Below are 56838 nucleotides of genomic sequence, written 5' to 3' on the forward strand. Positions count from 1 at the left end.
CGCAGAGTCGATACCCCGAATCCCCTGGGTGGGTTTTCCAGAGAGGCACTGTGCTGCATCGCATTCGGCTCGGATTCGGGGTACACGTTGGTGGAGCGCTACACCGCCTATGAGGCTATTCGCGAGTATGATTCGGCGTTTTTCATCAAGCTGATTGCGACCACGCGCGGCGTATCGGAACGGCGTATCGTCTTCCGCGGCCTGCTTGAGCACTATGATCGTTTGACACCTTTGGAAAAGTGCATCTTTCCGGTGGGCTACCGTGCGGTCCAAGCGGCGCATCTGGAACGCGAGGAGGCTGTGAATGGCAAGTGGATGTTCGAGGACGACGTCGCCACATTGCTCGAAAAGCTGTCGCCTTTGGAATTGCTGAAACAGGTCATGGCGTCTGCGGCCCCTCGGCAGGAGTCACATAAAATGCCGTCTGTGCCCTAGGCGTGCTGACCCCCTGCGCCCCATTGTCCGCCGGTTCAAGCGCCTTACCGTGAGGCTGAGCTGCCCATCTGTCGTGGTCGATTTACCTGCAATCTGTCTATGGACGGGCGGGCGGCGTTTGGCTGAAATGCATCTGTGTACCGGAATGCCACCGGGTAAGCCACTTCAGCCGATACCGAGTAGGACCGCCAATGCCCGAACTCTCTAACCTGGTCGCGTTTTCCCTGATTTCGCTGGGTATGGTCCTGACACCTGGGCCGAACATGATCTATGTGATCTCGCGCTCTATTTCGCAAGGCCGTAGGGCGGGTTTGATCTCCCTTTGCGGTGTGGGTATTGGCTTTCTCTTCTACATGCTGTGTGCCGCGTTCGGCATCACCGGCTTGGTGATGGCCGTCCCCTATGCTTACGACACACTGCGTGCAGCGGGGGCGCTGTATCTGCTGTACCTGGCCTGGCAAGCCGTCAGACCGGGTGGTCGTTCGCCCTTTCAGGTCAGAGACCTGCCGAAGGACAGCAACCGTCAGTTGTTCCTGATGGGCCTGCTGACCAATCTGTTCAACCCCAAGGTTGCCGTACTCTACCTCTCGTTACTGCCTCAGTTCATCACAGTCGGGAACGGTACCAGCGTGCTCAGCCAATCTCTGGTGTTGGGTAGCGCGCAGATTGGCGTCAGCTTGACTGTCAATGCGATGGTTGCGCTGGCTGCGGGGTCCATCGCTGCATTTCTCACCACCAAGCCGACCTGGGCCAATGTTCAACGTTGGATCATGGGGACCGTACTGTTCGGGTTTGCGGTGCGCATGGCGGCGGAAGGGCGCAGATAGCGCGCTGCGTCCACCGTTGAAAAGCAGCAGGCGTCACTTGCTTCCTGTTACCGCCTTGACCAACGCCCCGTGTGCCTTGGCGTCTTTTGCCAGCGAGATGACGTTGACCATTGCCGTCCGTGTGCCTGATGCAGCGGCGACGGTCGTGCTCAGGACCTTGCCGCCGTCGACGCTGCCTGAAATATCCAACTGACGCAGGCCGAGGCGTTTTCTGACAAGCTTCTTTTCCCCAAGTTTGGCGAAGTCCTTGTAGCTAGACTGCTGTTGGATAAGGGTTTCAGCAATGATGGTGTCCAGTGTTTCCGTATCGTTCGACGACGCCGTCTTGCCATCGGGCAACGGCGTTTCGGTGATGATAACCACGCGCTTGGCGGGCCTGTTCATGTACAGCGAGCCGATGACGCCCGCCGCCTTGGCTTTGTCGTCAATCTCCTCCATGGGCCCTTTGACATAGTCTTTGGGCAGGTAGAACACGAACTTGCCGCCGAGCATCGAGACTTTCTGCCCGCTGGGTTTTGCGGGGGTGGTTTTTTTAGCGGTGTGAGTGCTTTTGGTCGATTTGACAGGGTGCTTGGTATCGGTAGCCGCCTGCGCCCCCAGGACGCCCAGTGCCAACGCCAGGGCGGTGCAAGTCAAGGCCGATTTCAACGTGAACGAGGGCATGCCTACCTCTCAAATGCGACTTCCGAAATGGGTGAGCATTCTGCCTTAAGGGGGGACGCTGGGGGTAGGTTAAAGCCAGGGTGGTCTTGCCCGAGATCGGGTGCAGGCGCATCCAACCCTTGGTGTCATTGCGCCGACGTGTATGCGAACCCTGTTAGGAGGCCAAAAAAAAGCCGCTAGGGAAGCGGCTGAAGTTGGGAGCTTGCAGGGTTGTATCAGGAGCAGAGACGCAACCCCACGATGAAACAACGACAGAAACAACAGAGGCTGGAGGCCTGATACAGGTCAAGTGTGGTTTGCATTCTCCGCTTGAGGGGTTGAGGTGGATGCTTGCTGGCTGTTGTCCCGGCCTTTGGCGAGTGCGGCCATAGCCTCCTCGCGTCGCTCGACGTTTGCATGAAGCGCGTCGTTGCGCGCTGCGAAAGCGGGGGACTCTTCCGCAAGAACAATGGGCGATGCCATTAAAGAAGAAACAGCCAGTGCGCTGATAATGCTGAGGGTCTTGAACATTTGAATCAACCTTCTTGCGAGAGCAAGTTCGATTTGGTGAGGCCACTGTAAAAAGTCAATGGTCTCGAATCAAATGAAACCCCGTTAAATATTGATTAGCGAAAATGTTATGCAAATGAAAGGGAATTAAATGGTCTTTATAGGGGCGAAGATCGGGCGAATGCCTCGACACTTCGGAAACTCAGTGCAACCCCAGAAGTTTCCGCCAGCATTGGCACCGGTACGCGCGGTCTTTATCACCATCGTTTTGCGGCAAAACGGGCAGGCCGGTGCTTTCACAAGGGTGGGCGACTCAGTCGCGGGTGGTCGGATGACGGGTTCGCTCGCCTTTGGCGTTACATCAACAGGCTCCACACGCTCGGCGATTACCTCAACAGTGGGGCGCGGTTCGGGCTTTCTCGTCTGCACCATCCACTGCTTTAGCTCGGCACCATCCACTAACTGCACATTGCGCCCCGAGGCAAATTCCTGCGCTTGTTTGGTGAACTTCCCGCTCGTCACCACAAAACCGCCGACAGCACCTTCAGCCGCCATCGCACCGTATAACTCACGCACCACCGGCACGCCCACCTGAACGGAACGCCAATGCTTGCATTGCACCAAATAGGTCTCACCGTCCTTGCGAGCAACCAGATCAACGCCGCCGTCCGGGCCTTGTCCGCCGATCTCCTGCACCTTGAAACCCCGACGCCGCAACGCCTCGCCCACCAACAACTCAAACTCACGCCAAGAGAGGCTCAGCAACGCATTGCCGCTGGCAGCGGCTGTGGTGTCCAGCAGTTTTCGGCGTTTGTGCGCGTTCCAGAGCGAAGCTACAGCGCCACAGGCAAACACCAACGGCACGAAAAATTGCCCGAACGTTGCCATGCCGCGAAACGCAGACGTCGCGATGGCCACTTCGGCATGTCGGGGATCGAACGTCGCCGGCAGGGGAGCGCTGGCGATCGAATGCAGCCAGACCGCGAATAGCATCGAGAGGAGGGCGCTGATCCACCAAGGCAACTTGCTGACGAGAGAAATGAGCGCTTCTAAACCTGAATTTTTCCTGGCCATATCCGTGGTCCGCTCATCATCCTGGCGTAAAAAATTGAAGTACGAGCACCTAGGCACCGCAAGAGGCGCGCTTGCTCGCGACAATGCTGCGTGATCGAGTTGTTTGGCGTATTACTGATCCCTGTCAGGCCAGAACGAAGCGTCTGTGAGACCGTTGCTCAATCGGTCCAAGAAAGGCGCCATAGTGTACGCTGAAAAGATACTTTAGTGGCTCAATGATGCCATAGTAGAAGCGTGTGGCAATGTTCATCGACACACTAAGGAGCAGCCATTTTCCTGACGTGCCTGACGCTCTGGGTGCCACTGACTTATTCCACCCTTATTCATGCTGTCCTTCGATAGAGCATCGTGCTTCATCCAGCTGTTCGACGTCGTGTCATGCTTCGCTTCGGGTTGCGGATCTGTGCCTTGCTCGTCGCATCTTGTCAGCCTCGTAGACGTCTCTGCGTAGGACATGTCTGGATAGAAGGTAAGGGCTGTCTAATTCTGCCTTAACCACATGACTGGGCCCTAAGAATTGGCTCAGAATCCGGCGCCTCACCATTGCAGGGGCATGTCTGATGGAACAGGTAAGAAGCCAATACTACGGTCGCTTTAACCTGAGGTTTCAAAGACTCGGGTGGTGGTCTTGCGGGAAAACCGACACCAGCTGAGATCCCTCAATGTTTCCGATGTCGGCAAAATCAACCAGGCCATTCGCGACCCATTGGTTTCGCTCTACGACCGCATGCTTGCTCAGGATCGGCCGTGTGAAATGATCATCTCGGTCTCTGATCCGCTTACGCGAAAGCAGGCGGACTTATTCAACGACAGTAATGCATCTTTGACTCTTGCGGCTACTGCTCTAGGCCGTATGGCGTTTCCGGCGGGGTCAGGATTGAAGGATGCGGCGGGCTTTGCTTCTGGATTCAGCGTTGGCTCTGTATTGAGTAGACGTCACGCCGGAGACATCATTATCGCGCTGCAGCTCAAATAAATGGCGGTATCGGGCCCAATCCTCGGCAATGTCCCTCCTGATCGAGGCTCAGGGTGGAGTGACGATTGAATGACTGCCCCTATGCTTTTCGGGGTCTGTATGACGGTTCACTGGCTACTCGTATTCAAGCTCAAGCCTTGCATGGTGAGAAAGTGCGTGGGGTTGGTGTTTATATGCATTGGGGCGTTTGCGCTGTTCAAGCTCTCAGACTATAGCGAGGCCCAGTTCACGGTCCTTGTCGCGCTTACCTCATCGGGGCTCGCGCTGTTATTTGGTCGTGATCGCTCTAGAAAAGCAGAAGGTGAATCCTGATGCTTTTTCTTCTGATTACAATCCTATTCAGCGTCGCCTATTGCGTTCTTAACTGCAAACTCATACGCCGACGTCCGCGCAAATGGACGGGAGCTGCTCTCATAGCGGTGGGCTCCATATCGACCTATTCGCTCGACTCACATATGGAAGAAATGTTCATTTGGGGCTTTGTCGCAGCGTGGTGTATCGGGCTGGAGCTGTACTTCAACTGCGATAAATACAAAGGCTACTATTGATAGCACCAGACTCAACTCGCCAAGTCCAGGGGCAGATCGCTAATATCCTCTGATCGTCCCCACGCTCCGCGTGGGAACGCAGCCTCTGACGCTCTGCGTCCACTAGTACCACCGCTGCACCTCAATAAGCCCCGGCTGCCCCTGATAATCTCTGGCACTCGAATACCTCCAGTGCTCCCCGAGATCGACATACCCCGCTTCACAGGGTTGTGATGGATGTAATCGAGCTTTTGCCTCATCACGCTTTCGCTATACACCAACTCCGCGTGCGTCCCTTCCTGCCAGACCTGATACACACGGTTGACCTTGTGCGCGCATTTGGCGAAGCGCAGTCGTTTGAGCGTGCTTTCAGCGTTTGTAGTTTCGAGGTGTTCGATGATGTGTCGGGCTGTGAAGGATTTGAAGCGGGCGACTGATTTCGCGAGGTCTGGGGATTGGGCGAGGTAGTGCAGGTGGTTTTCGAGGACTACGTAGCCGTAAAGCCTGAGGCCTTGGTTAGCCTGTTGATACCGCCACGTGTTCAGCACGATTTCAACGAGGGTGGGTCGGGTGAAGAGGGGCAGCCATTCGACGATGGTGCACGTGAGAAAGTGGGGCTTTTCGACTTCGGTGATGGCATAGCGGCTTCGGGCCATGGCTCTTCCTTAATGTGAGGCTGGGCGCGGAGCGTTGAGGCTATTTGAGGTTTTGCAGGTTAGGGAGCGAATTAGCGTATCGAGGTGCTTCGGTGAGGCGACGCGGAGCGTCTATGGCTGCATTCCCACGCGGAGCGTGGGAACGATCAGTGGACTGTCAGTAATGATCGTTACCACGCTCCGCGTGGGAATGCAGCTTCTGACGCTCTGCGTGCGCTCCTTCATCGCAAACGAAAAGGGCCGCCATCGCTGGCAGCCCCTTTTTTCCAACCGTCGAAGCAAGATCAAATCAATCCCAGCTCAACGCACCACCGGTCTGATACTCAATCACTCGCGTCTCAAAGAAGTTCTTCTCTTTCTTTAAGTCCATGATCTCGCTCATCCACGGGAACGGGTTAGTCGTCCCTGGGTACTCTTCCTTCAAGCCAATCTGCGACAGGCGACGGTTGGCGATGAATTTGAGGTAGTCCTCCATCATCGCCGCGTTCATGCCCAATACGCCGCGGGGCATGGTGTCGCGGGCGTATTCGATCTCCAACTGGGTGCCTTGCAGGATCATTTGCGAGGCTTCTTCCTTCAGCTCAGCGTCCCACAGGTGTGGGTTTTCGATCTTGATCTGGTTGATCACGTCGATGCCGAAGTTCAGGTGCATGGATTCGTCGCGCAGGATGTATTGGAACTGTTCTGCGACGCCGGTCATTTTGTTGCGGCGGCCCATGGAGAGGATCTGGGTGAAGCCGCAGTAGAAGAAGATGCCTTCCAGCACGCAGTAATAGGCGATCAGGTTGCGCAGCAGCTCTTTATCCGTCTCGACGGTGCCGGTGTTGAATTCCGGGTCGGAGATGGCTCGGGTGTATTTGAGGCCCCAGGCGGCCTTTTTCGCGACCGACGGGATCTCGTGGTACATGTTGAAGATCTCGCCTTCGTCCATGCCCAGCGACTCGATGCAGTACTGGTAGGCGTGGGTGTGGATCGCTTCCTCGAAGGCCTGGCGCAGGATGTACTGGCGGCATTCTGGGTTGGTGATCAGGCGGTACACGGCCAGCGCGAGGTTGTTGGCCACCAGCGAGTCGGCGGTGGAGAAGAAGCCCAAGTTGCGCATGACGATGCGGCGTTCGTCGTCGGTCAGGCCTTCCGGGTTTTTCCAGAGGGCGATGTCGGCGGTCATGTTGACTTCTTGCGGCATCCAGTGGTTTGCGCAGCCGTCGAGGTATTTTTGCCAGGCCCAGTCGTACTTGAACGGTACGAGTTGGTTGAGGTCGGCGCGGCAGTTGATCATGCGCTTTTCGTCGACGGCAACGCGGGCGGCGGAGCCTTCGAGTTCGGCCAGACCTTCGGCGATGTCGAGTTTGTCCAGCGCGGCTTTGGCGCGGGCGACGGCGGCGGAGTCGTTGGCGCTGACGGCGCGTGCTTCCAGGGCTGCGGCACCACCGGCGCTGTCGAGTTTGTCCATGGCCGCTTCGGCGGCGTGGCCTGCGTTGGCACCTTTGACGGGTTCCGCGGCGTCTTCTTTGTCGAATTCGTCCCAGCTCAGCATGACGTTGAGTCTCCTGCGTGAGGGTCAGTGCTCATGACTGACCTGATGGATCTTGAGTGTTGGTTGCGTATCAGGCGTTGCACGCAAAGAACATGAAGTCTTGGGGATCTGTGCCCCTGATTTTGCTTTGTCTGACAGGCACTGCATGAAGAGCGCGAGTCTGAGCGATTGGCCGCTAGGCGCCGAGTTTTTTGGACCCAGAGCGTACGTCTGTACGTGAGGAGGCCAGAAAACTCGGCAATAACGCGGACGCCGCTCAGAATCGTGCGGCGTCCAGCGTGCTTATTGGCAAGCCTCGCAATCCGGCTCATCAATCGCACAGGCCTTAGGCACTGGCGCCGGTCCGGCCGGGGCCGCCTCGGTTGGACGTGGCGCCGCAAGTGCGGAGTCGTCCGGCCCGTGGCCGCCGCTGGAAACGGCGTTCAACTTGCCAGTGTTGATGGTCGATTTTTCGGTGCTGGTCGCGGCCAGGGCACGGAGGTAGTAGGTGGTTTTCAGACCACGGTACCAAGCCATGCGGTAGGTGACGTCCAGTTTCTTGCCCGATGCGCCAGCGATGTACAGGTTCAGGGATTGAGCCTGGTCGATCCACTTCTGACGACGGCTTGCCGCGTCGACGATCCAGCGGGCTTCGACTTCGAACGCGGTGGCGTAGAGGTCTTTGAGCTCTTGCGGAATGCGCTCGATCTGCTGAACCGAACCGTCATAATACTTGAGGTCGTTGATCATGACCGAGTCCCACAGGTCGCGCGCCTTCAGGTCACGAACCAGGTACGGGTTGATCACGGTGAACTCGCCCGAGAGGTTCGATTTCACGTACAGGTTCTGGTAGGTCGGTTCGATCGACTGCGAAACGCCGGTGATGTTGGCGATGGTCGCGGTCGGCGCGATGGCCATGATGTTCGAGTTACGAATGCCTTTCTGAACGCGGGCGCGCACCGGTGCCCAGTCCAGGGTCTCATTCAGGTCGACATCAATGTACTTCTGGCCACGGGCTTCGATCAGGATCTGTTGCGAGTCCAGTGGCAGGATGCCCTTGGACCACAGCGAGCCCTGGAACGTCTCGTAGGCGCCACGCTCATCGGCCAGGTCGCAAGACGCCTGGATCGCGTAGTAGCTGACGGCTTCCATGGAGCGGTCGGCGAACTCGACAGCTGCATCGGAACCGTAAGGGATGTGCTGCAGGTACAGCGCATCCTGGAAGCCCATGATGCCCAGGCCGACCGGACGATGACGGAAGTTGGAGTTCTTCGCCTGCGGCACGGAGTAGTAGTTGATGTCGATCACGTTGTCGAGCATGCGCACGGCCACGTCGACAGTGCGTTTGAGCTTGTCGGTGTCCAGCTTGCCGTCGACGATGTGGTTCGGGAGGTTGATCGACCCCAGGTTGCAGACCGCGATCTCATCCTTGTTGGTGTTCAGGGTGATCTCGGTGCACAGGTTCGAGCTGTGGACCACGCCGACGTGCTGCTGCGGCGAGCGCAGGTTGCACGGGTCTTTGAAGGTCAGCCATGGGTGACCGGTTTCGAACAGCATGGACAGCATCTTGCGCCACAGGTCTTTGGCCTGAATGGTCTTGAACAGCTTGATCTTGCCTGGGTACTCGGTCAGTGCTTCGTAGTACTCGTAACGCTCCTCGAACGCCTTGCCGGTCAGGTCATGCAGGTCCGGCACTTCGGAAGGCGAGAACAGGGTCCATTTGCCGTCGTCGAAGACACGCTTCATGAACAGGTCAGGAATCCAGTTGGCGGTGTTCATGTCGTGGGTACGACGACGATCATCACCGGTGTTCTTGCGCAGTTCGATGAACTCTTCGATGTCCATGTGCCAGGTTTCCAGATAGGCACAGACAGCGCCTTTGCGCTTGCCACCCTGGTTGACCGCAACGGCGGTGTCATTGACCACCTTCAGGAACGGGACGACGCCCTGGGATTTGCCGTTGGTGCCCTTGATGTACGAGCCCAGCGCACGAACCGGGGTCCAGTCGTTGCCCAGGCCGCCTGCGAATTTGGACAGCATGGCGTTGTCGTGGATGGCATGGTAGATGCCTGACAGGTCGTCCGGAACGGTGGTCAGGTAGCAGCTGGACAGCTGTGGGCGCAAGGTGCCGGCGTTGAACAGGGTCGGCGTCGAGGCCATGTAGTCGAAGGACGACAACAGGTTGTAGAACTCGATGGCGCGGTCTTCGCGGGCTTTTTCTTCGATGGCCAAGCCCATCGCCACGCGCATGAAGAAGATCTGCGGCAGTTCGAAACGCACGCCATCCTTGTGGATGAAGTAACGGTCGTACAGGGTCTGCAGGCCCAGGTAAGTGAATTGCTGGTCGCGCTCGTGGTTGATCGCCTTGCCCAGTTTTTCCAGGTCGAATTCGGCCAGAACCGGGTTCAGCAGTTCGAATTCGATGCCTTTGGCGACGTACGCAGGCAGCGCCTTGGCGTACAGGTCGACCATTTCGTGGTGGGTGGCGCTTTCAGCGACGTTCAGGAAGCCCAGGCCTTCGGCACGCAGGGTGTCCATCAGCAGGCGGGCGGTGACGAACGAATAGTTCGGCTCACGCTCGACGAGGGTACGCGCGGTCATCACCAATGCGGTGTTGACGTCTTTCAGCGCCACGCCGTCGTACAGGTTCTTCAGGGTTTCGGTCTGGATCAGCTTGGCGTCGACTTCGGCCAGGCCTTCGCAGGCTTCGGTGATGATGGTGTTCAGACGGCCCATGTCCAACGGCGCAAGGCTGCCGTCGTTGGCCGTGATGCGGATCGAAGGGTGGGCCTGAACCGGCGCCTCGCCGCCACGACCGGCACGCTCTTTGGAGCGGTCGTTACGGTAGATCACGTAGTCGCGAGCCACTTTTTGCTCGCCAGCGCGCATCAGCGCCAGTTCGACCTGATCCTGGATCTCTTCGATGTGGATGGTGCCGCCCGAAGGCATGCGCCGTTTGAAGGTTGCAGTGACCTGTTCGGTCAGGCGGGCAACGGTGTCGTGGATACGCGACGACGCAGCGGCTGTGCCGCCTTCAACTGCGAGGAAGGCCTTGGTGATGGCGACGGTGATCTTGTCATCGGTATAGGGCACGACGGTGCCGTTACGCTTGATCACACGCAGCTGACCCGGGGCAGTCGCGGACAGGTCCTGCTGGGTCGCACCTGTCTGCGGCGCAATGGCCTGCGGATTCTCGCGAGTTGTGTCTGTTTGCATGGGTCTCTCCACGTTCTCTATGTTTATTTGGGCACTGTGACGTACCCACCGTTCCTTCCTGAAGCAAACGACCGACAAACGTCGGTCCGAGACTTCAAGGCGGTTGGGGAAGCTCTAGGCACCATCCCTGGCGTTGAAGTCCGAATGGGCGCAGGTTGCCCTGTCACCCCGATGAATTCGATGCAGAAAGCTCGTTCTGTCGTGCAACACTCGTACCGTTACGCGTAAAACCTGAAACCTTCGCGAGCCATCCGGAATGGCGGCGGTCAGGCGGTAAAACCGGTCGTGACTCAGCCCTGAGGGCGTTGGAAAAAAGCTTGAAATGCCAAGGCCACTTGTGTTTGGCCTTTTTACTCAACCCCTAGATGTAGGGGCTGGGTCGGCGACGGGGTACAAGATAATGCGTTTTGGGGAAGGATTGCAACGTGTGTCCTGTGGATAAATCTGTGTGTAATGTGTGTGGGATTTGGGGAAATTGGGTGTAAGCCGCGTCGCTGCTGGGATACGCCGCTGATCACCGTTTTTACCTCGGGATTTAGACCGCACAGTTTTTTTGGAGCCCGCGAAAGCGCTCACAAAACTTCACACGGGTAAGCGGTTAGAATCGGGCGCAGGAAGGCTTGTCCTTGCATCCCCCAACGCACGGCTGGATGACGCGTCACCGTGCTCATAATAAGAAGTCAGGAGATCGGACTGTGCAGCAACCCCTCTGGCACGTGTTGATCGTCGAGGACGATCTGCGTTTGGCCGAACTGACCCGCGATTACCTGGAAAGTCATGGGCTGAACGTCAGCCTGGAAGGCGACGGCGCAAGTGCGGCAAGGCGGATACTGGAGGAACGGCCGGACTTAGTGATGCTTGACCTGATGCTGCCGGGGGAAGATGGCCTGAGTATCTGCCGCAAGGTACGCGCACAATACGAAGGCCCTATCCTGATGCTCACTGCGCGCACCGATGACACTGACCAGATTCAGGGGCTGGACACGGGCGCTGACGATTATGTCTGTAAACCGGTGCACCCACGTGTGCTGTTGGCGCGGATTCACGCGCTGTTGCGGCGCAGCGAAAGTGCTGGCGGCCCGACTCAGGACCCGCGCCGTCTGGCGTTCGGTCCGCTGGTGGTCGACAGTGCGCTGCGCGAAGCCTGGCTCAGCGAGCGCCCCATCGAATTGACCAGCGCCGAATTCGATCTGCTCTGGCTGCTGGTCTCCAACGCCGGGCGGATTTTGTCGCGCGAAGAAATCTTCACCGCGCTTCGCGGCGTCGGGTACGACGGGCAGGACCGCTCCATCGATGTGCGCATATCAAAGATCCGTCCCAGAATCGGTGACGATCCGCTCCATCCTCGCCTCATCAAGACGATACGCAACAAGGGCTACCTGTTCGTGCCTGAAGCGGCCATTGACCTGCACCCGTTGCAGACCAAGGTTGACGCATGAACGCCATATTCCTGCGGATTTATGGGGGCATGTTGGGTGTGCTGATTCTGGTCGCGCTGCTGGGCGTTCTGACATTGCATATCGCCAATCAGGTGCGCGGGGAGCGGTACCGGGAACAGCTCGCTCAGGGCACGTTCACCTTGATGGCGGACAACCTGAGGGCGATGGACAGTATCGAGCGCACTCGGGCGCTGGCGGTATGGGAGCGCTTGCTGGGCATACCGCTGGCCCTGCAGACCGTGGCGCAGGCTCATCTGGAAGGGGGCGCGCGTCACCGGCTGAGTCGCGGACAGGTTGTGGTCGAACAGACGGGGCCCCATGCGGCGCGGGTTTTTCGTGAAGTCGAGCCCGGCACTCCGGGCAAAGCCGAGAGCGCGGTGTTGCTGAGCGGGGACGTGCAGCAAATCAGCGAACAACTGGCCCGCGCGACGATTTTTCTGTTGCTCGATGAACTGGTGCGCTTCCCGCTCGACGAGCAGCCGACTCGCCTGGAAGCGCTGCGTCAGAACAAAGGCTTTGGTTTCGACATGCACCTGATCCAGCTGGAGCAGGCCGATGTGGATGACGATCAGCGTCGGCGGATCGATGAGGGCGATACGGTAATGGCCTTGGGTAAAGGCGGAGATTCAATCCGCGTCCTGTCCGGTGTTGGGAAAACGCCATGGGTGCTGGAGATCGGTCCCTTGTATCAGTTCAATCCTTACCCGCCCCAGTTACTGGTGTTGATCACCCTTCTCGGCTTGGGCCTGATCGGTGTGGTGGTGTACCTGCTGGTGCGCCGCCTGGAACATCGCTTACGCGGGCTGGAAGCGGCCGCGACTCAAATTGCCCAAGGCAGCCTGCACACCCGGGTTCCGGCCACCGGCGCCGATTCGGTGGGCCGCCTGGCCATGGCGTTCAATGGCATGGCCGAGCACTTGCAGCGCTCTCTGACCATCCAGCGTGAGTTGGTGCGGGCGGTTTCCCACGAGCTGCGCACGCCCGTGGCACGGCTGCGCTTTGGGCTGGAGATGGTCAACGATGCCAGTACCCCGCAAGCGCGGCACAAGTACTTGGTGGGGATGGACAACGATATCCAGGACCTGGATAAGCTGGTGGACGAGATGCTGACTTACGCGCGCCTGGAACAGGGTTCGCCGACGCTGGACTTCCGGCGCATCGACCTGGACGCATTGATCGACCAAGTCATTGCCGAGTTGGCCCCATTGCGTGCTGATGTGCGCGTTATCCGTGGGAAGCGCTCGGTCACTGACGAAGAGGCTTCGACGGCCGGGCAGGCGTGGGTCGAAGCCGCGCCCCGGTATCTGCATCGCGCGTTGCAAAATCTGCTGAGCAATGCGCTGCGACATGCCGAATCGGAGGTGCGAATCGGGTTTCACCTCGGGGAAGGTCGCTGCCGAATCGATATCGAGGACGATGGCCCCGGTGTACCGGAAGGCGCTTGGGAGCGGATCTTCACACCGTTCATGCGCCTGGATGACAGCCGCACTCGCGCCTCGGGCGGGCATGGCCTGGGTCTGTCGATCGTTCGTCGCATTGTTCATTGGCACAGGGGGCGGGCGTTGATCGGGCGAAGCGAGGGACTGGGCGGGGCCTGTTTCAGCCTCACCTGGCCGCGCCAGCAGGGACGCCCATGAGCCGTCACCTGTTCGAAGGCCCATTGGCCGGATTCGCTAACACCTGGGTCCCTGAAGATCCCCGGCCCGTCGTTCCGGTCGCGACGCTGCTGTGCGATGAAACCCTGGACCGATTGCTGATGCAGACTTACGGCCCAGAACTGATGCCTGCTCAGCGGTCCGTTCTGGTTTCGCAGTGGTTCAAGTATTACGCCATGCAGTTGATCCCGCCTGTGGTGGTCGCCAGTCTGGTGGGGGGGATGGGCTGGCCGCTGGGGTTGGAGCAGGTGGGTTTTGTCCTGAACGAGAACGGGGTGCTGGATGGCGTGTGGTTCGACGCTCCGGTCTCCAGGGCATCGCATTCGCAGGACCCTTTTGAACGGCTCGCCCCGTTGCTCTCGAATCTTCAGCGAGTTATCGAACGGCTTTGCGTCTATGGCGAAGTGGCAACGGGCGTGCTATGGAGCAGCGCGGGGGACTATCTGGAAACCTGCCTGCGGGAACTCTCGGCGAGCCATCCCCAGGCCAGCGAGGTCGGCTACGGGTTGCTACGCGACCGGCTGCGCCCAGATGGGCAACGCAACCCGCTCTTCAACGTCGTTTACTATAAGGAAAGCCCACGCGGGGCGTTGATCCGACAGCGCCGTAGCTGTTGCCTGAGCCATCGGGTCGAGTGGGTCGGGCGCTGCGAGCATTGCCCGTTGGGGCGCGGCAACTGACCCAACGTTCGGCTCGCAGAACCACTCCCGGCGGCGCGGGTCATGCCGCAATACTCACCAGGCTCAGCAATTGCCCGTCCCTCAGGCTGAACTGCGCGGGCAACTCCCTGCCGCTGTGCCACTCCTCCGACAGATCGATCTTCAGCCGCAACACCGCGCTACCGTCCTCAGACCAGTCCACTACTTCGGCATGTTCGAAATAGAAACGGGTGCGCACGAGGGGGTAGAGGGCCTTGAACAGCGCCTCCTTCAAGGAAAACGTCAGCGTGACATGCAGGGCCATCCTGTGCTCCGGCCCTGCCGCCATGCGCTGCAGTTCCTCCGCGGTGAGGATTTCGCCGGCCAGGCGTGAGGCCCTTTCACTGCTCATCAGTTGTTCGGCATCGATCCCTAACCCGCGCCAATGGAGGGTGTTGGCCACGATCGCGGCAGCCCAGCCCGCCGTGTGGGTGATCGAACCGCACAGATCGGCCGGCCAGACGGGGGCACGGTCTTCCCCAATGAGCGGCACGTGATGACGATCGTCAAGCAGGCGCATGGCTTCCCGCGCGCACAGGCGGCCGGCGAGGTACTCGGTCTGACGCTTGGCGACCGAGCGTTGAATGCTGGGCGGCGGCTCGATCAGGCATCGCTGGAAATCACCGTCCACCAACTTGTGCGGGTCGAACGCACTGCCGACCAGCACCACATTCGCCAGCGCCTGGGGCAGCGGCCAATGGGCGATCAGACTCGGACAGCAGCGGGGGAGTGTCATTGGATGGGTCATGGTCGGCATTGTACGTGAGTGAAGATGGCCGTCAGCGTGCCGATTTAAGCTTCATGCGCAGCATCGGGTAGGGGCGTCCCAGGCCATCTACTTTCGAACGTCCCACGATTTCGAAACCCTGCTTTTGATAGAACCCAAGGGCCTGGGGGTTTTGCTCGTTAACGTCCAGCTCTCGGATGCGATAGTGTTCGATCGCGTGGTCGAGTAATTTTTTGCCCAGGCCTTTGCCTCGGCAGTCCGGTGCGATGAAGAGCATTTCCAGCTTGCCGGGGCTGATGCCGCCGAAGCCTGTGATGCGCAACTGGGAATCGCGCGTGCAAAAAAGGGTTACTGCATCCAGGTACTGGGTTTCGAGCAGGTTTCTGAGCAGGGTGATGTAGTTTTCCGGCAGGAAGTCGTGGGTTGCCCGTACCGAGGCTTCCCAGACGCGGGTCAGTTCGGCGTAGTCATGCTTTTTTGGCAGGTAGATGACCGAGGGGTGGGTCATGTCGCCTCTTCTCCTTTTTATCGAGGTCCTGATATGGAGACGATAGCCGGAAAAACAAACCCCGCCGTGGGACTGGCGGGGTTTGAGGGGAAGCGTCTTCAGACCGGCTCGGCCCACAGATCGTATTCGTCGGCATCGACCACACGGCACAGGATCTTGTCGCCTGGCTTGAGATCGCGATCACTTTCCACGAACACATTGCCGTCGATTTCTGGCGCGTCGAAGAACGAGCGACCTACGAAGCCTTGCTCATCCACTTCGTCGATCAGTACCTCGATTTCCTTGCCGATCTTCATTTGCAGCCGCGCGGCGCTGATGGCCTGTTGATGGGCCATGAAACGGTCCCAGCGGTCTTGCTTCACATCGTCTGGCACCACGGGGGCGTCCAGCAGGTTAGCGGGCGCACCTTCGACCGGCGAGTACTGGAAGCAGCCAACACGATCCAACTGTGCTTCGGTCAGCCAGTCCAGCAGGTACTGGAAATCCTCTTCGGTTTCGCCAGGGAAGCCGACGATGAAGGTCGAGCGGATGATCAGATCCGGGCACTGTTCGCGCCACTTCTTGATCCGCGCCAGCGTCTTGTCTTCGAAGGCCGGGCGCTTCATGAGCTTCAGGACTTTCGGGCTGGCATGCTGGAACGGGATGTCCAGGTACGGCAGGATCTTGCCTTCGGCCATCAACGGAATGATCTCGTCCACGTGCGGGTAAGGGTAGACGTAGTGCATGCGCACCCACACGCCCAGCGAACTCAGGGCCACGCAAAGTTCGGTCATGCGCGTCTTGACCGGCTGGCCGTTCCAGAAACCGGTACGGTACTTGACGTCGACGCCGTAGGCGCTGGTGTCCTGGGAGATGACCAGCAGTTCTTTCACCCCGGCCTTGACCAGGCGCTGGGCTTCATCGAGCACATCGCCCACTGGACGGCTGACCAGCTTGCCGCGCATCGACGGGATGATGCAGAAGCTGCAGCTGTGATTGCAGCCTTCGGAAATCTTCAGATAGGCATAGTGGCGCGGTGTCAGCTTGACACCTTGCGGCGGTACCAGATCGATCAGCGGGTTGTGGTCGACCTTCGGCGGCGCGGCGTCATGGACCGCGTTGACCACCTGCTCATATTGCTGCGGCCCCGTCACCGCCAGCACGCTGGGGTGCACATTGCGGATGACGCTTTCATCCACGCCCATGCAGCCGGTGACGATGACCTTGCCGTTTTCAGCGATGGCTTCGCCGATGGTGTCCAGCGATTCGGCCTTGGCGCTGTCAATGAAACCGCAGGTGTTGACCACCACCACATCGGCATCTTCGTAGGTCGGCACGACCTGATAGCCTTCCATGCGCAACTGCGTGAGGATGCGCTCGGAATCGACCAAAGCCTTCGGGCATCCGAGGCTGACAAAGCCGACCTTGGGGGCGGCAGGCGTGGTGACGGTGGACATTGACTAACCTCGGTGTAGGTATGCCGGGGCCGTTGGCCTGGGCATCGACTGGGCGTTTGGGGCGCCTCTGATCAAAAAGTGCGCAATTCTAGCGATGAGCGTCGCGATTGACCAGCGTTATGCCGAGAATTACGACGAGTGCTGCGCTATGCTTCGCGGCGTTGAACCCGGCCCCCCTTGGTTGTCCGGGTACCTCGGAATTAACCGGCAGGCGGCAGGTCAATCGGACAGCCGCTTGTCGCGTGCTCGAGTCATGGTTTCAGGAGTGGTAAATGGGTCACGCAACGAGCCAGGCAGACGCCGGGCAGTCTTCAGTGAAACCTTTGAGTTTGCTGGTGGGAGCGGTCGGTGTTGCCTATGGCGACATCGGCACCAGCCCGCTGTACACGATCAAAGAGGTGTTTCTTGGCGGTTATGGTGTGCAGGCCGGACACGACGCGGTGCTGGGCATCCTGTCGCTGATTTTCTGGGCGCTGGTCTGGGTCGTGTCATTCAAATACATGGCGCTGGTGCTGCGTGCCGACAACGACGGGGAGGGCGGCATCATGGCCCTCATGGCGCTGGCGCGGAGGGCCTCGGCAAAATTTCCGAAGCTGCAGGCGACGATGATCGTCTTCGGGCTGTTCGGTGCGGCGCTGTTTTACGGGGACAGTATGATCACCCCCGCCATTTCGGTGCTGTCAGCCATTGAAGGCATGGAACTGGCCTTCGACGGACTGGATCACTGGGTGGTGCCGATCGCGTTGATCGTGCTGGTGGCACTGTTCCTGATCCAGCGGCACGGCACGGCGCGCATCGGTGTCATGTTCGGGCCGATCATGGTGCTGTGGTTCGTCACACTTGGCGTGTTGGGTATTCATGGCATCGTGCAACAGCCTGAGGTGCTGCACGCGGTCAATCCAGTCTGGGCGGTGCGATTCTTCATCGACCATCCAGGCATCGGTGTTGCGGTACTGGGGGCCGTGGTACTGGCGTTGACCGGTGCCGAAGCGCTGTACGCCGACATGGGCCATTTCGGTCGCAAGCCGATTTCCCGCGCCTGGTTCGGCCTGGTCCTGCCTGCGCTGGTGCTCAACTACTTCGGCCAAGGGGCGCTGGTGATCGAAGACCCTGAAGCCGTTCGCAACCCCTTCTATCTGCTGGCCCCAGGCTGGGCGCTGCTGCCGCTGATCGGTCTCTCTACGCTGGCTACCATTATCGCCTCTCAGGCCGTGATCTCCGGCGCATTCTCCATGACGCTCCAGGCTATCCAGTTGGGTTACATCCCGCGTATGTACATCCAGCACACCTCCAGCGACGCTCAAGGCCAGATTTACATCGGTGCGGTGAACTGGTCGCTGATGGTCGGGGTGATTCTGCTGGTATTGGGGTTCGAATCGTCCGGCGCACTGGCGTCAGCCTATGGCGTTGCGGTGACCGGGACCATGCTGTGCACCACCATCCTGGTGGCCGCGGTGATGTTGCTCGGATGGAAGTGGCCACCCCTTGTCGCGGTGCCGATCCTGGTGGGCTGCCTCTTCGTCGATGGCCTGTTCTTCGCGGCCAACGTACCGAAAGTGATACAAGGCGGTGCGTTCCCGTTCCTGGCCGGCATCGCGCTGTTCATCCTGATGACGACCTGGAAGCGCGGCAAACAATTGCTGGTCGATCGTATCGACGAAGGCGGGCTGCCGCTGCCGATCTTCATTGGCAGCATTCGCGTGCAACCGCCTCACCGTGTACAGGGTACGGCGGTGTTCCTGACCGCGCGACCGGATGCGGTGCCCCATGCACTGCTGCATAACCTACTGCACAACCAGGTGCTGCACGAACAGGTGGTGCTGTTGACCGTGGTCTATGAAGACACACCTCGCGTGCCCACCGCCCAGCGTTTCGAAGTCGAGGCATACGGCGAAGGGTTCTTCCGGGTGATTCTCCATTTCGGCTTCATCGATGAGCCGGACGTTCCGGCAGCCCTGAAACTCTGTCACCTGCCCGACCTGGATTTCAGCCCCATGCGCACGACCTACTTCCTGAGCCGTGAGACGGTGGTTTCCACGAAACTGGCCGGCATGGCCCGCTGGCGGGAAGGGCTGTTCGCCTTCATGTTGAAGAACGCCAACGGCAACCTGCGCTTCTTCAAGCTGCCGTATAACCGCGTGATCGAACTGGGAACGCAGGTGGAGATGTAACGAGGTTTCACCCCATATAGGCTGGCCGCGGCCATGAGCGCGCGGCCTGATTGCTCCAAAAGAGGGTGAAAGCCGCACATAAAAAATCCCCGCCGTCTCACGATGGCGGGGATTTTTTATGGCCCGAGGTTTACTCGGCGCTGGCCGATTCTGGCGCTTCCTTGCCTTTCCACTTGTCGATGACCGCGATCAAGCGTTTGGCCAGCGATGGGTAGTTTTCGTCGAAGTGATGGCCACCTGGCAATTGCAGCTTCTGGCCGGGCGCCGTGGCTTCGGTGCAGCCGCTTTCGTCTTTTTCTTCCACGCCATACACGCAGAACACTTTGTCCGCCGGCAGTTTGGCCATTTCCGGACCGGTGGCCGCTTCCTTGCCGGACGCCCCGAGCCAGCCTTCTACGGCAATTTCAAAGCTGCCACTGCGCGCGAAGGCAAGAAGGATGATGCCGTCGACACGCGCCTTGTCTTCTTCTGGCAGGCGGTTGTAGACCGCAGGGAGCACGTCGGCACCGAACGAGTAGCCGGCGAGCACGAAATGCTTGGCGCCCCATTTCTGCCGGTAATGGGCCATCAACTCACTGAGGTCGCTGGCGGTCTGCTCGGGTGATTTGTGCTCCCAGTAATAGCGCAGGGTGTCGATGCCGACCACGGGGTAGCCGCCCGACTTCGCCATGTCGCCGGCGACGTCCTTGTCCAGGTCACGCCAGCCGCCATCCCCGGAGAGGAACAGGGTCACGGTATCGGAAGGCTGGCTCGACGGGACTTCCACCACAGGGATATTCAGCCCGCCGTTGGCGTCGTCCGCGATCAGCAAATGACGCACTTCGGTGTTCAGGATCTGTGGGTACTTGATGTCGTAGTCGCTGATCTTGGTTTCGGCATTCGGGGTGTCACGCACGAATACGGCAGTCTCATCATCCGGTCCGTCGTTCCAGGCGACGGTCCATTTGCCATGAGCGGCGCTTTTTGGGGCCGGGACTTTGCAATCCGGTTGATTGAGCACGAAATTCACCGAAATGGCTTGGGCCTTGTCGTTGCCTTGCCCGGCCAGCCAGTCCCAGGCAACCGAGCCGCCTGCGCTGATCCCTGCGACGACGTCGGGTGTGCCGTCGAGCTTTTGCAGCGCGGCGTTGAACGCCTTTTGCTGCAGTTGGCAGTCGTCCTTGGGCAGAACGACCTGAATCACTTGGGCGGACGCATCGTAGCTCAGCGCCAGCACTTGCTTCTCGGTCAGGGAATCTTCGGTGGTCACGGCCAGCGCCACGCGTGTCTTGACCTTCGTCGAGGGCGTTGCGCGGATCAAGGCGGACCCATCATCCAAGGTCATGCGTTCAAGTGTCGGTTGTGCGGCGGGGCGGTTCCACAGCCAGAATCCCAATGCCACGACCAGAATGACCAGGGCTGCGAGTAAAAAGCGCCAGTAGCGTTGAATCATCAGCGTTTCACCAATCCAGTCAGGCCGCCCGCAATCAGGGCGGCGGTGTCTGCCAGCGCCACCAACGGATCCAGTCCGGCGGGCACGGCCATATAACGAGGTTCCCAGTCAGGCTGGAATTTGTCCTTGAAGCGACGCAGTCCCTGGAAGTTGTAAAGCTGCTCGCCGCGGGTGAAGACCATCGAACCCAGGCGTTGGGTCAGTGGGGCACCACGCCGGGGTTGCAGACCCGACAACGGCACCATGCCCAGGCTGAAGCGGCTGTAACCTTCCTTTTTGTAATGCAAAATCAAGCCGACCATCATGAATTCCATGGTCAACTTCGGCGCATCCGGGTGGGAACGCATCAGGTCGAGGCTGGCAATGTCGTTGCGCGAGGTTTCCAACAGGTTGGAGAACGCCACCGGCTTGCCTTGGAAATGCACGATCGCGATGCGGAAGTGCTTGAGATAGTCCAGGCTGAAGCGACCCAGAGAGAAACCTTTCTCGCGCACGTTTTTGCCGGTCAACCAGGCATCGGAGATCACCTTCAACTCGTCCATCGGTGCCTGACCGACCTCGTAGATCTCCAGTGACAGACCGTCGCGACCACCTCGGTTCCAGGTGTAGCGCAGGTCTTTCATTTCCTTGCCTTTGGCGTCGATGTCGAAGGTGTTCAGGTTCACCCGCGCCTCTTCGCCCAGTTTGATCGCCGTCAGGCCGATGTCCATGTAGAACGGCAGGTTCTCGGCACGGACCTGATAGAAGACAGGGCGCGCATGGTGCACGTCGCACAGGTCACGGAATTGCCAGATCAGCTCGGCGCGTTGCTGGGTGGGACCGATCGGGTCATACAAAGCCACCAGGCTGCGACCCCGATGGGCATACATCAGGAACGCGTTGCCGTCCGGGTGCATCAACACCGCCTTGTCTCCCGTCAGCACCAGCCCGCCGTCCGGTTGATTCGAAGCCTTGATGATTTCAGCAGCCTTGGCCAGTTGGGCCTCGTCTGGCAGGACGATCTGGGGACGCGCTGTGCGCAATAGCCAGGTCAACGACACGATTACCAGCAGCACCGCGCTGCCCAAGGCGGAGCGCAGGCCACGTGGCGCGTCGGCGTCCAGCGTGAATTGCCACCACAACTGATGGCTGTAGGGCACGTCCTGATAGGCGAACAGCAGCAGCCAGAACGACGCTCCCAGAACGCAGACGCTGGCCACCAGGTAAAGCGGCGAGAAGGGCAGCTCCAGCAGACGACTTGGGCGATAGAACGAGCGACGGAAAATCGCCAGCAGGCAAGCGGTGAGCAGCAGCAGGCTGGCCTCTTCCCAATCGAACCCTTTGAGAATCGACAGAATGGAGCCAGCGAACAACAGGATCGTGGTCAGCATCCAGGCCGCGGAAAGACGTCGACGCAAGCCCTGCGCCAGCAGCAGGCAGAGCACGCCGATGAGGCTGGCACCAAAGTGCGACGCATCGATCAACCGGTGGGGAATCAAAAAGCCCAGGTTTTCAAGCCTCGTGTCGATTTCAGGGGTCGCCCCGGAAAACAGCAGAACCACGCCGGAGAGGAACACCAGCAGGGCCAGAATCGGCGCACCCAGGCCGGACGCCACACGAATGGCCTGCCGGGCAAACAGCAGGCGCTTCGCTTCGCTGAACAGCAGCACCAGGCAGGCAACCAGAAGCGGCAGCAACACGTAGATCAAGCGATACAGCAGCAGCGCAGCAGCCAGCGGAGCGGCGCCCAACTCATCGGCAAAGGCCGTCAACAGGATGGCTTCGAAGACCCCGACCCCGCCTGGGACGTGGCTGAGCACGCCGGCGGCCAACGCCAACAGATACACCAGCAGGAAAGCGCCGAAGGGCGGTGCGGACGGCAGCAGTAGATAAAGCACTGCCGCAGCCGCAGCCACGTCCAGTGCGGTAATCACCAGTTGCATCAGTGTCAGGCGCAGGCCTGGCAAGCGTATCGTCCGACGCCCGGCGCGCACCAGCAGGTTGTGCGCAAGGGGCTGCTCAGGCAAGCGCCTACGGTAGACGGCTATGCCGAGGATCAGGCTGAGCGCCAGTACCGCCAGCGCAATGGTCGCCAGTACGGGCACTGGCATGTGCAGCGCGAGGGACGCCGAAGGCAGGTCGCTCAGGGTGGCCAGCGCCGCGAGCGGCGGCAACGCACAACCGAGCGAAAGGCTGGCGAACAGGGTCATATGGGCCACTTCGCCTGCCCCCAGGCCCAGTCGCGAGTACAGGCGGTAACGCACGGAGCCCCCGGACAGCATCGACAGCCCGACGGCATTGCCGATCGCGAAGGCGCAGAATCCGCCCATGACCAAGGACTTGGCGGGGAGTTCGACATTAGCGTATTTGCTGGCAGACCATTCGTAACCCAGCAGGATGGTGAAGCCGATGACCGTCGCCAGCAATGCGCCACCCAAAGAAGGAAGCGGGACACTCAGTAAGGAGTCCTGCAGGGCGTAGATGTCGAGCTCGGTCAGCATGTGCCGACAGGCAATCAGCGCAAGGGCGAACAGGATGATGGTCACCGCCACCCCGATCGGCTGACGGTATTTGCTCACCAGTTCGCGTGCGCGCGGTCGGGCAGGGGGGGCCGGAGGTATTTCCGGAAGTGCTTCTTGGATGTCGGGTGGGTTAGCGCGCATCAATCACTCCTTGGATCGTGCGCGACAGGATGGGGGTATACAGCCAAGTTACCAATCCCTACGCAAAAATAATTCAGGATGTTATCGCCTACGTCGGACAGGGGCATAGCCTGATGGGGCGAATCCGGCGATACGTTCGTGACCATAGAGTCTAGGTTCAGATGCTCGGCAAGTGTATCGACCACGGATCTAAAAACTATCGCGCCCGGCAACATACGGTAACAAGCCATGCAAGACCACTGGAGTCGGGCAAGAAACTGTGACAAGCGTTTCATCCAGCTGTTCGCTGCTTTCATCCGGGCAAAAAAAAGGCCACTCTTTCGAGTAGCCTTTTTTCAGACGTTTGGTTGCGGGAGCCGGATTTGAACCGACGACCTTCGGGTTATGAGCCCGACGAGCTACCAGGCTGCTCCATCCCGCGTCTGTGAGGCGGCATTCTACAGCCCAACGGCAGCGTGTCAACCTTTTAACGTCACGAACGCCAAAATGACAACACTCGCAGCGTTGGCGCTCGTAACCCAACGTCTGACAAGGCTTTTGTGTCAGGCCCACCTGCAAGGCAGGGCGCCATCATTAATGAAAGATATTTCATCCGTGTGACCCCAACAATTTTCACGCGCACAAAAAAGCCACTCATCTGAGTGGCTTTTTTGATGTTGGTTGCGGGAGCCGGATTTGAACCGACGACCTTCGGGTTATGAGCCCGACGAGCTACCAGGCTGCTCCATCCCGCGTCTGTGAGGCGGCATTCTACAGAGGAACGAGGAGGTGTCAAGCAAATCGTTGAAAAAACCCTTTTTTCTTCAAACGGTTAGGGTTGGAGAGGACGCAGAGGGCCATTAGCGGACGCCCATGAGGCGTTCGGGGCCGCCCGCCTTATAGACGTAGCGGTCGCACGGAGAGTGTCAGACGTCGGCGTGAGTGAGATACTGCTCAACCGTTTTCCTACGATTGCTTGGTCATGCTGCAGCGCAAAATCATCCACATCGACTGTGACTGCTTCTATGCCGCCATCGAGATGCGCGACGACCCGAACCTGGCGGGAAAGCCCTTGGCCGTGGGCGGCTCGGCGGATCGGCGTGGGGTGATCGCGACCTGCAACTATGAGGCAAGGGCTTATGGCGTTCGCTCGGCGATGTCTTCACGGCACGCCTTGTCACTCTGCCCGGACCTGACCATCGTCAAGCCGCGGATGGACGCTTATAAAGAAGCCTCTAAGGAAATCCACACCATTTTCCGGGACTACACGGATCTGATCGAGCCACTGTCGCTGGACGAGGCTTACCTGGACGTGTCCGAGTGCGGCCACTTTGCAGGCAGCGCAACGCGCATCGCCCAGGACATTCGTCGAAGGGTATCGAATCAGTTGCATATCACCGTCTCGGCGGGGGTCGCACCGAACAAGTTTCTGGCGAAGATCGCCAGTGATTGGCGCAAACCCAACGGGCTGTTCGTCATCACGCCCGATCAAGTAGAGGACTTCGTTGCCGAGCTGCCGGTTTCCAAATTGCACGGGGTCGGCAAGGTCACGGCTGACAAGCTCGGTCGCCTGGGCGTCATCAGTTGCGCCGACCTCAGGCAATGGAGCCGGCTGTCGCTGGTCCGAGAGTTCGGCTCATTCGGCGAGCGTCTGTGGAATCTGGCCCATGGGGTGGACGAACGTCCTGTGCAAAACGACAGCCGTCGGCAGTCAGTCAGTGTAGAAAACACTTACGACAAGGACCTTCCCGATCTGGCGAGCTGCCTTGAGAAGCTTCCTGCATTGCTCGACAACCTGAATGGGCGCATTGCGCGGATGGATAACCATTACCGGCCGGGCAAGCCGTTCGTGAAGGTCAAATTCCACGATTTCACCCAGACCACCCTGGAACAGGCGGGAGCGGGGAGGGATCTGGACAGCTACGAGCAGCTACTGACCCAGGCATTCGCCCGAGGGAGCAAGCCGGTGCGCCTGCTAGGGGTTGGGGTGCGCCTGCATGACCTGCGAGGCGCTCATGAACAGCTCCAGTTGTTTCCTTGACAGTGCCTGTCAATCACTCCCCGCAGGCACTGCGACCAGCCGCCCCGCGTCCTTTGCCAGCGCGCGCAGGAATTCATGCTGCAGTTGCGGATCATTGCGGGTCATCTCGATCAAGGACTGTTCCAGATCGCTGGCCTGTTCTTCCAGGCCTAGTTCCGACAGCCGTTTGACCCGATGCACCCACTGGCTCACGTCGTCGTCTTCCAGATCGTCGTAGATCAGGTCGTGCGCTTCGATCAGCTTGCCTCGTAACGATTTACTCAGCGGCAGGCCGGTGCTGGCCTGTACGGTGCTCTGATCATCGGTCACCCGAATGTTCAACCGGGTGATGCGGGTCAGGTCCTGCTCGGCGAACGGGCTGTCCAGCAGGTTGATTCTCAGCACGCCGTTGCGATCGGTGTTCAGCTCGTTGGTTTCTTTTCCGGCTGTGACTTCGACCGGGCTTTCGCTCCATGGCAAGCTCGTGTGTTCGATGCGGTGATCGTGCTGGACCTCGTCGATGCCTGCCAGGTTTTGCTGTGCGCGCCCATTGGACGGCACGTTCATGAACGGGTTGATACCAGCGACGCCATAGCTCAGCCAGTCCTTGGTGACGCTGTCTGGCAAGCTGCCGAAGGTCAGCAGGTTGACCACGTTGGCACCCACTCCCGCCACGATGGCCACCGCCCCCAGCGGTATCTCATAGATTTCACGCCAGGGTTGGTAGGGGGTGTAACGATCGTAATGGCGGGTGACGTCGTATTCGGTGATGTCGAATGTCTTGAGCTCATGAATCCTGACACGACGCTGAGGCAGCTCGAGGGTTTTCGGTTCTCCGACATCGATCTGGAAGCTGTGATCGAGCAGTTTGCGGTCAACGCGCTCTTCATGCTCGCTGCGTTGAGACAGGTGATTGGCGCAACCACTGACGAGCAGGCTGCCGCACAACGCAGCGCTCGCGAGGCTAGAGGAACTTCGCTTGAACATGAGATCTCTTGTCGCAGGGGGCAGTGTACTGCCGGAGGCTGAGCGCGCCCGCATCATACGGGCGCGCGTCTGACTCAGGGCTTGATCCGGCCTTTGATGAACGAAACGGCGTCGGCCAGCGGCAAGGATTGTGGCTCCGACTCGGTCCGGCTCTTGTATTCCAGTGCGCCTTCCGCCAGGCCGCGATCGCTGATCACAATGCGGTGAGGGATACCGATCAACTCCATGTCAGCGAACTTGATGCCGGGGCTGGTTTTTTTGTCGCGGTCATCCAGCAATACTTCGAAACCGGAGGCCGTCAGTTCCGCGTAAAGCTTATCGGTGGCTTCGCGGACGGCGTCCGTTTCGTAGCGCAGAGGCACCAAGGCAATCTGGAATGGCGCCAGCGCGTCGCTCCAAACGATGCCGTTGCCGTCGTTGTTCTGCTCGATGGCAGCGGCGACCACTCGCGACACACCAATGCCATAGCAACCCATGGTGAGGGTCACCGGCTTGCCGTTTTCGCCCAGCACCTGGCACTTCATTGCATCGCTGTATTTGGTGCCCAGTTGAAAGATGTGGCCCACTTCGATCCCGCGCTTGATAACCAGCGTGCCTTGGCCATCCGGGCTCGGATCACCTGCGACCACGTTGCGCAGATCGGCGACTTCAGGCACGGGCAGATCACGCTCCCAGTTCACGCCGAAATAGTGCTTGTCATCGATGTTGGCGCCAATGGCGAAATCGCTCATGCGCTCGACGGAGCGGTCGATGATGCAGGGCAGTGGCAGGTTCAGCGGACCGAGGGACCCGGCACCAGCACCGATGGCAGCGCGCAGTTCGGCTTCGCTGGCCATCACCAGCGGGCTGGCTACCAGAGGATGATTGGCCGCCTTGATTTCGTTGAGCTCATGGTCGCCACGAACGATCAGTGCGATCAGCTTGCCTTCCTCGGCAGCGTGCACAACCAGGGTCTTGACGGTTTTTTCAATGGCCAGACCGAACTGCTCCACCAGTGCGGCAATGGTCTTGGCATCCGGTGTGTCGACCAGACGCAAGTCTTCGGTGGCGGCCGCGCGGGACTGCTCCCTTGGAATTGCTTCGGCCTTCTCGATGTTGGCGGCGTAATCGGAGGTGTCGCTGAACACGATATCGTCTTCACCCGACTCGGCCAGCACGTGGAACTCGTGAGAACCCGCACCCCCGATCGAGCCGTTATCCGCGACAACGGGACGGAAATTCAGGCCCAGGCGAGTGAACACGTTGCAGTACGCCTGGTGCATGCGGTCGTAGGTTTCCTGCAGGGACTCCTGGGTGGCATGGAACGAGTAGGCGTCCTTCATGATGAATTCACGACCGCGCATCAGGCCGAAGCGGGGACGGATTTCGTCGCGGAATTTGGTCTGGATCTGGTACATGTTGATGGGCAGCTGTTTATAGCTGCTCAGCTCATTGCGAGCCAGATCGGTGATCACTTCTTCATGGGTCGGACCCGCGCAGAAGTCACGGTCATGGCGGTCTTTCAGGCGCAGCAGCTCAGGGCCGTACTGCTCCCAGCGGCCGGATTCCTGCCACAGCTCGGCCGGTTGAATGCCCGGCATCAGTACTTCCAGCGCGCCGGCAGCGTCCATTTCTTCGCGCACGATGGCTTCGACCTTGCGCAGAACACGCAGGCCCAGGGGCAGCCAGGTGTAGAGGCCGGACGCGAGCTTGCGAATCATACCGGCACGAAGCATCAACTGATGGCTGATCACCACCGCATCGTTTGGCGTTTCTTTTAATGTGGCGAGCAAATATTGACTGGTACGCATGGTCGGCCGTTGTCGGTTGCTGGGACTGGGAAAATGACCTGGCATTGTACGGGGGTGATACGGTCGCGTACAGGCCGCTCAGGGCTTCAGGGGTGTCGGAATAGGCAAACCGTGTAAATGAAAAAGCCCGGCGCGAGGCCGGGCTTTTATACGACGAACGTCAGATCGTTCGATTACAGAACCGAAATCGGGTAGTCGACAATCAAACGGAACTCGTTGATATCGCCTTCACCCTGATCGGTGTTGGCACGGTGCCAGGCTTGACGAATACGGAACGACAGGTCTTTTGCAGGACCGGTCTGAACGACGTATTTGGCTTCAAGGTTGGTCTCGTGGTGGCTACCGTCAGCACCGTACAGTCCGGTGTAGGTACTGTTGGAAGGCGTGTGGGTACCATCGATATCGGTACCGCTGATGTAACGGGTCATGAAGCTCAGGCCCGGTACGCCGTAGGGTGCCATGTTCAGATCGTAACGTGCCTGCCAGGATTTTTCGCCAGGGCCGTTGAAGTCGGAGTACTGGATGGAGTTAGCCAGGAAGATCGAGTCACCGCCGCGGTTGTTATCGCCGATACCGATGTAGTCGAATGGCGTGTCACCGTTGACCTTCTGGAACGCGACGGTCAGCGTGTGTGCAGCCAGGAACGAATAGGCAGCGGAAAGCGAGTAGGTGTTGTTGCTGATGTCACCTGCTTTCTTGCTACCAGTGTCTTGGGTGTTGTAGTAGTTGACGTCGAAGGCCAGCGACTGGTCATCGGTCAGCGGCAGTGCGTAGTTCACGTTGCCGTAGTATTGGTTCCACACATCTTCCAGTTTGTTGTAATAGAAACCAACGCCCAGGTTGTCAGTGATGGAGTATTTACCGCCGCCGTAAGTAGACGACTTGGAGGTCACGCCCGCGTAGGTAGCCCAGATATCACCATCGCGGTTGGTTTCATCCTGGCTAGTGCCCGAAGTGAAGCGACCTGCTTCCAGGTCCAGGCCTTTGATTTCGCTGCTCTGCAAGGTGACGCCGGTTGCCGTTTGTGGCAACAGACGGGAACCGCCGACAGCAAAAACAGGGTTTTGAGGTTGCATGTCACCGATTTTCAGCTCGGTTTTCGAAACCCGGAACTTGACCGCTCCACCGGCTTTGCCAAAGCTGTCATGGTTGTCGCCATTGCTGTCGGTCGACAAGTTGCCAGAACCGGAGTAGTGATTCTGACCGTCAAGTTTGAAGCCTGCATAACCGAAGGCGTCGATGCCTACACCGATCAGGCCTTGGGTGTAGCCAGAGCTGTAGTTGCCCCAGAAACCTTGAGTCCAGTCTTTGGAATCAACGCCACCGTTTTTGCGGTCACGGTTGAAATAGTAGTTACGAGCCTTAACGTCCAGCTTGCTACCTTCAACAAAACCAGTGGCTTCGGACTGGTCGCTTACGAATGCCGCGGCCGATGCCAATTGGGTGCTGGCCGCAGTAACTGCCAGTGCGATTGCGCTCCACTTCATCACTCTCATCGTGACTTTGCTCCTTTGGTTTTTAAGAAGAGTACTGCCGTCCACCTGTTTTTTTATCTGGGCGGCTCTTTCTTTTTGGTGTCGGCGAAACTTATAGCACGCAGACATTATTGGCGATAGTTACAACCCTATCCTTTCAATTTCTTTACGACGTTGTCGCAACGACGTTGTCGCAAAATTGCTCTGTCCATGTCGCTATTGAACAGCTCCTTAGTTCTAGACGTACAACTACCGCAGCACAGTCCGATCCGGGTGACACGTGTCCGCAGTGACCTGCATCCACCCGGGCGAATGCCCCCTGAAGCATGTTCGCCATTTTCTCTTGGCCGTTGAACGAGGGTGAGCCCAGTTCGCTTTGCCTTGTGGGTGATAAAGCAACAAGCGTGCACAAAGTTCCCGGTCAGGTGAAAAAATTGTTGAAATGCGTGGTTCGCCTTCTGAAATATTTCGCAAACCTATGATTCTAAACGTAAAAAAATTTTTCAGAAAAACCCTCCGCTCGAAGTCATCCGTAAGGGTAGCGCCGCAAAATGTCACTGGCGTTACCGTTGGCTGAAGGAAAGTGGGTAGAAGGCGGATAAAACGACGTGTACCAGCCGTTGGAGTGAGTCGAATTGGTGCATTTTGGGGAGCGTTTGCTTGAAATCGGTACGCTCGTCCCGTAAAGGCAGGGGCGCCTGACTCTGCGGTCAGACCGCTTGGCCAGTAAGCCCGACCAACCCGTTGTTTATAAAGGGTTGTTCCGTGCAAGCCGTGGTGCCTGAGGACATGCGTTTCAGTGGTGGGTCTGCCTCATTGCGGTGCGTCTCTCTACTGCTGCGAGCAACAACAGGTTGCGCTTCGGTGCGTTGCGCCGATGCTGTATCTGCGGCAACACCGGTTCTGCATTTTGCTGCGTGATCGAGCGCCCGCGTGATTCGCCCCGCATTCGGGCGTATTCTGTTTTGCACAGAGAAGCATTACGTCCGCCATCAGGCGACGAAACTCAACCCGGCTATCAGGAGTGACGGTGTGTTCGTATTGGATCAACGTTTGTTGCAGGACACTCTGCCCGTTGGCGACTTCCCACTGAGCCGTTTGCTGTTGTCGAACGATGCCCAGTATCCCTGGTTTATACTGGTGCCTCGCCGTGCGGGTATCAGCGAAGTGTTTGAGCTGTCCGAAGCGGATCAGCTCCAGCTGTGGAAAGAAACCACGTTATTGTCGAAAACGGTCCAGTCTTTGTTCAATGCCGACAAGATGAATGTCGCGGCGTTAGGCAATGTGGTAAGTCAACTGCACATGCACGTCATCGCTCGTCAAAAGGAAGACGCTGCGTGGCCGGCGCCGGTGTGGGGCAGGCACCCGTCGGTGCCCTACACCCAGGCGCAAGCAAGCGACGTTTTGGGGCGAGTGAGGTCGATACTGACCCATGAACCGGGATTTTCCGAGGTGATCGCATGAGCACCTTGGAGGAACGTGTGGTCGATTTGGAAAGTCGCCAGGCGTTTCAGGATGACACGATCCAGGCTCTCAACGACGTATTGGTCGCTCAGCAACGCCTGCTCGAGCGCATGCAGTTGCAGATGGCCGCACTGATCAAGCGTCAGGAAGAGATGGGTGGTCAATTCGAAGCCGTCGAGAGCGACGCGCCGCCTCCTCATTATTGAAGGCGTAAAAAAACCGCGCGTGATCGCGCGGTTTTGCAGTGCAATTTATCGGCGTGGAAGTGCAGCAATCACATCTTCGGCTTGCAGGCCTTTATCCCGGTTCATTACGGAGAACTCCACACGCTGGCCTTCGACCAGAACGCGGTGGCCCTCTCCGCGAATCGCGCGGAAATGCACGAAGATATCGTCCCCAGAATCCCGAGAGATGAAGCCGAAGCCTTTGGAGGTATTGAACCACTTGACGGTGCCGGTATCGCGCTGACCTGGCTCGTGTTGCTGCGCGACGGGCGACGGCGAAGACTTGTAGAAACTCACGCCAAGATGGATGGCAACGGCAACCAGCAGAACCAACAGGCTGACCAAAACCGCTGGCTGCCCGGCAATGGTTTCGAAAGGCACGAGCAGTGTCAGGACTTGCATCACGACTGCCAAAACCAGAAGAGCGCTGACCAGATTTTGCAACTGATGCCGTGGACCTTTGTTCCAGTACGGAATGACGGGGGCGACGATGAGGTTGATCAGGCCGAACAGCGCCAGATAAAGCGCATCCGGTTGGGACAGGTAGGAAGACAAGGCTTCGCTACGCAGGGCGGGGATGAATGAAAGCAACAGGGCGGCTGCGCCCGTTAGCAGGTGGACTATTTTCAACATTTCGATGACTCACATTAAGATGGATCACTAGGAAATAGCTGGCGACGCGCGGTACGCTTCTAAAGAAGCAAGGCATTAAGAAACGCGCTTCGATTCAGCCTATGCGTGACGTGCTTTGATCTGCCCGTCACGACACGTCTGTATTTAACCGCAAAGCGCAGGGCTACTCAAATCAAGCGCTTAACGGTCCGGATGTCAGCAGATGGTCGCGTTTTGCCTGGAAATTCGCTTCGTTGGCGAACCTGCATTCCAGAGCGGCTCACGCCGTCCCCCGTTCGAACTCGCCTGGCAGTCAGTCGCGAAGGGCAGCGGGCAAGCAGCCGAGGCCGGTTGCCTGAAATCATCCAACGTAGAGAAAGCTGCGACCCTCTTCGTGTCTTGATAGAGTGGGTCGCAGTGGTTTGAACATCATCCTATGAAGAGGGCGAAAAATGTCTATCGATATCGGTATCAGCGAAGAAGATCGCAAGTCCATTGTGGACGGGCTGTCGCGTCTGTTGGCGGACACTTATGTGCTGTACCTGAAAACCCACAATTTTCACTGGAACGTCACCGGTCCGATGTTTCGCACGCTGCACCTGATGTTCGAAGAGCAATACAACGAACTGGCGCTGGCCGTCGACCTGATCGCCGAGCGCATCCGCGCGCTGGGCTTCCCCGCCCCCGGCACCTATGCGACCTACGCCCGTCTGTCTTCGATCAAAGAGGAGGAGGGCGTGCCCGCCGCCGAAGACATGATCCGTTCCCTGGTCAGCGGCCAGGAAGCCGTGACGCGGACCGCTCGTGGGATTTTCCCACTGCTGGACAAGGTCAGTGATGAGCCGACCGCCGACTTGCTCACCCAGCGCATGCAAGTGCATGAAAAGACGGCGTGGATGCTCCGCTCGATGCTGGAACGTCGGTAATCTCCACAGACGGGCGCCTTGAAAGCGCCCGTTTTTTTATTCCTGAAAAGACGACGCGTTATTGTGCCGAATGCTGAAACGTTAAAGTTAATGACCCTTCAGTCTGTATCGGTTCTATTAGTAAGGTAATTAACCCTCGACAAAAATACATATGTAACACCCACTCCGTGAATTACATGGTTCACATTCTTACTCTCGAATTTCACCTCGGGCCTGTGGTGATCTCCTACATCTTGCGGGTGCTGCTTCTGCTGGAATGGCCCGTGTTAATAGGGCTTGATAGGCGTGTCATTTATTTGGTTTCAAATATTTCTAACGTCAGTTTTCAGCAAGTATTCAGGAGGTCTTCATGAGTCAAGATGCCGCACGGGAGGCGGGAGATGTCCAGCGATGTCCGAAGGTTCACAGCGAGTCGTTCGTCGAAACCTTCAATATGGATCTCGCGCAGCCTCAGTCGCGCTCGGTCAGGCTAAACGGGCTGGCGACCTGTCTGCGTCTGGAGGAGGTGTACTGGAACATTTTGTCCGAAATAGCGAGTAGCAACGATTGTTCGATCAATGCGGTTCTGTCCTACGTCGACAGAGAGGTGCATTTACACTATGGCGGTGTGAAAAACTTCAGCGGTCTGGTCCGCGTCGTATGCGTCACCCATTTGTTGACTCCAGAAGGTTTTCAGCTTGCACCAGCCTGATCTCAAGGCACTCATTCCTGCGGTCTCGTCGCTAACGGGGCCGTTCACCGAGGTAGCCGTCTGCGGGTCTCGAACCTCACAGCGGATGGCTTCCTGCACTGAGCAGCCAGCGCGGCTGCACAGTGTTGATTAACCCTATATAATCCCCCGCCTACTCTGGAAGGCAGGGTTGACCCTCAGGTTGATCTCCATGCCAAGGCTCCTGCACCATTGCGCATTGGCGACGGGCGAGAGCTCCACCGAATTCCGAATGACGAGAAGTGAATACAGGATCATGATGCGCAGCCATTATTGCGGCCAATTGAACGAGAGCCTGGAAGGCCAGGAAATTACCCTTTGCGGCTGGGTTCACCGCCGCCGTGACCACGGGGGAGTGATTTTCCTCGACATCCGCGATCGTGAAGGGCTGGCTCAAGTGGTCTTCGATCCGGATCGCGCAGACACCTTCGCCATCGCTGACCGCGTCCGCAGCGAGTACGTCGTCAAATTGACCGGCAAGGTGCGCGCGCGTCCGGCTGGCGCCGTCAACCCGAACATGGCCTCCGGTGCTATCGAGGTGTTGGGTTATGAGCTGGAAGTGCTGAACGAGTCGGAAACTCCGCCATTCCCGTTGAACGAATATTCCGATGTGGGCGAGGAAACCCGTCTGCGTTATCGCTTCATCGACCTGCGTCGTCCGGAAATGGCTGAGAAGCTGCGCCTGCGCTCGCGGATCACGTCCAGCATTCGTGGCTTCCTGGATGGCAACGGCTTCCTGGATGTCGAAACGCCGATCCTGACTCGCGCCACCCCGGAAGGTGCCCGTGATTATCTGGTGCCCAGCCGCACTCACGCGGGCAGCTTCTTCGCACTGCCGCAATCACCTCAGTTGTTCAAGCAACTGCTGATGGTGGCTGGGTTCGACCGCTACTACCAGATCGCCAAATGCTTTCGCGACGAAGACCTGCGCGCCGACCGTCAGCCTGAGTTCACTCAGATCGACATCGAAACCAGTTTCCTCGACGAAAAAGACATCATGGGCCTCACCGAGGACATGATTCGCAAGCTGTTCAAGGAAGTCCTGGACCTTGAGTTTGGTGACTTCCCGCACATGACGTTCGAAGAGGCTATGCGCCGCTACGGCTCCGACAAGCCAGACCTGCGCAACCCGCTGGAACTGGTGGACGTCGCCGATCAGCTCAAGGACGTCGAGTTCAAGGTGTTCAGCGGCCCGGCCAATGACCCGAAATGCCGTGTGACGGCGCTGCGCGTCCCCGGTGGTGCGAGCATGCCGCGCAGCAAGATCGACGACTACACCAAGTTCGTTGGTATCTACGGTGCCAAGGGCCTGGCCTACATCAAGGTCAATGAGCGCGCCAAAGGTACCGAGGGTCTGCAGTCGCCTATCGTCAAGAACATTCCGGAAGCCAACCTGAACGTGATCCTCGATCGCGTCGGGGCGGTGGACGGCGACATCGTGTTCTTCGGTGCCGACAAGTTCAAGATCGTCAGCGAAGCGTTGGGTGCGCTGCGTATCAAGCTGGGGCACGACTTCAATCTGCTCACCTGCGAGTGGGCGCCTATGTGGGTCGTGGATTTCCCGATGTTCGAAGAGAACGAGGACGGCAGCTTCACGGCGCTGCACCATCCGTTCACGGCGCCGAAGTGCACACCGGAAGAGCTGGAAGCCAACCCTGCCATTGCACTGTCCCGTGCTTATGACATGGTTCTGAACGGAACTGAATTGGGTGGCGGCTCGATCCGTATTCATCGCAAGGAAATGCAGCAGGCCGTGTTCCGGTTGCTGGGGATCGCCGAAGACGAACAGCAGGAGAAGTTCGGCTTCCTGCTGGATGCGCTCAAGTACGGTGCTCCACCGCACGGCGGTCTCGCATTCGGGCTCGATCGCCTGGTCATGTTGATAACCGGTGCGCAGTCGATCCGTGAAGTCATTGCCTTCCCGAAAACCCAGAGCGCTGCGGACGTGATGACCCAGGCACCGGGCGTGGTCGACGCCAAGGCACTGCGTGAGCTGCATATCCGTCTGCGCGAAACGCCCAAGGCCGAGTAAGCCGTCTGGAAATGGGGCGGATCCGAAGGGATTCGTCTCGTTTTCTCCGCCCGCCCAGGGCAAGAATTAGAGTGAAACGCTGCCGTTCGTCATCGAGCGGCGCGTGCGTGTTTCAAGGTTTGGAGCGTGTTATGGCTGGTCATTCCAAGTGGGCGAACATCAAGCATCGCAAAGAGCGTCAGGATGCCAAGAAGGGCAAGATTTTCACCAAATGGATTCGTGAGCTGACGGTCGCTGCTCGTCAGGGTGGAGGTGATCCGGCGTCCAACCCGCGTCTGAGGTTGGCCCAGGACAAAGCGCTGGGCGCCAACATGAGTCGCGACATCATCGATCGGGCCATTGCGCGTGGCGCGGGTGCGGCCGATGCCGACGATATGGTGGAGCTGGGTTACGAAGGTTACGGCCCCGGTGGGGTGGCAATCATGGTCGAAACCATGACCGACAATCGTAATCGCACCGCAGCGGCGGTTCGTCATGCCTTCAGCAAATGCGGTGGCAATCTGGGTACCGACGGCTCTGTATCCTACCTGTTCGAGCGCAAGGGCCAGATTTCCTTCGCGCCAGGTGTGGATGAAGATGGGTTGCTGGAAGCCGCCATGGAAGCCGATGCCGATGACGTCGTGACTCACGACGATGGCTCGATCGATGTCTTTACGTCTTTCGCGAATTTCTACGCCGTCCGCAATGCGCTGGAGGCTTCGGGCTACAAGGCGGCGGATGCCGAGATCGTGATGCAGCCTACTACCAGTGCCGTGCTGGATCTGGAAACAGCAGAGAAGGTCCTCAAGCTGATCGACATGCTGGAGGATCTGGACGACGTGCAGAACGTTTACTCGAACGCTGAGATCCCGGATGAAGTCATGGAGCAGCTTGGCTGATCGGCCGACGATTCCGGACCAGAGGCCGGAGGCTCGAAGCGCTGATACGATCAGCGCTATCGGCCTCCGGCTTCTGCCTTTATGCTGCCTTCAATGGTGCTTGGCCCTTTCGACCTGCAGGCGTTATGACTCTTATTTTAGGTATTGACCCCGGTTCCCGTGTCACCGGCTTCGGCGTGGTACGCGAAACGGGTCGAGGTTGCGAGTACGTGGCGTCGGGATGTATCCGCACTGGCAGCGGTCTGTTGCACGAGCGCTTGCAGATCGTGTATCGAGGCGTGCGAGAAGTGATTCAGACGTACGGGCCCGTCACGATGGGCATCGAGCGGGTATTCATGGCGCGCAACGCGGATTCTGCACTCAAGCTTGGCCAGGCGAGGGGGGCGGCGATCGTGGCGGCAGCCGAGGAGTCCCTGGAAATTGCCGAATACACTGCCACACAGGTCAAGCAGGCCGTCGCAGGGACAGGGGGGGCGAACAAGGATCAGGTCATGATGATGGTCATGCACCTGCTCAAGCTCACCCAGAAGCCTCAGATTGACGCATCGGACGCGCTGGCGATTGCTTTGTGCCATGCTCACACCCGTTCCAGTCTGATTCCACATGGGTTGAACGCGGCGCGCAGTCGCGGTGGGCGGTTGCGGCTCTGATGGCATCATCCGCTTATACATTTTCACTTGCAGGCCTCATGAGGCCTGCAAACATGGCGGCAGGTTTTGACCTAGCCCCCGAACAGCGATGAATGACTGGAAAGGATTGGACACGTGATTGGACGTTTGCGCGGTGCGCTGGCAGAGAAGCAGCCGCCGCATCTGGTGCTCGATGTCAACGGAGTCGGCTATGAGGTCGAAGTCCCGATGACGACCCTGTATCGTCTGCCCCACGTGGGCGAAACGGTGACCCTGCATACCCATCTGGTCGTTCGCGAAGACGCGCATCTGCTGTTCGGTTTCTACGAAAAGCGTGATCGCGAAATGTTTCGAGAGCTTATTCGTCTCAACGGGGTCGGACCCAAGCTGGCGCTGGCGCTGATGTCCACGCTTGAAGTCGACGAACTGGTGCGTTGCGTTCAGGCTCAAGACACTTCGGCGCTGACCCGCGTGCCAGGCGTAGGCAAAAAGACGGCAGAGCGCTTGCTAGTTGAGCTCAAGGATCGCTTCAAGGCCTGGGACGCGCTGCCGGGCACCTTTGCGTTGGTGTCAGAAGGGCCCGGCGCGCCGGTGCCAGTGGCTACTGCGGAATCCGATGCGGTCAGCGCGCTGATCTCTCTGGGTTACAAGCCTCAAGAGGCCAGCAAGGCCGTGACTGCCATCAAAGACAAAAATCTGAGCAGTGAAGACCTGATTCGTCGCGCGCTAAAGGGGATGCTGTAAGTGATCGAAGCCGACCGCTTGATCGCCGCCACCGGGCGCGATCGTGACGAACAACTGGACCGGGCGATCCGCCCGCTGAGTCTGGCCGACTACATCGGCCAGCCGACAGTGCGCGAGCAGATGGAGCTGTTCATCCAAGCGGCGCGCGGGCGCAGCGAAGCGCTGGACCACACTTTGATCTTCGGCCCGCCCGGCCTGGGCAAGACTACGCTGGCGAACATCATCGCGCAGGAGATGTCGGTCTCGATCAAAAGTACATCCGGTCCGGTGCTCGAGCGCCCCGGGGATCTGGCAGCCATTCTGACCAACCTCGAACCCCATGACGTGTTGTTCATCGACGAGATCCACCGCCTTTCTCCGATCGTCGAAGAGGTGCTGTATCCAGCGATGGAAGACTTCCAGCTCGACATCATGATCGGCGAAGGCCCAGCGGCGCGCTCCATCAAGCTGGACCTGCCGCCTTTCACGCTGGTGGGCGCCACCACGCGCGCTGGCATGCTCACCAATCCACTGCGCGACCGCTTCGGCATCGTTCAACGACTTGAGTTCTACAGCACGGCAGACTTGGCCACCATCGTGTCGCGTTCGGCGGGTATTCTTGGATTGCCAATCGAAGACGCGGGCGCCTTCGAGATCGCCCGTCGCGCCCGGGGCACGCCGCGCATTGCCAACCGCCTGTTGCGTCGCGTTCGTGATTTCGCGGAAGTACGGGGCAAGGGGCAGATCACCAAGGCCATTGCCGACATGGCATTGAACCTGCTGGACGTCGACGAGCGGGGTTTCGATCATCAGGACCGCCGCCTGCTGTTGACCATGATCGAGAAGTTCGATGGCGGCCCGGTGGGCGTGGATAACCTCGCAGCGGCCATCAGTGAGGAGCGGCATACCATTGAGGATGTCTTGGAGCCCTACTTGATCCAGCAGGGTTACATGATGCGCACCCCCCGTGGGCGCATGGTCACCCGGCATGCCTATCTGCATTTCGGTCTGAACATACCGTCCCGGATGGGGGAACGACCGCAGTCCGATGAGCAGACCGATGATTTCGATGAATAAGCAGGCGATTGACCGATCAATTCGTGCGTTTGATGGTCTGACGGGCAGTCGAGGCAGTGTCACATTGCCCAGCGTCATGAAATCGATAAAAAACAGTTGCCTGGCCGGATTGGCAACCTGAGGAGTAAGCACTAGAGTATGCGCGCGCAAAACGGGGCCCAGCCGTTCGCACATCGCTGTCGCGTTTATTACGAAGACACCGATGCCGGCGGCGTCGTCTACTACGTCAATTACCTGAAATTCATGGAACGGGCTCGAACCGAACGGTTACGGGAGCTGGGCTTTGCCCAATCCGCGATGGCCGACGACGAGAACCTGTTGTTCGTCGTGCATTCCAGTGAGGCACGTTACCACTCGCCCGCCCGGCTGGACGACGAACTGCTGATCAGCGCCGAAGTGATCGAATTGAACCGCGCCAGCCTGCGCTTTCAGCAATGTGTCAGGCGGGCTGTGGATAATGTACTGCTCTGCGAAGGGCGGTTTTTGGTGGCGTGTGTACGCGCCGACAGTTTCAAACCCCGGGCCATTCCCGAAACTCTGCGCGCGGCCTTTGCCGGTCAGAGCGGCGCGGGTACACATTCAGAGCAGGAGATACAGCGTGGAAGCTAACGTCGTCGACCATACCTCCATGTGGAGTTTGGTCAGCAATGCCAGCGTGGTGGTTCAGTTGGTGATGCTGATCCTGGTGGCCGCATCGGTCACATCGTGGATCATGATCTTTCAGCGCAGCGCGATGCTGCGTGCCGGGCGCCGCGCGCTGGACAGCTTCGAAGAGCGTTTCTGGTCGGGTATCGACCTGTCCAAGCTTTACCGTCAGGCCGGTAGCAACCCGGACCCGGATTCTGGCGTCGAGCAGATCTTCCGCGCCGGCTTCAAGGAATTTTCTCGTCTGCGCCAGCAACCGGGCGTTGATCCGGATGCGGTCATGGAAGGTGTGGCCCGTGCCATGCGCGTTGCCATTTCTCGCGAAGAAGAAAAGCTCGAGCAGAGTCTGCCGTTCCTCGCGACCGTCGGCTCCACCAGTCCCTATGTCGGTCTGTTCGGTACCGTCTGGGGGATCATGAACTCCTTCCGCGGCCTGGCAACGGCCCAGCAAGCCACGCTCGCCACTGTCGCTCCGGGTATTGCCGAAGCGCTGATCGCGACCGCCATCGGCCTGTTCGCTGCGATTCCGGCCGTAGTGGCCTACAACCGTTTCTCTGCCCGTGGCGAGATTCTGATTGGCCGCTACTACACCTTCGCCGACGAATTCCAGGCCATTCTGCACCGTAAAGTGCACACCAGCGAAGACTGAGCAGGTATTTCCCAATGGCTTTAATCGCTCGCGGCCGACGCAGCAAACGCAAGCCGGTCGCCGAAATGAACGTGGTGCCTTACATCGACGTGATGCTGGTGCTGCTGGTCATCTTTATGGTGACGGCGCCAATGATTAACCAGGGCGTGAAAGTCGACCTGCCCAAAGTCTCCAGTGAGGCGTTGCCGCAGGACAACAACAACCAGGTCCTGACCATTTCGATCAAGGCTGACAAGACCTATTACTGGAACCTTGGCAGCGAGGTCGATACCGACAAACAGATGGACAAGGCCATGACCTTGCCGCAACTGACCAGCGCCGTGACCAAGATTATCGCGGCGGGGCGTGACGCCGGCAAACAGACTCAGGTGTTCATTCGAGGCGACAAATCCGTGGACTACGGTGCCGTGATGGGCACGATGGGCGGGTTGCAGAAAGCCGGAGTCGGGAACGTTGGTCTGATTACCGAGGCGCCCTGATGCAGCCGATTCGAGAGCCGTCAGCCTCGGAAAGCTACTTCTGGCCCTCGGTCTGGGCTGTGGCATTGCACGTCCTGATTTTTGGTCTGCTGTTCGTCAGCTTCGCGATGACGCCGGAGCTGCCGGAAGCCAGGCCGATCGTTCAGGCCACGCTTTATCAGTTGAAGTCGAAAAGCCAGGCAACGACCCAGACCAACCAGAAGCTTGCCGGCGAGGCGAAAAAGTCCGCTGCACGACAGACAGAGGTCGAGCAGATGGAGCAAAAGAAAGTCGAGCAAGAGGCCATCAAGGCGGCGGAACAAAAGAAAGCCGATGCCGCTCAAAAGGCCGAAGAACAGAAGGCTGAGGAAGCAAAGAAAGCCGAGGAGGCCAAAAAGGCCGATGAGGCGAAAAAAGCTGAAGCCAAGAAAGTGGAAGATGCAAAAAAGGCCGCCGAAGAGAAGCAACTCGCGGACATAGCCAAGAAAAAAGCCGAAGACGACGCCAAGAAAAAGGCCGAGGAAGACGCCAAGCGTGCGGCTGCCGAAGAGGCCAAGAAGCAGGCCGCGGAGGATGCCAAGAAGCAGGCTGCGGAAGACGCGAAGAAAAAGGCCGCCGAAGACGCGAAAAAGAAAGCGGCTGAAGACGCCAAGAAAAAAGCGGCTGACGATGCGAAGAAGAAAGCCCAGGACGCAGCCCGTAAGTCAGCGGAAGAGAAGAAAGCCCAGGCGCTGGCCGATTTGCTCTCTGACAAGCCGGAACGCCAGCAGGCGCTGGCCGATGAGCGGGGTGACGAGACGGCGGGTAACTTCGACGACCTGATTCGCTCTCGCGCTGCGGAAGGCTGGGCTCGTCCACCTTCGGCACGCAAGGGTATGACGGTTGTGTTGCAGATCGCCATGTTGCCAGATGGCACCATCACTTCGGTGAGTGTGGCCAAATCCAGTGGGGACGGTCCGTTCGACAGCTCGGCTGTCGCGGCGGTCAAGAACATTGGTCGTTTGACAGAGATGCAGGGGCTGAAACCTTCGGATTTCGCACCTTACCGGTCATTCAAGATGACATTCACACCTGAGGATCTAGCCTTGTGATTAACCTTCTTCGAGGATTGCTTGTCGTTCTATGTTGTGCAGCGGGTTTCGCCGCTGCCGACGAAAAGAACATTCTGGTCACCAGTGGCAGCGACCGCGCCACGCCCATTGCTGTCGTGCCGTTCGGTTTGCAGGGCGGTAGCGTCTTGCCTGAGGACATGGCTCAGATCATCAGCAGCGACCTGCTGAATTCTGGGTACTACTCGCCGATTCCCAAGGAAAACATGATCAGCCAGCCGAGCCAGGCCAGCGAAGTCATTTTCCGTGACTGGAAGGCGCTGGGCGCCCAATACGTGATGGTCGGCAATATCGTGCCGTCAGGCGGACGTCTACAGGTTCAGTACGCGCTGTTCAACGTCGCGACCGAGCAGCAGGTGTTGACCGGAAACGTCTCGGGCACGACCGACCAGTTGCGTGACATGGCGCACTACATCTCTGACCAGTCATTCGAAAAGCTGACCGGTATCAAGGGGGCGTTCTCTACGCGCATGCTCTACGTCACCGCCGAACGCTTTGGCGGCAACAACACCCGCTATACCTTGCAACGTTCGGATTACGACGGTGCTCGTGCTGTCACGTTGTTGCAGTCCCGCGAGCCGATCCTGTCTCCGCGGTTTGCCCCGGACGGCAAACGTATCGCGTACGTATCGTTCGAGCAGAAGCGTCCGCGCATCTTCGTCCAGCACATCGACACAGGGCGTCGCGAGCAGATCACCAACTTCGAGGGCCTGAACGGCGCGCCTGCCTGGTCGCCCGACGGCAGCAAGCTGGCGATGGTTCTGTCCAAGGACGGCAACCCGGAAATCTACGTGATGAACCTGGCGTCCCGTCAGCTTTCGCGCGTGACCAATGATTCGTCTATCGATACCGAGCCATTCTTCGGTAAAGACGGTTCGACCATTTATTTCACTTCCGATCGTGGTGGCAAACCACAGATCTATAAAACCAGCGTTAATGGTGGCGGCGCCGAACGCGTGACTTTCATCGGCAACTACAACGCCAACCCGAAGTTGTCGGCTGATGAAAAGACATTGGTCATGATCCATCGCCAAGACGGTTTCACCAACTTCAAGGTGGCCGCTCAGGATTTGCAGCGCGGCAGCGTAAAAATCCTTACGGACAGCAACCTTGATGAGTCGCCTACTGTTGCGCCCAACGGCACCATGGTAATCTACGCCACCCGCCAGCAGGGCCGGGGAGTCTTGATGCTCGTGTCCATCAATGGACGCGTAAGGCTCCCGCTTCCTACCGCTCAAGGCGAAGTCAGAGAACCTTCCTGGTCCCCTTACCTGAACTGACGCGGCGCTTTACGTTTTACTTAACACACTGGGGTTCATTAGGAGTTTCACGATGGAAATGCTGAAGTTTGGTAAATTTGCTGCGCTGGCTCTGGCCATGGCTGTAGCTGTAGGTTGCTCCTCCAAAGGCGGCGACAATGCCGGTCAAGGCGCTGCTGTCGATCCAAACGCTGGTTACGGCGCAAACACCGGTGCCGTTGACGGCTCCCTGAGCGAAGAAGCCGCTCTGCGCGCTATCACCACTTTCTACTTCGAATACGACAGTTCTGACCTGAAGCCAGAAGCCATGCGCGCTCTGGACGTTCACGCCAAGGACCTGAAAGCTAACGGCGCTCGCGTTGTTCTGGAAGGTAACACCGACGAACGTGGTACCCGCGAGTACAACCTGGCTCTGGGCGAGCGTCGTGCGAAAGCCGTTCAGCGCTACCTGGTTCTGCAAGGCGTATCGCCAGCTCAGCTGGAAGTCGTTTCCTACGGTGAAGAGCGTCCAGTTGCTACCGGCAACGACGAGCAATCCTGGGCTCAAAACCGTCGCGTCGAACTGCGTAAGTAATTTGACATGCGAACGTGCCGCCGTGCTTTAACCGTTTTGGCTCTCACCCTTCCTTTCACTGCGATGGGTGCGGTTCCTGTGGTCGATGACAACTCTGGCTCCGCTGGCAGCAGTTATCCGCCATCGGGTTACGGTACGGCGGGCGCCTACGCCGGAGGCGGGGCTTCGGCCCAGCCTTCGGCGCAAGGTCAGCTGTTCATGCAGTTGCAGCAAATGCAGGATGAAATTTCGCGTCTGCGCGGAATTGTCGAAGTCCAGCAGAACGATATCCAGCAAATGAAACAAGAGGCGCTGGATCGTTACAAGGATCTCGACTCCCGTATCGGAGCGGGTGTCGCACCCAGCGCACCAACTGCCAATAATTCCTCTTCCGACGGCGCTGTGAATGCCGGCGGAACCCCCGCAGCCCCCGCGGGCGCACAAGCGCCTCAGGCTAGCAGCGAGCCGGGTGATCCGGCGAAGGAAAAGCTGTACTACGATGCAGCATTCGACCTGATCAAGGCCAAGGACTTCGACAAGGCGAGCCAGGCGTTTTCGGCCTTCCTGCGCAAGTATCCTAACAGTCAGTATGCGGGCAACGCGCAGTATTGGCTGGGTGAAGTGAACCTGGCCAAAGGTGATCTGCAGGGTGCTGGTCAGGCGTTTGCCAAAGTCAGCCAGCTTTATCCCAAGCACGCCAAAGTGCCTGACTCGCTATACAAGCTTGCAGATGTCGAACGTCGCCTCGGCCACACCGACAAGGTCAAGGGCATTCTGCAGCAGGTTGTGGCACAGTACCCCGGTACTTCGGCTGCCCAACTGGCCCAGCGGGACCTCCAGCGTCTCTGACTTTCGGGCAAGCTGAACTTCGGTTCAAGAAAGCCGCGCGTTGCGCGGCTTTTTTCGTTAGAATCTCGCACCCGAAATTCCGGTATTGATTACGCTTCCGTGGATTCTGCGAGCGCAGGGTGCACAGAAGTGCCTGACGGAGGCGGATGGCCTGTTTAGCCGTTACGCCCGTGGCCCTTATGCAAGACACATTACGCATCACCGAAGTTTTCTACTCTTTGCAGGGTGAAACGCGCACCGCAGGCTTGCCTACCGTTTTTGTGCGCCTCACTGGTTGCCCTCTGCGATGTGGTTACTGCGACAGCGAATACGCTTTCAGCGGTGGCACCCTTCAATCACTCGACTCGCTCATGCAGCAAGTGGCCAGTTATCGCCCTCGTTACGTCTGCGTCACCGGCGGGGAGCCGCTGGCTCAGCCGAATGCGATCAAACTGCTTGAGCGCCTGTGCGATGCCGGTTATGAAGTCTCTCTCGAGACCAGTGGCGCGCTGGATATTTCAAAGGTCGATTCGCGCGTCAGTCGTGTCGTCGACCTCAAGACCCCAGGGTCGAAAGAGGTGGCACGCAACCGCTACGAAAACATCGAGCTGTTGACGCCCAACGATCAGGTCAAGTTCGTGATCTGCTCGCGTGAGGATTACGACTGGGCGGTTTCCAAGCTGATTCAGTATGGCCTTGAGCGGCGTGCCGGTGAGGTGCTCTTTTCACCCGTAGCGCATGACCTGCCGGCCAGAGATCTGGCGGACTGGATCGTGGCCGATAACCTGCCTGTCCGGATGCAGCTCCAGTTGCACAAGATTCTCTGGGACGACGAGCCGGGGCGCTGACATGAGTGGACAAACGATGACTGAGAAAAAAGCGGTAATTTTGCTGTCTGGCGGTCTGGATTCAGCAACGGTTGTGGCCATGGCCAAGGCTGATGGTTTTGCCTGCTACACCATGAGCTTCGATTACGGCCAGCGTCACCGCGCCGAGCTTCAGGCGGCAGAGCGTGTGGCCAGGGATCTGGGCGTGGTCGAGCATAAAGTGATCGGCTTGAATTTGAACGGCATCGGCGGTTCGGCGTTGACTGACAGCTCCATCGATGTGCCCGAAGCCCCGAGCGAAGGCATTCCCGTGACCTACGTGCCTGCCCGTAACACCGTGTTTCTCTCGCTGGCGTTGGGCTGGGCCGAGGTGCTGGGTGCCCGTGACATCTTCATCGGCGTCAACGCCGTCGATTATTCCGGTTACCCCGACTGCCGCCCTGAGTTCGTCGAGTCGTTCGAGCGGATGGCCAATCTCGCGACGAAGGCAGGCGTAGAAGGGCAGGGGTTCACCATTCAGGCGCCGCTGCAGATGCTCAGCAAAGCCGACATCGTCAAGGCTGGTACGCGTCTCGGCGTTGATTACGGCCTGACCGTTTCCTGCTATCAGGCGGACGATCAGGGCCGGGCATGCGGCAAATGTGATAGCTGCCGCCTGCGCGCCGAAGGCTTCGCAACCGCGGGCATTCCCGACCCAACTCATTATTTTTGATTTTTTTTCGATGGGGTGTTGAATTACTGAGAAAAATCAGTAATATACGCGCCACCACGAAGCGGGTCGTTAGCTCAGTTGGTAGAGCAGTTGGCTTTTAACCAATTGGTCGTAGGTTCGAATCCTACACGACCCACCATCTTCAAAACCCGAGAGGTCCACGCAAGTGTGAATTCTCGGGTTTTTTTTCGCCTGCGATAAAGCAGCGTCTCCTTCGGCATCAAAGTCCATCCGCTAAGCGAGCCACGTCCATCGACACTGAACCGGCGCGGAAAAATAACGCTGAATGTGAAAAATTTGTCGAAACAAATTAGTGTTATGAGTTAGATTCGCATTTACATTTTGAATCACTCTTGCTTGATTTGGATCCCCCGCCTTGAAACGTTATTTCTCGTTTGGCTGTTTTCTGGTTGGTGCATGCAGCGCCATGTCCACTGTCCACGCTGATGACCTGACCCTCCCGGCCACTGAAATTCAGAGCAAGGCACAAGACGTGGACGGTGTTAGTGTTGGGTATGAAGGGAAGGCCTCTTCCACCACGACCAAGCTGGGGCTCACCGATAGGCAGACGCCCCAGGGGGTTACCACGATCACGCGTCAAGCGTTGGACGATTTCAAAATCAACGGCATCAAGGACGCCCTTCGTTCCGCGCCTTCGGTGACGGTCGAGCAGAGCGAGACCGATCGGACCGAGTTCACCTCGCGTGGATTTGATATCAACACGTTCGAATATGACGGCATGGGTATGCCCTTCGTGGGCACGGTGCTGGTGGGCGACCAGGATCTGGCCGAATACGAGCAGGTCGATGTGCTGCACGGCGCCAACGGTTTGATGAGTGGCGCGGGCAACCCTTCCGCGACGGTCAATTTCGTGCGCAAGCGCCCGACCGAAACGTTTCAGGCGCAGATCGATACCAGCGTCGGTTCTTGGGACAGCCGCCGCGTCGATGTCGATGTGGCTGGCCCGCTGACCGACACGGGTAACGTGCGAGGCCGCTTCATCTATTCCCATGACAAAGGCAATTCGTGGATGGACCGCTACAGCCATGAGCGAAATGTCGTGGCGGGATTGCTGGCGTTCGACATAACGGACGCTGATACGGTGACTGTGGGCGTCTCCCAGCACAACAGCGACTCCAACGGCAGCTCGTGGGGCAACTTGCCGCTGGTGGACAGTAATGGAGACCCCATCCATTACAGTGGTCGCAGCAACAGCATCGGCCAGCCCTGGACCTACTGGAACTTGCACACACAGCGCACGTTCGTCGAGCTCAAGCACGACTTCGGTAATAACTGGAATGCCACTCTGACCGCGACCGGCGTGCAAGAGAAGCAGAACACCAACATGCTGTATGTAGGGTCTGTCACGGGCGACGATGCACTGGCCTACGCCAACCACACCCGCAGCGAGGCGCATCAGTTACTGGGCGAGGCGAAAGTGCAGGGCCCCTTCACCTTGTTCGGTCGTGAACATCAACTGACCTTTGGCGCCGCCTATGGGCGGACGCACCAGAAAGGTCATGAGTACGATGAGGATCTCGAGCACTTCAGCGCTTTCGATACCTCGTTTTCGGGCATTCTGGCGGGCGTTACCCCTATGCCTTCCTTTGTGGCCACCAGCGATGGCCTTTCGCAAAACTTCCAGGACACCCAGAAAAGCGTTTTCGCCGGCTCCCGCTTCAGCCTGACCGACGACCTTCACTGGATCGCCGGTGCCCGGATGCTCAGCGCCGACAGCAGAGGCGAAAACTATGGGTCTGAGCGTTACACGCGGGCCCACGGCAAAGTCGCGCCCTATACCGGTCTGGTCTACGACCTCAGCAAGGCGTGGAGCGTGTATGGCAGTTGGACCAAGATTTACAACCCGCAGTACAACGTCGGCGTAGACGGCGGGTTACTCGCGCCGCTGGAAGGCAAGAGCATGGAGGTCGGCCTCAAAGGCAGCGTCATGGACGAACGCCTGCACCTGACGGCCGCGGTGTTCAAGACCGAGCAACGCAATGTGGCGGTGTATGCGGGGTACAACGGCGTTCAGAACGTCTACACGCCTAACGATTTCAAGAGCCATGGCGTAGAGCTCCAAGCCTCAGGCGAGGTGGTCGATGGCCTGGACCTGCTCGCTGGCTACACCTATGTGCGTATCGACAATGACGATGGCGAACGCGCTCGTAAATACGTACCGACCCACAGTTTCCGCGGTATGGCCACCTATCGCCTGCCCAGTGTGCCCCAGATGAAGCTCGGTGCCCGCGTCAGTTGGCAGAGCGCTGAAGAAAATGACAACACCAGCGCGATCCGGCAGAACGCTTATGGGCTCGTCGACCTCATGACCAGCTACGACATCGACAGCAATTGGAGCACGGCGCTCAACCTGAACAATGTCACCGATCGTAAATACGTGCTGTCGCTGTACGACAACGTGACGACCGGCAGTTATGGCGCGCCGCGAAATCTCACCGCCTCGGTGACCTGGAAATACTGATTCTGATCGGCGCCCAAGGGGGCAACGGAAACCCCCCGCCCGCTAAGGGCTGCTCTGACGCCTATCTTGAGCCAGCCGCTCCAGATAGGCACAGAACATGTCCGCCATGGCATCCGAATACGCCTCGACCTCGGTGGGAGTGCGGGGCGTCTGGGAAAACGCTTTGCCGACGGTGGTGAACGTACCGGTCAGCAGATCCGCTGCTCTAATTCGCACGGCGTCGTCCGTATCGGGCAGCGTTTCTCGGATAAATGAGCGGATCGCCGCTTCTCCCTGTTCTTTGATCGCCCGCGCTTCCGGCGCATGGCGATACAGGGGCGCCGCGTCGTCAAGGGCGGTGCGCATGTCGGCTTCCTCGCATTCCGAGCGGATAAACGCGTGCACGAATTGACGCAAGCGTTGGAGGGGAGGCACCGATGTGTCGCCGAGCAAGCTGTTGAGCATGTCGAACGTCTGTTGCCATTCGTCGCTCTGCAAGCGGAAGAGGATCGCGGCCTTGTTCGGGAAGTACTGGTAAAGCGATCCGATGCTGACGCCGGCCTTTTCTGCCACGCGCGCTGTCGTAAAACGGCGGGCGCCTTCTTTGGCCAAAACCTGAGTAGCCGCTTCGAGAATCACCCCGATCGACGCTTCGGAGCGTGCCTGTTTGGGTCTTTTTCGCAGGGAAATCGCGGGGTTGCGGGCGTCGTTCATAGCGGCTGCGGAATGCGATTATTAAATGTGAGGGATTCGTCGCATTCTAATCCGGCGTTGCGAATTGCGCACCGTTCAAACTCGGAGCCCTTTATGAATACCCTGACATCTACCCCGGTTGCTTCGCTCCTTGAGCGTCTATTCCAAGACGCGGCTGAACAGTCGCCGATGACCAGTCCTCAGCTGTCCGATTTCACCCAGGAGGATTTGGGGCGCCTCATGCGCAGCAAGACGGATTATCGGGACTTCTACGGTCGCCTGAAGGACTTTCCACTGGCCGTGTCCCGCGAAACGGGGGCGTTGTTGTACATGTTGGCGCGCAGTTGCAAAGCGCGCACCGTAGTTGAATTCGGCACCTCGTTCGGCATCTCGACCTTGCACTTGGCCGCTGCGCTGCGGGACAACGGCGGGGGTGTTCTGATTACCAGTGAGTTCGAGTCGTCGAAGGTTGCGCAGGCGAGGGACAACCTGCTTGCCGGTGGCTTGCTTGATCTTGTGGAGATTCGCGAGGGGGATGCGCTCAAGACGTTGGGCCAGGACCTGCCAGCGTCCATCGACCTTGTTCTGCTTGATGGCGCCAAGGCGCTGTATCCGGAAATTCTCGCTCTTGTAGAGAGTCGCCTGCGGCCGGGCGCCTTGATTGTCGCCGACAATGCCGATTACGCGCCCGATTACCTGGCACGTGTTCGCTCCGTCGAGCACGGGTATCTATCGATTCCTTTCGGGGAGGAGGTCGAACTGTCGATGCGCCTGGGCTGAGGCGCTCAGGCCGTTAAGTGAACGCTCAACGGGTAACGTGATACATTCGCCGCCGCTTCGCGCTGCAGGCTGTTTCAGCGGGCAAGCGCGGCGAGATCGTATCGATGCATGCACAACGATGCGTGCACCCGGCGGGAAACTTCATGACCGTGAGGGTTTCCCGCTCACTCGTTGCCTGTTGTACAGGTGTAAACTCGACGCTCGCGCTCACGCGCATTCAGGTCCTGCGAACATGACACAGATTTCCGAACGCCTATTGGTACAGGCGCACCTCGACGCCAAGCAGCCCAAGGCGCTGACACCGGGAGAAGAAGCCGAGTACCGTCGCTTGATCGCTGCGGAGCTCAAGGCTCAGGACGCCGTGTTGGTTGCACACTATTATTGCGATCCAGTCATTCAGGCCCTGGCCGAAGAGACCGGCGGTTGTGTGTCCGATTCGCTGGAAATGGCCCGTTTCGGCAAGAACCATCCTGCCAGCACGGTTCTGGTGGCCGGCGTTCGTTTCATGGGCGAAACGGCAAAGATCCTGACCCCCGAAAAGCGCGTTCTCATGCCGACCCTCGAAGCGACCTGTTCGTTGGATCTAGGCTGCGGTGTCGACGAGTTTTCTGCCTTCTGTGACAAGCATCCCGAGCGGACCGTGGTCGTCTACGCCAACACCTCCGCGGCCGTCAAAGCCCGCGCCGACTGGGTGGTCACCTCAAGCTGCGCGCTGGAAATCGTCGAGAGCCTGATGGACAACGGCGAGAAAATCATTTGGGCGCCGGACAGGCATCTGGGCCGCTACATTCAACGTGAAACAGGTGCCGACATGCTGTTGTGGGATGGCGCGTGCATCGTTCACGAGGAGTTCAAATCCCGGCAACTGGAGGACATGAAGGCGCTGTACCCGGACGCTGCGATTCTGGTCCACCCTGAATCGCCGGAATCGGTGATTGATTTGGCCGATGCAGTGGGCTCCACCAGTCAGTTGATCAAAGCGGCGCAGACACTGCCGAATTCAACCTTCATCGTGGCGACCGACCGCGGCATTTTCTACAAGATGCAGCAATTGTGTCCGGACAAGGTCTTCATCGAGGCCCCAACCGCCGGTAACGGCGCGGCATGCCGCAGTTGCGCGCATTGTCCGTGGATGGCGATGAACACGTTGGCCCGTACACTGCAATGCCTGCGGGAAGGGACCAATGAAATCTTCGTCGACCCGGCGATCATTCCCCACGCGGTGCGGCCGTTGCAGCGGATGCTGGATTTCACTCAGGCGGCGCGGTTGAAGCTTTCCGGCAACGCCTGAGAGCCACCTCAGGCATTTGACGACTCGCTGCGAGAGGACGCCGCATCAAGACGCCTCTCGTCCAGCCTGCGGCTCGAGGACGCGTAGGCCTGAGCTAGTTCATCATGTCTTTGACTGCCCGTTCCTGGGCAATGATTTCCTGCTGTCGCGCATCGATCCGGGACGCCAGCTGGAAGTTGTTGTTCGCACGCCGCTTGGCGAATTCCAATTGCTGGATTGCCTGCTTGAAATCCCCCATCAGTGCAAAGTACTCGGCGCGAGCCTGATGTGAACCAATGGTGTTGCCGGAAAGGCCGCGGGCATCGGCGACCTGATTCCAGACGTCCGGATCGTCGGAGCGGCTCTTGAGCAGGGTTTCCAATGCCTTGAGCGCTTCTGGCGCCTTGGACTGTTTGAGCAGGACATCGACCTTCGCCTGGTTGAGCGGGTAATTGTCCGGGTACAGATCCAGCATGCGGTCGACCCGCTGTTGCGCATCGGGAAAGCGGTTGTTGGTGATGTCCAGATTGATCATCGCCAGGTTGTACGTGATGTTGTCGGGCGCCTTGTCCAGCAGCGGTTTGAGCGAATCCCGTGCCTCGTTCAATTGCCCCGCTTTGGTCTGGGCCAATGCCAGGCCGTAGCGAGCGGCATCGTTTTTCGGGTTCTCGGCCAATTGAGCGCGGAACCGTTTGGCCGCAACGCCTGGGGTTTCTTCATAAATCAGGATCACCCGTGAGCGCATCAGTTGATAAGCCAGGCTGTCTTCCTTGCCCCCCGGTTTGGCCTGTTCGGCACGGTTACGGGTATCGGCGATACGCGACTCGGTGACCGGGTGACTCATCAGGAATTCCGGCGGCTTGGCGTCGTAACGGTACTGACGGGCCAGGCGTTCGAACATGGTAGGCATGTTGCGCGGGTCGTAACCGGCTTTTTCCAGGTTGAGAATGCCGATGCGGTCGGCTTCCGCTTCGTTTTGCCGCGAGAAACGCGCCTGTTCCTGAATGGCCGCCGCCTGTGTTCCGGCGATGGCGGCAATCCCGGCGTCGCCAGCGCCGGCCGCTGCCATCACGATACCGGCCAGCATCGCTGCCATCACCGGCACCTGCATCCGTTGCTGGGCCTGGACCCCGCGGGCAAAGTGGCGCTGCGACAAGTGGGCCAGTTCGTGAGCCAGTACCGCAGCGTATTCACCTTCGGTTTCCGCGTGCAGGAACAAGCCGCCGTTGACCCCGATAATTCCGCCGGGGGCTGCGAAGGCGTTGATTTCGGGCGTATTGATCAGAATGAATTCAAGACGGCGATCCTGGACCTGGCTGGTCTCCGCCAGGCGGTACACCGAGGTTTCGACAAAATCCTTGAGTTGCGGATCGGACAACTGCGCCACTTGCGATCGCAGCAGACCCAGCCACGCGCGGCCCAGGTCGTGCTCCTGTTGCGGCGAAACGATGGAGGAACTGGCGTCGCCCAGGGACGGCAGGTCATCTGCGAAGGTCGGCGTGGCCATCAGGCAGGCGAGCGTCAGCAGTGTGGGGCGCAAAAAATCCATGCACGAAACTCTAGGACAGAAAGTCCTTACTGTAGCCGCCTCAATGGCTTGCTGACCAGAGTGGGGTATTCTTGCTGGCGTATGAGCCTGTTTTTCATCATCGTATTTGCAGATTCTCTGCAGATGGATGTGTCTGCCCGGAGAGAAATGATGTCTGACGCTGTACAGTTGCCCGCCGTTTGCGATGCCGAAGTGGATGCCACGGGCTTGAACTGCCCGTTGCCCCTACTCAAGGCGAAGATGGAACTCAATCGCCTGGCCAGTGGCGGGGTCCTCAAAGTGACGGCGACCGATGCCGGTTCCCAGCGGGACTTTCGCACTTTCGCCAAACTGTCCGGCCACGCGCTGTTGCACGAAGAAGTGGACAATGGCATTTACCGCTACTGGTTACGCAAAGCGTGACGGTGCTGATTCCTTAGCTTTTTATTTCCTCGCTCCAAGGACCCCTGATGTTCAAAGTGCTTCGCAACTGGATGCAGCGCTATTTCTCGGATGAAGAAGCGGTGGTGCTGGCGGTATTGTTGGTGCTGGCGTTCACGATCGTCCTGACATTGGGCGGCATGCTGGCGCCGGTGTTGGCAGGTTTGGTACTGGCTTTTCTGATGCAGGGGATGGTCGCGCAACTGGAACGCTTTCGTGTCCCCGAAGGGGCCGCGGTCGGGATAGTGTTTGCGCTGTTCGTGGGGGCGCTGGCGTTATTTCTCCTGGTCCTGGTGCCTTTGCTCTGGCATCAGATGATCACGCTGTTCAATGAGCTTCCCGGGATGTTGGCCAAGTGGCAGTCATTGCTGTTGCTGCTGCCGGAGCGCTACCCGCATCTGGTGTCCGATGAGCAAGTGCTGCAGGCGATCGAAGCAGCACGGGGCGAAATCGGAAAGTTCGGCCAATGGGCGCTGACCTTTTCCCTATCCAGCCTTCCGCTGCTGGTCAACATGATGATCTATCTGGTGCTGGTGCCCATCCTCGTGTTCTTTTTCCTCAAGGATCGTCGGATGATTGGCCGTTGGGTGCGAGGCTACCTGCCGCGAGAGCGTACGCTGATCACCCGTGTGGCCGAGGAAATGAACCGGCAGATCGCCAATTATATTCGTGGAAAGGTCATCGAAATCTTCATTTGCGGCGCGGTCACCTACGTCGCGTTCGTGTTGATGGGGCTCAACTATTCGGCATTGTTGGCCATGTTGGTGGGGGTTTCCGTTGTGGTGCCTTATGTCGGCGCGGTCGTGGTCACGGTGCCTGTGGCTTTTATCGCACTCTTCCAATGGGGCTGGAGCGACCAGTTCATCTACCTGATGGCGGTCTATGGAATCATTCAGACGCTGGACGGCAATGTGTTGGTGCCACTGCTTTTTTCGCAGACGGTGAGCCTGCACCCTGTCGCAATCATCTGCGCGGTGCTGTTGTTCGGCGGGTTGTGGGGGTTCTGGGGGATCTTTTTCGCCATTCCACTGGCAACGCTCTGCAAGGCCGTGTTGGACGCCTGGCCGCGAAACGAACCGACCGTGGCGCCGTTGTTGTAAGCAGATGCCTCGTTCTGCTTTTGTAGGAGCTTGCTCGCCCGCGATTGCGGTGTGTCGGTGACCTCCAAGGTATCTGACACAATGTGGTCGCAGGCAAGCGCGCTGCTACAGGTCGTATCGCATCAGGCCTTATTGAGTGCCTGAGCCGCTGCCAGCACCGCGTCCACATGACCCGGCACCTTCACCCCACGCCACGCTTGACGCAGCACACCGTTACTGTCGATCAGGAAGGTGCTGCGATCGACGCCCAAGTATTCTTTCCCGTAGAGCTTCTTGAGCTTGATCACATCGAACAGCTGGCACAGGGATTCGTCTTTGTCCGAGATCAGCTCGAACGGAAAGGCCTGTTTGGCCTTGAAGTTCTCGTGAGACTTCATGCCATCGCGAGACACGCCGAACACAACGGTGTTGGCGGCTTTGAAGTCATCGTAGTGATCGCGAAAACCCTGGCCCTCGGTGGTGCACCCGGGAGTGCTGTCCTTGGGGTAGAAATAAATGACCACTTGCTGGCCCTTCAACGCGGACAGGCTGACGGCCTGATCGCTGGTGGCCTGCACCTGAAAATCGGGAACGGGTGTATCCAGTTCGACTGCCATAGGTGGCTTCCTTACATAGGGGCTTGCGGGCGCCAGGGTTCGATCAGCGCATCGAGATTGAGCGCGTCGGCGAAGTCCAGGAACTGGTCACGCAGCCAACTGATCTGAGTCCCGGCGGGAAGCGTGACGGTAAAGGTGGCGTTGAGCATCGTGCCGCCGGTCTGTGGCGCCTGATAGGTATCGCAGATCAGGTTTTCCAGTTCGACGTGATGATCGATGAAGAACTGGCACAGCTCGTTGATGATGTCCGGGCGGTAGGCCGAGCTGACATAGGCAACGTAAGGCAATGCTTCAGGGCGATTTTCCAGCGACGAGCTACGCACCACGTTGACGGTGAAGGCGTGCTTCTTCGACAGATTCGGCAGGCTGGTTTCCAGGCGCGCCAGCGCGTCCCAACTGCCGGACACCTGAAGCACCAAGGCACTGCATTCGCCGTGACGCGTCAGGCGCGAGCTGACGACCGAGCAACGGGATTCATGGCTGGCGCGGCACAGGACGTTGGTCAGCTCCATCGGGTTGGCGCCAAGGGCACTGATGACGAGGAATTGTTCGCGAACGGTGGGGATGGACGACATGCAGCTTTCCTAAACGATGAGCGGTCGATACGTTTCAGGGCGCAGCGCCGGGTTCTGTGAGCGCAGGTGTCGGGTGCCGCCCCGGGTTCGTCGTCGTTCGCCGCCTGGGCAGATCATTCACCTCAGGCGAAAACGGGGCTGGAACGGGGTTTGTGGCGACGGAAGCGATCAGTCGAACGAGCAGCGCAGATGAGCAGTACCGATCAAAGACCGAAGGGTAGCGAAAACCGTCGCTCAGGGGAATGCTCGCCTTGTGCAAGGACCATGGCGCCAGTACCATTACCGCTCTCTTTTTGCGGCAGGAGCGGTTTGCATGATTGCGGGCAGTATGGTGGCACTGGTCACACCGATGGATGCACAGGGGCGTCTTGACTGGGACAGCCTGAGCAAACTGGTGGACTTTCACCTGAAAGAGGGCACCAACGCCATTGTCGCCGTCGGCACGACCGGCGAGTCCGCCACCCTCGATGTCAATGAGCACATCGAAGTGATCCGTCGCGTGGTCCAGCAGGTCGCTGGCCGTATCCCGGTGATCGCCGGCACGGGCGCCAACTCCACCCGCGAAGCCGTGGAATTGACCACCAACGCCAAGAACGCCGGTGCCGATGCCTGCCTGCTGGTCACCCCGTATTACAACAAGCCGACCCAGGAAGGCTTGTACCAGCATTTCAAGCACATCGCCGAAGCCGTCGATATCCCGCAGATCCTTTACAACGTGCCAGGCCGCACCTCCTGCGACATGAAGGCCGACACCGTGATCCGTCTGTCGAAGATCAAGAACATCATCGCCATCAAGGAAGCCACCGGCGACCTGCAACGCGCCCAGGACATCCTGGCTGGCGTCGACAGCGACTTCCTGGTGTATTCCGGTGACGACGCGACGGCGGTCGAGCTGATGCTGCTTGGCGGCAAGGGCAACATTTCCGTGACCGCCAACGTCGCCCCGCGCGACATGGCCGAACTGTGCAAGGCCGCCATCGCTGGCGACGCGCAGACCGCCCGTGCCCTGCATGAAAAACTGATGCCGCTGAACAAGAACCTGTTCATCGAATCGAACCCAATCCCCGTGAAATGGGCCCTGCATGAAATGGGTTTGATGCCGGACGGTATCCGTCTGCCGCTCACCTGGCTCAGCGAGTCCTGCCACGAGCCGGTACGTCAGGCCCTGCGCCAGTCCGGCGTACTGGTTTAATGAGGAAGCACTACGCAATGAAGCGACTGGCCGGACTTTCCGCACTAGCCCTGATCATCTCCAGCACCAGCGGTTGCAGCTGGTTGTTTGGGCAAGACGGTTACTTCCGTGATCGCAGCAGCGATTACCTGGAAGCGACCCAGAAACCCCCGATGCAATTGCCTGAAGGCCTTCAGGAAACCAAGCGTCTGGATCCGCTGCTGCCTATCCCGCGCAACGTGGCGGATGACACCCAGAAAGGTGAATTCACCGTTCCGCGTCCGCAGCCACTGTCCACCGTTCAGGATTCCGGCGACTACACCCTGCAGAAAAGCGGCGACAACCGCTGGATTCTGGCTCAGCGCGCGCCGGCCGAAGTCTGGCCAGTGGCTCACCAGTATTTCGAAGACAACGGTTTCCGCATCGCCGAAGACCGTCCGCAGACTGGTGAATTCAGCACGACGTGGCAACGCGTGGATGAGCTGTCCGCCTCGGTTGCCAAGCGCATGAATGGCGCGGGCGACAGCGCCGCTACCGAGACTCGGGTGCGGGTCCGTATCGAGCCAGGCGT

At 58.9% G+C, this 56838-nt stretch carries 50 protein-coding genes, 3 tRNA genes and 3 pseudogenes (2 of these 56 only partly in view); 34 read left to right on the top strand and 22 right to left on the bottom strand.

All coding sequences use genetic code 11. The annotated features are described in order from the left end of the window. Positions 1-435 carry the 3' portion of a hypothetical protein gene (locus N5D61_RS14630; RefSeq protein ID WP_279893350.1) on the top strand. Its footprint begins 306 nt before the window's first position, so the window shows 435 of its 741 coding nt (coding positions 307-741); the start codon falls outside the window, past its left edge; the stop codon is at positions 433-435. Between the two features lie 191 nt (positions 436-626). Further along, positions 627-1262 carry a LysE family translocator gene (locus N5D61_RS14635; RefSeq protein WP_279893351.1) on the top strand — a complete coding sequence of 212 codons (636 nt, stop codon included), beginning with the start codon at positions 627-629 and terminating at the stop codon, positions 1260-1262. A gap of 33 nt (positions 1263-1295) precedes the next feature. On the opposite strand, the gene N5D61_RS14640 is transcribed toward N5D61_RS14635, so the two are convergent. From N5D61_RS14640 to N5D61_RS14650, 3 genes are all read right to left on the bottom strand, one after another. Further along, positions 1296-1925, bottom strand: coding sequence for a polyribonucleotide nucleotidyltransferase (locus N5D61_RS14640; protein WP_279893352.1), 630 nt, complete (start codon positions 1923-1925; stop codon positions 1296-1298). Between the two features lie 285 nt (positions 1926-2210). Continuing rightward, a complete protein-coding gene (locus N5D61_RS14645) occupies positions 2211-2435 on the bottom strand; it encodes a hypothetical protein (protein ID WP_279893353.1) in 225 nt (74 codons plus the stop codon). 126 nt (positions 2436-2561) lie between these two features. Then, on the bottom strand, positions 2562-3488 hold the full coding sequence (locus N5D61_RS14650; protein ID WP_108235709.1) for a restriction endonuclease: 927 nt from the start codon (positions 3486-3488) through the stop codon (positions 2562-2564). A gap of 628 nt (positions 3489-4116) precedes the next feature. On the opposite strand from N5D61_RS14650, the gene N5D61_RS14655 reads away from it, so the two are divergent. Next, entirely contained in the window at positions 4117-4464 is a 348-nt protein-coding gene (locus tag N5D61_RS14655; protein ID WP_279893354.1) for a hypothetical protein, read from the top strand. A 650-nt stretch (positions 4465-5114) separates the two neighbouring features. Here N5D61_RS14655 and N5D61_RS14660 read toward each other — a convergent pair. The 3 genes and pseudogenes from N5D61_RS14660 to N5D61_RS14670 form a co-directional block, all read right to left on the bottom strand. Then, positions 5115-5647 (bottom strand): annotated as a pseudogene (locus N5D61_RS14660) (transposase). Positions 5648-5936: 289 nt separating this feature from the next. Beyond that, positions 5937-7184, bottom strand: coding sequence for a ribonucleotide-diphosphate reductase subunit beta (locus tag N5D61_RS14665; protein ID WP_279893355.1), 1248 nt, complete (start codon positions 7182-7184; stop codon positions 5937-5939). 282 nt (positions 7185-7466) lie between these two features. Then, entirely contained in the window at positions 7467-10379 is a 2913-nt protein-coding gene (locus tag N5D61_RS14670; protein ID WP_108235704.1) for a ribonucleoside-diphosphate reductase subunit alpha, read from the bottom strand. A 695-nt stretch (positions 10380-11074) separates the two neighbouring features. Here N5D61_RS14670 and N5D61_RS14675 point away from each other — a divergent pair. The 3 genes from N5D61_RS14675 to fhuF are packed head-to-tail and all read left to right on the top strand — an operon-like array spanning position 11075 to position 14153. Next, on the top strand, positions 11075-11818 hold the full coding sequence (locus tag N5D61_RS14675; RefSeq protein ID WP_177410978.1) for a response regulator: 744 nt from the start codon (positions 11075-11077) through the stop codon (positions 11816-11818). Beyond that, positions 11815-13455 carry an ATP-binding protein gene (locus tag N5D61_RS14680; RefSeq protein ID WP_279893356.1) on the top strand — a complete coding sequence of 547 codons (1641 nt, stop codon included), beginning with the start codon at positions 11815-11817 and terminating at the stop codon, positions 13453-13455. Before N5D61_RS14675 ends, N5D61_RS14680 begins: the two co-directional genes overlap by 4 nt. Beyond that, positions 13413-14153, top strand: a complete 741-nt coding sequence (fhuF, locus tag N5D61_RS14685) for a siderophore-iron reductase FhuF (protein ID WP_279893405.1) — start codon at positions 13413-13415, stop codon at positions 14151-14153. The genes N5D61_RS14680 and fhuF overlap by 43 nt, the downstream gene beginning before the upstream one ends. Before the next feature lie 40 nt (positions 14154-14193). Here fhuF and N5D61_RS14690 read toward each other — a convergent pair whose 3' ends face one another. The 3 genes from N5D61_RS14690 to rimO all read right to left on the bottom strand — a co-directional run bounded on the left by N5D61_RS14690 (position 14194) and on the right by rimO (position 16842). Next, entirely contained in the window at positions 14194-14919 is a 726-nt protein-coding gene (locus N5D61_RS14690; RefSeq protein WP_218565081.1) for a 4'-phosphopantetheinyl transferase, read from the bottom strand. A gap of 31 nt (positions 14920-14950) precedes the next feature. Then, positions 14951-15406, bottom strand: a complete 456-nt coding sequence (locus N5D61_RS14695) for a GNAT family N-acetyltransferase (protein ID WP_108235700.1) — start codon at positions 15404-15406, stop codon at positions 14951-14953. Between the two features lie 98 nt (positions 15407-15504). Further along, positions 15505-16842, bottom strand: a complete 1338-nt coding sequence (rimO, locus tag N5D61_RS14700; RefSeq protein WP_108235699.1) for a 30S ribosomal protein S12 methylthiotransferase RimO — start codon at positions 16840-16842, stop codon at positions 15505-15507. A 272-nt stretch (positions 16843-17114) separates the two neighbouring features. On the opposite strand from rimO, the gene N5D61_RS14705 reads away from it, so the two are divergent. Then, complete coding sequence (locus N5D61_RS14705; RefSeq protein WP_108235698.1) at positions 17115-19013, top strand: potassium transporter Kup; 1899 nt, start codon at positions 17115-17117, stop codon at positions 19011-19013. Between the two features lie 130 nt (positions 19014-19143). Here N5D61_RS14705 and N5D61_RS14710 read toward each other — a convergent pair whose 3' ends face one another. The 4 genes from N5D61_RS14710 to N5D61_RS14725 form a co-directional block, all read right to left on the bottom strand. Next, positions 19144-20445 carry an AcvB/VirJ family lysyl-phosphatidylglycerol hydrolase gene (locus N5D61_RS14710; protein WP_108235697.1) on the bottom strand — a complete coding sequence of 434 codons (1302 nt, stop codon included), beginning with the start codon at positions 20443-20445 and terminating at the stop codon, positions 19144-19146. After that, entirely contained in the window at positions 20445-23087 is a 2643-nt protein-coding gene (gene mprF / locus N5D61_RS14715; RefSeq protein ID WP_279893357.1) for a bifunctional lysylphosphatidylglycerol flippase/synthetase MprF, read from the bottom strand. The genes N5D61_RS14710 and mprF overlap by 1 nt, the downstream gene beginning before the upstream one ends. A 344-nt stretch (positions 23088-23431) precedes the next feature. Beyond that, positions 23432-23508 (bottom strand) — tRNA-Met (locus N5D61_RS14720). 236 nt (positions 23509-23744) lie between these two features. Beyond that, positions 23745-23821: transfer RNA gene (locus N5D61_RS14725), tRNA-Met, on the bottom strand. 227 nt (positions 23822-24048) lie between these two features. Between N5D61_RS14725 and dinB the strand changes: the two genes are divergently transcribed. Continuing rightward, a complete protein-coding gene (dinB, locus tag N5D61_RS14730) occupies positions 24049-25107 on the top strand; it encodes a DNA polymerase IV (RefSeq protein ID WP_108235694.1) in 1059 nt (352 codons plus the stop codon). Positions 25108-25116: 9 nt separating this feature from the next. On the opposite strand, the gene N5D61_RS14735 is transcribed toward dinB, so the two are convergent. The 3 genes from N5D61_RS14735 to N5D61_RS14745 all read right to left on the bottom strand — a co-directional run bounded on the left by N5D61_RS14735 (position 25117) and on the right by N5D61_RS14745 (position 29359). Beyond that, complete coding sequence (locus tag N5D61_RS14735; protein ID WP_279893358.1) at positions 25117-26073, bottom strand: hypothetical protein; 957 nt, start codon at positions 26071-26073, stop codon at positions 25117-25119. Positions 26074-26147: 74 nt separating this feature from the next. Continuing rightward, positions 26148-27863 (bottom strand): proline--tRNA ligase, encoded by a 1716-nt coding sequence (locus tag N5D61_RS14740; RefSeq protein WP_279893359.1) that lies wholly within the window; start codon positions 27861-27863, stop codon positions 26148-26150. Between the two features lie 173 nt (positions 27864-28036). Next, positions 28037-29359, bottom strand: coding sequence for an OprD family porin (locus tag N5D61_RS14745; RefSeq protein WP_108235692.1), 1323 nt, complete (start codon positions 29357-29359; stop codon positions 28037-28039). A 1011-nt stretch (positions 29360-30370) separates the two neighbouring features. Here N5D61_RS14745 and N5D61_RS14750 point away from each other — a divergent pair. Continuing rightward, a complete protein-coding gene (locus N5D61_RS14750; RefSeq protein ID WP_279893360.1) occupies positions 30371-30802 on the top strand; it encodes an HIT domain-containing protein in 432 nt (143 codons plus the stop codon). Beyond that, on the top strand, positions 30799-31008 hold the full coding sequence (locus N5D61_RS14755; protein ID WP_108235690.1) for a SlyX family protein: 210 nt from the start codon (positions 30799-30801) through the stop codon (positions 31006-31008). Before N5D61_RS14750 ends, N5D61_RS14755 begins: the two co-directional genes overlap by 4 nt. A 45-nt stretch (positions 31009-31053) precedes the next feature. Here N5D61_RS14755 and N5D61_RS14760 read toward each other — a convergent pair. Then, positions 31054-31266: pseudogene (locus N5D61_RS14760) on the bottom strand (cold-shock protein); the annotation flags it as partial. A 117-nt stretch (positions 31267-31383) separates the two neighbouring features. Then, a pseudogene (locus N5D61_RS14765) lies at positions 31384-31659 on the bottom strand (cold shock domain-containing protein membrane protein); the annotation flags it as partial. A gap of 431 nt (positions 31660-32090) precedes the next feature. On the opposite strand from N5D61_RS14765, the gene N5D61_RS14770 reads away from it, so the two are divergent. From N5D61_RS14770 to N5D61_RS14855, 18 genes are all read left to right on the top strand, one after another. After that, entirely contained in the window at positions 32091-32564 is a 474-nt protein-coding gene (locus tag N5D61_RS14770) for a DNA starvation/stationary phase protection protein (protein WP_279893361.1), read from the top strand. A 349-nt stretch (positions 32565-32913) separates the two neighbouring features. After that, positions 32914-33255 (top strand): ribbon-helix-helix domain-containing protein, encoded by a 342-nt coding sequence (locus tag N5D61_RS14775; RefSeq protein WP_108235686.1) that lies wholly within the window; start codon positions 32914-32916, stop codon positions 33253-33255. 274 nt (positions 33256-33529) lie between these two features. Continuing rightward, positions 33530-35305, top strand: coding sequence for an aspartate--tRNA ligase (gene aspS / locus N5D61_RS14780; RefSeq protein ID WP_279893406.1), 1776 nt, complete (start codon positions 33530-33532; stop codon positions 35303-35305). Positions 35306-35436: 131 nt separating this feature from the next. Next, positions 35437-36183: a YebC/PmpR family DNA-binding transcriptional regulator gene (locus N5D61_RS14785; RefSeq protein WP_108235684.1), complete on the top strand. Its 747-nt coding sequence runs from the start codon at positions 35437-35439 to the stop codon at positions 36181-36183. 125 nt (positions 36184-36308) lie between these two features. Further along, the gene (gene ruvC / locus N5D61_RS14790; protein WP_108235683.1) at positions 36309-36833 is read left to right on the top strand and encodes a crossover junction endodeoxyribonuclease RuvC; all 525 of its coding nucleotides are present in this window, start codon (positions 36309-36311) and stop codon (positions 36831-36833) included. 114 nt (positions 36834-36947) lie between these two features. Beyond that, positions 36948-37556, top strand: a complete 609-nt coding sequence (gene ruvA / locus N5D61_RS14795) for a Holliday junction branch migration protein RuvA (RefSeq protein ID WP_108235682.1) — start codon at positions 36948-36950, stop codon at positions 37554-37556. Next, positions 37557-38612 (top strand): Holliday junction branch migration DNA helicase RuvB, encoded by a 1056-nt coding sequence (gene ruvB, locus N5D61_RS14800; protein WP_108235681.1) that lies wholly within the window; start codon positions 37557-37559, stop codon positions 38610-38612. A gap of 138 nt (positions 38613-38750) precedes the next feature. Next, on the top strand, positions 38751-39221 hold the full coding sequence (gene ybgC, locus N5D61_RS14805) for a tol-pal system-associated acyl-CoA thioesterase (RefSeq protein WP_108235680.1): 471 nt from the start codon (positions 38751-38753) through the stop codon (positions 39219-39221). Then, positions 39211-39906 (top strand): protein TolQ, encoded by a 696-nt coding sequence (gene tolQ, locus N5D61_RS14810; protein WP_108235679.1) that lies wholly within the window; start codon positions 39211-39213, stop codon positions 39904-39906. The genes ybgC and tolQ overlap by 11 nt, the downstream gene beginning before the upstream one ends. A 23-nt stretch (positions 39907-39929) precedes the next feature. Beyond that, positions 39930-40385 carry a protein TolR gene (gene tolR, locus N5D61_RS14815; RefSeq protein WP_177410983.1) on the top strand — a complete coding sequence of 152 codons (456 nt, stop codon included), beginning with the start codon at positions 39930-39932 and terminating at the stop codon, positions 40383-40385. After that, positions 40385-41455: a cell envelope integrity protein TolA gene (gene tolA, locus N5D61_RS14820; protein ID WP_279893362.1), complete on the top strand. Its 1071-nt coding sequence runs from the start codon at positions 40385-40387 to the stop codon at positions 41453-41455. The genes tolR and tolA overlap by 1 nt, the downstream gene beginning before the upstream one ends. Beyond that, positions 41452-42753 (top strand): Tol-Pal system beta propeller repeat protein TolB, encoded by a 1302-nt coding sequence (gene tolB, locus N5D61_RS14825; protein ID WP_279893363.1) that lies wholly within the window; start codon positions 41452-41454, stop codon positions 42751-42753. Before tolA ends, tolB begins: the two co-directional genes overlap by 4 nt. Before the next feature lie 52 nt (positions 42754-42805). Continuing rightward, positions 42806-43306, top strand: coding sequence for a peptidoglycan-associated lipoprotein Pal (pal, locus tag N5D61_RS14830; protein WP_108235675.1), 501 nt, complete (start codon positions 42806-42808; stop codon positions 43304-43306). Positions 43307-43312: 6 nt separating this feature from the next. Beyond that, complete coding sequence (gene ybgF, locus N5D61_RS14835) at positions 43313-44134, top strand: tol-pal system protein YbgF (RefSeq protein WP_108235674.1); 822 nt, start codon at positions 43313-43315, stop codon at positions 44132-44134. A 179-nt stretch (positions 44135-44313) separates the two neighbouring features. Then, positions 44314-44961 (top strand): 7-carboxy-7-deazaguanine synthase QueE, encoded by a 648-nt coding sequence (gene queE / locus N5D61_RS14840; RefSeq protein WP_279893364.1) that lies wholly within the window; start codon positions 44314-44316, stop codon positions 44959-44961. Between the two features lie 16 nt (positions 44962-44977). Further along, positions 44978-45652, top strand: a complete 675-nt coding sequence (queC, locus tag N5D61_RS14845) for a 7-cyano-7-deazaguanine synthase QueC (protein ID WP_177410977.1) — start codon at positions 44978-44980, stop codon at positions 45650-45652. 63 nt (positions 45653-45715) lie between these two features. Further along, positions 45716-45791: transfer RNA gene (locus N5D61_RS14850), tRNA-Lys, on the top strand. 288 nt (positions 45792-46079) lie between these two features. Further along, entirely contained in the window at positions 46080-48134 is a 2055-nt protein-coding gene (locus tag N5D61_RS14855) for a TonB-dependent siderophore receptor (protein WP_279893365.1), read from the top strand. Positions 48135-48176: 42 nt separating this feature from the next. Here the strand turns inward: N5D61_RS14855 and N5D61_RS14860 are convergent, their stop codons facing one another. Then, positions 48177-48827, bottom strand: a complete 651-nt coding sequence (locus tag N5D61_RS14860; protein ID WP_108235669.1) for a TetR family transcriptional regulator — start codon at positions 48825-48827, stop codon at positions 48177-48179. 93 nt (positions 48828-48920) lie between these two features. Here N5D61_RS14860 and N5D61_RS14865 point away from each other — a divergent pair, with 93 nt between their 5' ends. Both N5D61_RS14865 and nadA read left to right on the top strand, forming a co-directional pair. Beyond that, positions 48921-49586: a class I SAM-dependent methyltransferase gene (locus tag N5D61_RS14865; protein WP_108235668.1), complete on the top strand. Its 666-nt coding sequence runs from the start codon at positions 48921-48923 to the stop codon at positions 49584-49586. 232 nt (positions 49587-49818) lie between these two features. Continuing rightward, positions 49819-50877 carry a quinolinate synthase NadA gene (gene nadA, locus N5D61_RS14870; RefSeq protein WP_108235667.1) on the top strand — a complete coding sequence of 353 codons (1059 nt, stop codon included), beginning with the start codon at positions 49819-49821 and terminating at the stop codon, positions 50875-50877. A gap of 94 nt (positions 50878-50971) precedes the next feature. On the opposite strand, the gene N5D61_RS14875 is transcribed toward nadA, so the two are convergent. Then, a complete protein-coding gene (locus N5D61_RS14875; RefSeq protein ID WP_108235666.1) occupies positions 50972-52405 on the bottom strand; it encodes a M48 family metalloprotease in 1434 nt (477 codons plus the stop codon). A 150-nt stretch (positions 52406-52555) separates the two neighbouring features. Between N5D61_RS14875 and N5D61_RS14880 the strand changes: the two genes are divergently transcribed. Together N5D61_RS14880 and N5D61_RS14885 are read left to right on the top strand one after the other, a co-directional pair. Continuing rightward, complete coding sequence (locus N5D61_RS14880) at positions 52556-52807, top strand: sulfurtransferase TusA family protein (protein ID WP_108236029.1); 252 nt, start codon at positions 52556-52558, stop codon at positions 52805-52807. Between the two features lie 47 nt (positions 52808-52854). Beyond that, the gene (locus N5D61_RS14885) at positions 52855-53925 is read left to right on the top strand and encodes an AI-2E family transporter (protein ID WP_279893366.1); all 1071 of its coding nucleotides are present in this window, start codon (positions 52855-52857) and stop codon (positions 53923-53925) included. 122 nt (positions 53926-54047) lie between these two features. Here the strand turns inward: N5D61_RS14885 and N5D61_RS14890 are convergent, their stop codons facing one another. After that, positions 54048-54521 carry a peroxiredoxin gene (locus tag N5D61_RS14890; RefSeq protein WP_279893367.1) on the bottom strand — a complete coding sequence of 158 codons (474 nt, stop codon included), beginning with the start codon at positions 54519-54521 and terminating at the stop codon, positions 54048-54050. An 11-nt stretch (positions 54522-54532) separates the two neighbouring features. Continuing rightward, positions 54533-55096, bottom strand: a complete 564-nt coding sequence (locus N5D61_RS14895) for a glycine cleavage system protein R (RefSeq protein ID WP_108235663.1) — start codon at positions 55094-55096, stop codon at positions 54533-54535. 313 nt (positions 55097-55409) lie between these two features. Between N5D61_RS14895 and dapA the strand changes: the two genes are divergently transcribed. Together dapA and bamC are read left to right on the top strand one after the other, a co-directional pair. Next, positions 55410-56288: a 4-hydroxy-tetrahydrodipicolinate synthase gene (gene dapA, locus N5D61_RS14900; protein WP_279893368.1), complete on the top strand. Its 879-nt coding sequence runs from the start codon at positions 55410-55412 to the stop codon at positions 56286-56288. 17 nt (positions 56289-56305) lie between these two features. Next, positions 56306-56838, top strand: the beginning of a protein-coding gene (gene bamC, locus N5D61_RS14905; RefSeq protein ID WP_108235661.1) for an outer membrane protein assembly factor BamC. 583 nt of this gene lie beyond the right edge of the window; 533 of the gene's 1116 nt are visible here — the first part of the coding sequence; it begins with the start codon at positions 56306-56308; its stop codon lies off the right edge, out of view.

Origin of the sequence: Pseudomonas sp. GD03842 (genome assembly GCF_029841165.1) — a bacterium.
In the GTDB taxonomy this organism is placed as follows: domain Bacteria; phylum Pseudomonadota; class Gammaproteobacteria; order Pseudomonadales; family Pseudomonadaceae; genus Aquipseudomonas.

Bases quoted from the DNA above. Each gene is read 5' to 3' on its own strand.
- N5D61_RS14635 (WP_279893351.1), top strand. From the start codon at position 627: ATGCCCGAACTCTCTAACCTGGTCGCGTTTTCCCTGATTTCGCTGGGT.
- N5D61_RS14640 (WP_279893352.1), bottom strand. From the start codon at position 1,925: ATGCCCTCGTTCACGTTGAAATCGGCCTTGACTTGCACCGCCCTGGCG.
- N5D61_RS14645 (WP_279893353.1), bottom strand. From the start codon at position 2,435: ATGTTCAAGACCCTCAGCATTATCAGCGCACTGGCTGTTTCTTCTTTA.
- N5D61_RS14650 (WP_108235709.1), bottom strand. From the start codon at position 3,488: ATGGCCAGGAAAAATTCAGGTTTAGAAGCGCTCATTTCTCTCGTCAGC.
- N5D61_RS14665 (WP_279893355.1), bottom strand. From the start codon at position 7,184: ATGCTGAGCTGGGACGAATTCGACAAAGAAGACGCCGCGGAACCCGTC.
- N5D61_RS14670 (WP_108235704.1), bottom strand. From the start codon at position 10,379: ATGCAAACAGACACAACTCGCGAGAATCCGCAGGCCATTGCGCCGCAG.
- N5D61_RS14680 (WP_279893356.1), top strand. From the start codon at position 11,815: ATGAACGCCATATTCCTGCGGATTTATGGGGGCATGTTGGGTGTGCTG.
- N5D61_RS14690 (WP_218565081.1), bottom strand. From the start codon at position 14,919: ATGACCCATCCAATGACACTCCCCCGCTGCTGTCCGAGTCTGATCGCC.
- N5D61_RS14695 (WP_108235700.1), bottom strand. From the start codon at position 15,406: ATGACCCACCCCTCGGTCATCTACCTGCCAAAAAAGCATGACTACGCC.
- rimO (WP_108235699.1), bottom strand. From the start codon at position 16,842: ATGTCCACCGTCACCACGCCTGCCGCCCCCAAGGTCGGCTTTGTCAGC.
- N5D61_RS14705 (WP_108235698.1), top strand. From the start codon at position 17,115: ATGGGTCACGCAACGAGCCAGGCAGACGCCGGGCAGTCTTCAGTGAAA.
- N5D61_RS14710 (WP_108235697.1), bottom strand. From the start codon at position 20,445: ATGATTCAACGCTACTGGCGCTTTTTACTCGCAGCCCTGGTCATTCTG.
- mprF (WP_279893357.1), bottom strand. From the start codon at position 23,087: ATGCGCGCTAACCCACCCGACATCCAAGAAGCACTTCCGGAAATACCT.
- dinB (WP_108235694.1), top strand. From the start codon at position 24,049: ATGCTGCAGCGCAAAATCATCCACATCGACTGTGACTGCTTCTATGCC.
- N5D61_RS14735 (WP_279893358.1), bottom strand. From the start codon at position 26,073: ATGTTCAAGCGAAGTTCCTCTAGCCTCGCGAGCGCTGCGTTGTGCGGC.
- N5D61_RS14740 (WP_279893359.1), bottom strand. From the start codon at position 27,863: ATGCGTACCAGTCAATATTTGCTCGCCACATTAAAAGAAACGCCAAAC.
- N5D61_RS14745 (WP_108235692.1), bottom strand. From the start codon at position 29,359: ATGAGAGTGATGAAGTGGAGCGCAATCGCACTGGCAGTTACTGCGGCC.
- N5D61_RS14755 (WP_108235690.1), top strand. From the start codon at position 30,799: ATGAGCACCTTGGAGGAACGTGTGGTCGATTTGGAAAGTCGCCAGGCG.
- N5D61_RS14770 (WP_279893361.1), top strand. From the start codon at position 32,091: ATGTCTATCGATATCGGTATCAGCGAAGAAGATCGCAAGTCCATTGTG.
- N5D61_RS14775 (WP_108235686.1), top strand. From the start codon at position 32,914: ATGAGTCAAGATGCCGCACGGGAGGCGGGAGATGTCCAGCGATGTCCG.
- aspS (WP_279893406.1), top strand. From the start codon at position 33,530: ATGATGCGCAGCCATTATTGCGGCCAATTGAACGAGAGCCTGGAAGGC.
- N5D61_RS14785 (WP_108235684.1), top strand. From the start codon at position 35,437: ATGGCTGGTCATTCCAAGTGGGCGAACATCAAGCATCGCAAAGAGCGT.
- ruvC (WP_108235683.1), top strand. From the start codon at position 36,309: ATGACTCTTATTTTAGGTATTGACCCCGGTTCCCGTGTCACCGGCTTC.
- ybgC (WP_108235680.1), top strand. From the start codon at position 38,751: ATGCGCGCGCAAAACGGGGCCCAGCCGTTCGCACATCGCTGTCGCGTT.
- tolA (WP_279893362.1), top strand. From the start codon at position 40,385: ATGCAGCCGATTCGAGAGCCGTCAGCCTCGGAAAGCTACTTCTGGCCC.
- pal (WP_108235675.1), top strand. From the start codon at position 42,806: ATGGAAATGCTGAAGTTTGGTAAATTTGCTGCGCTGGCTCTGGCCATG.
- ybgF (WP_108235674.1), top strand. From the start codon at position 43,313: ATGCGAACGTGCCGCCGTGCTTTAACCGTTTTGGCTCTCACCCTTCCT.
- queE (WP_279893364.1), top strand. From the start codon at position 44,314: ATGCAAGACACATTACGCATCACCGAAGTTTTCTACTCTTTGCAGGGT.
- queC (WP_177410977.1), top strand. From the start codon at position 44,978: ATGACTGAGAAAAAAGCGGTAATTTTGCTGTCTGGCGGTCTGGATTCA.
- N5D61_RS14855 (WP_279893365.1), top strand. From the start codon at position 46,080: ATGTCCACTGTCCACGCTGATGACCTGACCCTCCCGGCCACTGAAATT.
- N5D61_RS14860 (WP_108235669.1), bottom strand. From the start codon at position 48,827: ATGAACGACGCCCGCAACCCCGCGATTTCCCTGCGAAAAAGACCCAAA.
- N5D61_RS14865 (WP_108235668.1), top strand. From the start codon at position 48,921: ATGAATACCCTGACATCTACCCCGGTTGCTTCGCTCCTTGAGCGTCTA.
- nadA (WP_108235667.1), top strand. From the start codon at position 49,819: ATGACACAGATTTCCGAACGCCTATTGGTACAGGCGCACCTCGACGCC.
- N5D61_RS14875 (WP_108235666.1), bottom strand. From the start codon at position 52,405: ATGGATTTTTTGCGCCCCACACTGCTGACGCTCGCCTGCCTGATGGCC.
- N5D61_RS14880 (WP_108236029.1), top strand. From the start codon at position 52,556: ATGTCTGACGCTGTACAGTTGCCCGCCGTTTGCGATGCCGAAGTGGAT.
- N5D61_RS14885 (WP_279893366.1), top strand. From the start codon at position 52,855: ATGTTCAAAGTGCTTCGCAACTGGATGCAGCGCTATTTCTCGGATGAA.
- N5D61_RS14890 (WP_279893367.1), bottom strand. From the start codon at position 54,521: ATGGCAGTCGAACTGGATACACCCGTTCCCGATTTTCAGGTGCAGGCC.
- N5D61_RS14895 (WP_108235663.1), bottom strand. From the start codon at position 55,096: ATGTCGTCCATCCCCACCGTTCGCGAACAATTCCTCGTCATCAGTGCC.
- dapA (WP_279893368.1), top strand. From the start codon at position 55,410: ATGATTGCGGGCAGTATGGTGGCACTGGTCACACCGATGGATGCACAG.